This window comes from Actinomadura madurae (assembly GCF_047130825.1).
Classification (GTDB): domain Bacteria; phylum Actinomycetota; class Actinomycetes; order Streptosporangiales; family Streptosporangiaceae; genus Spirillospora; species Spirillospora madurae.
This window is the reverse complement of sequence record NZ_CP083237.1, coordinates 8481858-8538405: the sequence shown is the minus strand read 5'-3', so window position 1 is coordinate 8538405 and position 56548 is coordinate 8481858. Positions and strand designations below refer to the sequence as shown.

Sequence of the window (56548 nt, the reverse complement as noted above, 5' to 3'; positions counted from 1 at the left end):
CGTCCCCGAACGTCCGCCAGAAGATCAACCCGACCGGGATGACCAGCAGGAACGCGAGGTAGGCGAGCACGATCACGCGCAGCCCGTACTTAGCCATGGCGCGCCCCCCAGCGGCGGACGAGGTCGATCGCGAGCAGGAACACCAGCGACAGCACCAGCAGGGCGGTCGAGGTGGCCGCGGCGGCGGCGGTGTTGTCGCTCTCGATCTGGCCGAAGATGTGGACGGCGGACACCTGCGTCTTGAAGGGCACGTTCCCGGAGATCAGCACGGTCGAGCCGAACTCCGAGATCGCACGGGTGAAGGCCAGCGCGGTCCCGGCGAGCATCGCCGGGACCAGGTTCGGCAGGATGATCCGCCGGAAGATCGTCCATGGGCCGGCGCCGAGCGAGGCGGCGGCCTGCTCCATCTCCCGGTCCAGTTCCAGCAACACCGGCTGGACGGTCCGGACCACGAACGGCAGGGTCACGAACAGCAGCGCGACGACCACGCCGGCCCGGGTGTAGGCCAGCGAGACGCCGAGCGGGCCGTCGTCGCCGTACAGGGTCAGCAGGACCAGGCCCGCCACGATGGTCGGCAGCGCGAAGGGCAGGTCGATCAGCAGGTCGATCAGGCCCTTGCCGGGGAAGTCGTCGCGGACGAGCACCCAGGCGATCAGCGTGCCCATGACCAGGTTGATCAGCGCCACCACCAATGAGGCGATGAGCGTCAGCTTCAGCGCGGCCCACGCGTCCGGGGTGGTGATCGCGTCCCAGAAGGCGGCGGGGCCCTGGGAGGTGCCCTCCCACAGGACGGCGGCGAGCGGGATCAGGACCACCGCGCTCAGGAAGATGGTCGCGGTGCCCACGCCGAGCGCCGTGCCGCTCCACGCGGGCGCCGCGATCCGGCGGCCGGGCGCGGGCGGCGCCGGCGGCGCGCCTCGCGTCTTCTCGATCGTCGACAAGGGATCTAGCCCTCCACCGAGACGCCGATGCCCTTCTCGACGTCGGCCATGATGCTGCCCTTCGGGTCGAAGAACTCCTTCTTGACCTTCGGCCAGCCGCCGAGGTCGTTGATCGTGAAGAGCCCGGACGGGTTCGGGAACTTCTCGGCGCCGCGCACGCCGTCCGCGACGGGCCGGTACCCGTTCTCGACGAAGATCTCCTGCGCCTTCTTGCCGCGCAGGAACTTCAGGAAGGCCTGGGCCTCGGCCGGGTGCGCGCTCTTCTTGGTCACCGCGACCGGGTTCTCGATCAGGATCGTGGATTCGGGCACCGTGTAGTCGAGCGGCTGGTTGTTCTGCCGGGCGAAGATGGCCTCGTTCTCGTAGGCCAGGAGAACGTCGCCCTTCCCGCCTGAGAAGGTCTGCAGCGACTTGCGGGCGCTGGAGTCCTGCACCGGGACGTTCTTGAAGAGCGCGTGCAGGTAGGCGGTGCCGGCCGCCTTGTCGGCGCCCTTGTTCGCCTTGGCGCCGTAGCCCGCCATGATGTTCCACTGCGCCCCGCCCGAGGTGAACGGGTTCGGGGTGATGACCTGGACGCCGGGCCGGACGAGGTCGTCCCACGTCCTGACGTTCTTGGGGTTGCCCTTGCGGGTCGCGAGCACGACCACCGACTTGGTGATCATCCCCTTCTCCGGACCGCTGTTCCAGTTCGCGTCGACCAGGCCGTTCTCCACCAGCCGGGTCATGTCCGGCTCCAGGGAGAAGCCGACGATGTCGGCCTTCAGGCCGGAGGCCACCGCCCGGCTCTGCTCGCCGGAGGCGCCGAAGGACCTGGTGAACGTGACCTTCTTGCCCTCCGGCGTCTTCCGGTACTCCTTGATGATCGCTTCGTAGGCGGCCTGGGGCGTGGAGTAGGCCACAAGCGAGAGCCGGACCTTGCCGCCGGAGGAGCCCGACCCCCCGCAGGCCGCCGCTCCCGCGGCGAGCGCGGCCAGGCCCAGCACGACTCCGGTCTTGCGTGCGCACATCTTCATCTCTCAGACTTTTCATACATGTTTGATCGACTTAGAATGATACAGATGAGGGGGACTCGTCAAGGCATGTCCGGTCCGGGACATGCCGTGACGAGCCGTGGGCCGCAGGTCAGGCGGCCGGGCGGGGCAGGCCGTAGTACTCGCGCAGCGTGCGGCCCGTGTACTCGGTGCGGAACAGAGCTACCGCGTCGAGGGCGACGGCGCGGCGCACTACACCCCGGCCGTGAAGGCGGTCTGACCCGTCCGAGGACCCGGGCCCGGTGCGGGGTGGCGCCGGGCCCGCCCTCTTCTCAGGCCTTCCGGATCTCGGGCAGCACGCACATGGCGTCCAGTCCGAGGACGTGGTTGAGCCGGCCGAACGCCAGCCACGAGCCGATGCACATGCTCAGCTCCACGATCTCGGCCTGGGTGTAGTGCGCGGTCATCCGGTCCCAGAACTCCTGGTCCAGGCCGTGGTGGTCGAGGGCGTACCGCTCGGCGTACTCGGCGGCGAGGCGGGTGCGGTCGTCGAAGGCGCCGGTGGTGCGCCACTCGGTCACCGCGTCGAGGAACCCCTCCTCGACCTTCTCGCCGTCGCGTTCGGTGCGCCAGTCGAGGCAGAACAGGCAGCCGTTGATCTGGGCGACGCGCAGCCGGGCGGCCTCGAACTCGCGCAGGCCGAGCGTGGTGTGCGCGTAGACGGCGAGGGACAGCTTCGAGGCGGCGGGGCCGATGCCCGGCACCATCTCCCCCCACGCGTACTGGATCGGGTCCTTGCCCTCCGGGACGTCGATGTTCACGGGCGGGTCCTTCCGAGCTTGCCCGCGGCGGGACGCACCGGGACGTCGAGCGCGTCGTAGAGCCCGGGTTCGGCGTCCACGAGCCAGTCGATCGCGTTCACCAGGCGCCCGGCGGCGGTCGCGTTCCCGCCCGCGGCCCGGTTCCCGGCCGCGTCGGTGGCCTCCACGGTGACCTCGATGCGGGGCTCCCCCTCGATGACGACGCGGTGCGCCCCGTCGCCGTCCGGGGGCGCGGGCCAGTCGGGCGCGCAGGACGGGTGGATGCGGGTGACGTGCTCCACGACGATGCGCGGCTCGCCGCCGACGATGCCCTGCACCTCGAACCGCACCGCGCCCTGGGTGCCCTTCTCGAAGTCGCCCATGGACGCGGTCGTCACGGTCTCGTCGAGCGGGCGGCGGTCGAGGGTCTCGCGGATCTCGTCCAGCTCGACGTCCAGGGCGCGGGCCATCAGCCGGACCTGCCCGCCCCACACCATGGTCGGGACGGTCGCCGCGAGCATCGGCGGCTCGTAGTCCATCGGCTGCCCCATGCCGACCAGGTACCGGACGGAGTCGGGCTGGTCGTAGGTGGAGTAGTCGAAGATCTCCTGGCAGCGGACGACGTCGATCGTGCCGGCGACACCGCTGACGAGCAGCGGCAGGACGTCGTTGCCCCAGCCCGGGTCGACGCCGGAGACGAACAGCGAGCCGCCGCCCTCGGCGACGGCGTCCAGCACCGCGTCCCGCATCTCCGGCGGCGCGTTGCGCTGGTCGTAGAGCGCGTAGAGGGCGGGCGTGACGACGACGGCGCCGGCGCGGATCGCACGGAGGATGTCGGCGAGCGCGTCGTCGGGCCGGATGTCGCCGGACGCCGCGTACACCACCGCCTGCGGGCCGGTCGCGAGGGCGGCGCCGACGTCGTCGGTGGCGGTGACGCCGAGGGCGCGACCGAGGCCGGCGAGGTCCCCCGCGTCCCGTCCGACCTTGCCGGGATCGTGGACGATCACGCCGGTGAGCTGCAGCGCCGGATGGGCCCGCACCGCGCGGACGGCCAGCCGCCCCACGTTGCCGGTGCCCCAGACGATCACGGAGACCATGGCCGGAATCTAACAGATCCCAAGCAAGCACTTGGTAGCCACTTGTGGACAGTGGCGACCACGTGACGCACTTCACATTCTGATATAGAACACGTTTCAGTCTAGTATGTGAGGGAGGTCACATGAGTGACTCCAGCACGCCCCATGGCGTGTCCCGTCGCGGTTTCATCGTTGGAACCGGTTCTATCGTCGGGCTCGGCCTGCTCGGCCGGACCGGTGCCGCGGCGGCCCCCGTGCCGGCGCCCATCGGCAATGGCGCCCACGTCCCGGTCCTGGTCGTCGGCACCGGCTACGGCGGGTCCGTGGCCGCGCTGCGGCTGGCCCAGGCGGGCGTCGACGTGCACATGGTCGAGATGGGCCAGGCCTGGGACACCCCGGGCTCGGACGGCAAGATCTTCGCCAACACCAGGACGCCGGACTACCGGTCCTACTGGCTCCGGACGCGGACCAAGCAGCCCATCAGCAACTTCCTCGGCTTCCCGCTCGACAAGGACGTCCCGCGCCACACCGGGATCCTCGACGCCGAGGACTTCGCCGGCATCACCGTCTACCAGGGACGCGGCGTCGGCGGCGGATCGCTCGTCAACGGCGGCATGGCGGTCACGCCGAAGCGGTCGCGGTTCGCGTCCGTCCTGCCCTCGGTGAACGCCGACGAGATGTACGGCGTGTACTACCCGCGCGCCAACGCCACGCTCGGCGTCAACACCATCGACCAGTCCTGGTTCGACACCACCGCCTGCTACCAGTACGCGCGGGTCGGGCGCAAGCACGCCCAGCGGTCGGGGTTCGAGTTCGTCTACGTCCCGAACGTGTACGACTTCGACTACATGGAGCGGGAGGCGGCGGGCACCGTCACGAAGTCCGCGCTGGAGGCGGAGATCCTCTACGGCAACAACCACGGCAAGAGGTCGCTGCAGAAGACCTACCTCGCCCAGGCCAAGGCCACGGGACGGGTCGCGATCTCGTCGCAGCACCGGGTGACGTCGGTGGCGCCCGCGTCCGGCGGACGGTACGCGGTCGTGATCGAGCAGCTCGACACGGCCGGCACGGTGACGGCCACCAAGAACGTCACCGCCGACCGGGTGTTCTTCGCGGCCGGCAGCGTCGGCACCAGCAAGCTGCTGGTCAAGATGAGGGCGACCGGCAGGCTGCCCAACCTGAGCGGCGAGGTCGGCAAGGGGTGGGGCGACAACGGCAACGTCATGTGCGGGCGCGCGAACCACCTGTGGGACCCGACCGGGGCCCTCCAGTCGTCCATCCCCACCGCGGGCATCGACAACTGGGACGCCGGCGGCGCGTTCGCCGAGGTCGCGCCGATCCCGACCGGGATCGAGACGTGGGCCTCGTTCTACCTGTCGATCACCAACACCCCGCACCGCGCCGAGTTCTCCTGGAACGCCTCGGCGGGACGGGTCGACCTGAGCTGGCAGACCTCCTGGAAGCAGGCCAGCATCACCATGGCCAAGTCGATCTTCGACAAGATCAACAGCAAGGAGGGGACGATCTACCGGACCGACCTCTTCGGCGCCTACAAGATCTGGGGCGACCACCTCACCTACCACCCGCTCGGCGGCGCCGTCCTGAACCGGGCCACCGACAACTACGGCCGGCTGCACGGCCACCCCGGCCTCTACGCCATCGACGGCTCGCTCATCCCCGGCAACACCAGCGTCAACCCGTTCGTCACCATCACGGCCCTCGCCGAACGCAACATCGAGAAGATCATCGCCACCGATCTGTGACCACCCGCTGACGGGATCCGGCCACGGGCGCGTGTGGCCGGACTTTCAGGGGCCGTCTTTCGGTGGCCGTCTTCAGTGGCTCAGGACGTTGACCACCGTGCCGTTCGGGTCCCGCACGAAGAAGCGCCGCACGCCCCACGGCTCGTCGGTCAGGGGATGCACGATCTCCGCCCCCGCGGCGCGCATCGCGGCGTGCACCGCGTCCACGTCCTCCACCTCGACGCTGAGGTCGGGGTTGACGGGAGCGGTGGCGTCCTTGCCGTAGAGGATGACCTGCGCGGTGGGGTTGGACGGGGAGACCAGGTTGCGGACCCAGCCCATGTCCATGTCCACCCGGAAGCCCAGCCGCTCGTAGAACTCGCTACTGGCCCGCATGTCGTCGGTGTGGATGTCGGGTACCGCCCGTCGGATGCTCATCGTCCGACCATAGGCCTCGGGTGGGACCGTCTATGGGCAGGCTGGGAAGAGCCGCCGCGTCCCCGCCCCGGCCGCGTAGGCGGCGCGATCGCTGAACCGGCAGCCGTAGTCCAGACGCGCCACCGTCGACGGCTTCGTGGTCACGTCACCGGCCGGACGCCTGCCCTTGTCGATCCACCGGACGAGGTCGTCCCAGGCCGCTCCCGCTTCCACGTTCGAGAACTCGCAGTGCTGCACCGTGCGGACGGCGCGCTGGACGAGCAGCCGCGACCGGTGGTTCCGGGCGACTTCCTTCGCGTAGATCTGCTCCATCGAGAACGGCACGAACAGGTCCCCCAGCCCGTGCAGGCTCAGGACCGGGACGTTCGGACGCCCGTTGACGCGCGGCACCTGCGACAGCCGGTTCGACAGCCGCGCCGGCAGGTTGGCGACCCGCACGCGCTGCACCGACCTGTTCACGTTCACCGGCGTGTTCGGCTCGTACCGGGTGAACAGGTTGGTCGCCAACTGGCCCGGATATTCGGCCAGAGTCGCGTCCGGGGGCTCGGGCGTGGCGAGCGTGAACGGGAAGTCCTTCCAGAACGCGAACGACTGGACGTCGCCGGGACGCGCGCCGCCCGTCCGGTTGATGGCGATGGAGCGGAACTGCCTGCCGCGCTCGTTGGTGGTGTCCGGGCCGCCGGGGCGCAGGTCCGTCAGGCCGAGCGCCGCCTCGATCTTCGGGACGGTCACCGTCGCGTACTGGTCGGTGACCGGGTACTCGCGGACGCCGGAGAGGTCCTGTGCGACGAGGTTGTAGTCGAGGAAGTAGTCGAACAGCTCGTGGTCGCCGAGCACCCCGCACATGGGGAGGGCGCCGTCGTAGTAGCCGGGGAACTGTTCGAGCGAGCGTCCGATGATGTGCCCGCCCATGGACGCGCCGACGATGATGCGCTGCTCGGGCCGTCCGACCTTGGCGGCGAAGAGGTCGGCGACGTCGCGGGTGCTCAGGACGCCCGCCCGCACGTCGTAGCCGTTGCGGTAGTAGGACGACGCGGCCCATGCGTATCCCTGGTCGAGCAGGCGCTGCCGCAGGCCGAAGGGCGGCGGGCTCACCGTGAGCACGAAGCCCTGGCCGGCGTAGCCGTGCGCCCAGAGGGCGAGCCTGCCGTTCCAGCGCGGCGGCACCTCGATGTCGTAGGCCGCATGGCGGTGGACGCCCTGAAACACGCGGGACGGCTTCCCGTGCACCTGGACGGGCGGAAGCGGCGGGTTGTCGATCGTGTACCCGGGGAGGGGCCGGTCGCCGGGCACGCGGTCGGCCCGGGCCGAGCTCGTCGGGACGGCGGAGGCGAGGACGAGGGCGGCGAGGGCGGTGAGGGCTCGGATGCGCATGATGCTCCTCTGGCGGTTCCCCCGCATTACATACCGGCCAGTCGGTTTGTGGAATGGCGAAGACCGCATCCGGCCTTTCAGGCGCGTTCGGCCCGCGCCGCCGTACGCCCGGCGAGGAGCGCGCCGGACGCCACCAGCACCACGCCCGCCCCGGCCGTGATCGCCGGGAGCGCGGCCGGGATGCCGAGGTACGTCGTGATGCCGAGGATGCGGGACAGGCCCCACGGCAGCAGCGCCAGCTGGTCGTTCCACATCGTCATGGCGTCCTCCAGGCCGATCGCCGCGACCAGGGAGCCGAGCGCGGCCGGCGGCGCTCCGGCACCGATCAGGGTCACGCCGGTCGCGCGGCGCACGGACAGGCCGTAGGCGTCGCGGAGGACGCGGTAGGCGATGGCGAACGTCCAGCAGAACGCGGCGAACGCGACCGTGATGTAGAGCGAGCGCAGGCCGGGTTCCGTCCAGAAGTCGTACCAGTACCAGCCGGGGCCTCGTCCCGCCAGCGCGACCAGCAGGATCACGGTCCGGCCGAGGGCGACCCCACCGATCGCGGCGCTCAGCGCGAACCGGTCGTGGCCGCGCGTGAGCCACCGCAGCGCGAGGGCGAAGGCCAGCCAGGCGCCGAGAACGAGCACGAGGTGAGCCGGGGCCGCGAACCAGGTGTAGACGGCCCGGCTCAGCACGAGGACCGCCGCGGGGACGAGCCACACGAGGACCCGGTCGAGGCGTCCGGCGGGCTCGACCGATGCGACGCGCCAGGGCCGGGTGAGGCCGAGCCAGAGGCCCCGGAACGCGGCCGATCCGGGCGCTCCCCGCAAGAGCCGCTGCCCGAGGGAACCGCCGAGCAGGAAGACGACGGCGAGGCCCGCCAGGAGGGTTCGCGCGAGCCAGGCCATGGCCTCGTCCCGGTCCGCGCGCTTCATCCCGATCTCGGCGGCGGTGAAGTTGTACGCGGGGAGGGCGATGTTCCCGCCGTAGCGGCGCACGTGCGCGGCGGCGGCCGTCTTGAAGCGCTTCTCCGCCGCGCGCCAGGCCGTCCGGGCGGAGGCCGAGCCGGTGTCGAGCCACTGCGCGTGCCGCAACACCATCGTCCGGTACGCGGCGAGGGTGCCGAACAGGTCGACCTGGTAGGCCATCGTGTCGGCGAACCGCTGCCGCAGCGCGGGGTCGCGCCAGGACTCCGCCTCGGTGCCGTCGATGAGCGCCCGCATCCGGCGGGCCAGCCCCACCGCGTCCTCGCCCTCGCCGATCGCCTCCTCCAGCCTGGGCCTCGCCACCCGGTAGATCGTGTCCAGCGCCGCACTGTCCCCGGTGACGATGTCCCACTCGAAGATCCACATCATCGGCGGCGGCTCCAGGCCGAGCGCCTTGACCGTGGTGTCCGCGTAGGGGCCGATGTAGAGGCCCTTGCCGACGGCGGTCCGGGACAGCGCCATGACCTGCGCGATCGCGGACACGGTTTCGGGGTCGTCGGAGAACGTCCGGCGGATCCAGTCGTTCGTGGCCTTCGCGACGTCCAGGTCCGGGTCCCATGCCAGGCGGGCGGTCAGGTAGACGTTCACGTCCCACATCTGCCAGAACCCGGTGCGCAGGTAGAGGGTCATGGGGCCCGCCCGCAGGGGGCCGCCGTCCTGCGTCCAGTTCCACAGGCCGACGATGTTGGGGTTCTTGGCGAGGAACGTCCTCAATGCCTGCTGGTGGAGGCCGCCGAGATCGTTCGGCAGCGCCCCGAAGCCCTCGAACTCCCGCCGAGACTGGAACTCGACGATCCTCTTCTGCTTCCCCGTCAGCAGCGTCGTGTTGAGCGGCAGGTGGCTGTAGAAGTCGCCGAGCGTGTACTTGGTCGAGACGATCAGATGCTCGTCGTCGATGCCGTCCAGCACCTCGTGGTAGGACGCGGGATCGGTGTGCATGTCGCCGACCGCCCCGACCCCGACGCTCCAGGTGCGGAAGACGATGTCGCGGCCGTCCGCGCCCGCCTGGCGCAGGAACGCGGTGAGCATCGCGCGCACCTGCTCGACCGTGGTCACCTTGATCTCGGAGCGGTAGTCCCAGCCGGCGAACTTGTAGTCCTCGCCGCCCTCCCCGATGCGGACCACCAGGCCGTCGACGTAGGGCATGGTCGTGAACAATTCATGCAGCCCGGCCCGGTAAACCGACCACAGCCGGGCACTCGATGTGTCGAGGTCGCCGAGGTATTTCTCCAGAGGCGGGGAGAGCGCCAGCATGTCAGTCTGGAAGTAGACCTTCATGCCCATGTCGTGGGCGTACTTCCAGCTCGGCCCGAACGCGGCGCGCATCGCCTGCGCCCGTGCGATGTGCGGGTCACCCTCGCGGTACACGGCGTGGCCGTCACCGACGCCGCTGAACGTGATGTACTCCAGGAACCCGGGCACGACGACGCCGTTGTAGCCGTCCGCCAGCGCATGGTCGACGAACCGCCGGAACTGGTGCCCGATCGCCGCCGCCGCCGACGCGTCCACCCACGGCGCGCGCTTCAGCACCGCCGGCCCGACCACATCGGTGTTGAGCCCGTAGTCGTCTCCCTTGGCGAACGCCGGCTCGTCGGCCGTCAGCCCCACCGACCCGTGGTCGGTCAAGCGCAGTGGCAGTGCGGGGGCGACGACGCGTCCGTCCTGGTCATCGGGGAGGACCTCGGCTTCCGAACGGATCCGGTCCGCGATCGCGTAGAGCCCGTTGGCCGCACCGGCGGACGTCGACGCTTGCAGGAGCAGCCCGCCGTCCCGCTTCCGGAGCCGGAACGCCTCATCCTCTTCGCCGGCCGGTGCCGCCAGTGAGGCGGCCTTCTCCACCCGGAGCGCCGTGCCCTTCCTGACCGTGCCGACCTGGGGCCTGGGCCGTCCGCGCCCGGCCAGCGCGGCGGCGACCGCCTCGGCTGCGAGCCGCTCCCGCCGCCGGTCAAGGTCAGGGCCGTCCGCGGGCAGCACGATCGAGGTGAGATCCGGAGGCCCGGCGGCAGGTGCGGCCGTCCCCGCCACCATACGCTCCGCCGGCACGCCGGCAGGCGCGGTTCGCAACCCCAGCGCGGCGTCCACCTGCCCGGCCACGAGCCCACCGAGCACGAGCAGGACAACACCCGCCACAAGGACCCACCACCGCCGCACACGCCCCTTGTCCGGCATGCGCCACATCGTAGATCTTGGACGGATGCGGTTGCGGCGCAGGACCATCGCCCTCACCGCCGAGTACCGGCTGTGGTACGCGGGGCGGCGTCCGGAAGGCTTGGAGCTCGATCCGGCCGATGTCGGCGCCCGGCTGGGCGCGCTGCTGGACGGCCGGCTCGGGCCCACGGCGACGGCGAAGGCCCTCCGGGACGCGGCCGACGTCGTCGATGCCGTGGCCGCCGACTGCTTGGAGACCATCGCGCGGATCGACGCCGAGTACGGCGAGGTGTTCCGCCGAGCGGCCTACATATCCGGTAAGTACCTCGCACCGTACGAGCGTCTCCTCGCGACCCGGCACCTTCTCGAACGGTCCCGCAGGGTCGCGCCCAAGTTGCGGGCCCTGGCCGACCGGCACGAAAAGCGTGCCGGCCGGCGATGGCCACCGCCCGGTGGACTGATGGGGCCGCCTGACGTGGCCGCATTGCGGGAAGCCGGGGACACGAGACGGCTGCTGCGCGCGCTCGACCATCGCGATGACGACATCCGCGCCCGCGCCGCCGCGGTACTCGCCGACCTGCGCGCGACGGAGGCGATCGACCCGTTGCTCGGAATCCTGGACGGCACGCGACCGCATGGTGCGGCACCGGGCAAGAAGCTCCGGAACGCCGCCGTGGAGGCACTGGCCGCCTTCCACGAACCACGGGTGGCCGACGCGCTGGTCCGGTACGCGCGCGAGCACCTGCGCGACCACGAGGACGGCGCGGCACTCGCCGGGCTGGTGCAGATGAAGGACGACCGGGCCGTGGAACTCCTCGCCCAGCACCTGCGCCACGGCTACCTCCCGACGTACGCCGCCCACCTGCTCGCCGACCTCGGCGACCCGCGCGGGATCGCGGTGCTCCGCGACTACATCAGCGACATGGAAGGCAACCGTCCCGAGGCCGAGTTGTCCCGGAAGCTGCACGACCACAAGCTCGAAAGGGCCCGCATCGCCCTCGCCCGCCTGGACCCCGACCCGGCTGCCTCCGGCGACGGGTAGCCCCGCCGGAATGGGGGCAGGGCGGTGGGCGTTCGGGATGAGATGACCACGGCGAAGGAACGCTTGATCGCGGACCGCGACGACACGGTGAAGCTCATCGCGTCGCTGAGCGGCGACTGGGACGGCCTCGTCGAAGCGTCGACGCAGACCGGGGTGGACGACGAACACGACCCGGAAGGCGCCACCATCGCCTTCGAACGCGCCCGGATCGATGCGTCCCTGAGCCGCGCCCGCACCCACCTGACCGACATCGACGACGCACTGCGCCGACTCGACCAGGGCACCTACGGCATCTGCAAACAATGCGGCGCCCCGATCGCCGCAGAACGCCTGACCGCCCGCCCCGCCACCCGAACCTGCCTCGCCTGCGCTACGTGACTCGTCCAGCCTCTAGTCGAACTGGCTGACCACGGCCACGATCCGCATGGCGCGTGCGGGAACGGGAAGAGGACACCGTGGCGGCGACCTATATGCACAGTCCGGGGAGGCCGGAAGACCTACCTGCTCCGGAGATCCTCTGGTCGCGCGCCGCGCTTTTCGCGCTGCTGGAACTGGCCCCTCCAGGGACCCGAAGGACGCGAGTGTAGAACTGGATCGGCGTGGCCTCTGTTATGTCGGCCCTGCACCATATCGGTCCTGGCGCATCGCCTTGGCGCCCGGCGACGAGGCACTCTTGTGCGGCTTGGCTGATGAGGATGAGAACACCCGAAAGCCTGACCGGTCCGGGTTCGAGATCTCGGATTTACTGGCGGGTCTTCCTGAACGGTGGAACTCGCCCGAATTGCGTACTGAAGTAGACGGCCGTCACTACAGCTTTGGCTATTGGCACACCAGCGGCGAATGGCACCGATCTCCATATCCCGAACATATCTGGGATGACGGCCTAGCTGCATGTTTCGGCGACTGGCTCCATCTTTTCGGGGCCCCGAGATCTTCTTCCACGAAGATGACGACCCGTTGCTCATTCAATTCTTCACCCACGCCGTCGAGAGCCGGATCCACCCTGACGAGGTCGCTGGCGCGTTCCGTATGCTGTGGCCCGAGTCCAAGGATTCCGACATTACGGCTGCGGCGCGCTTCGCGGCTGGAGCAGGGCTGCTGCAAGGGACTGTCCCACCTCTTTACGGGCAGGATCCCTACTCCGCCGCATAGCGCGCCAGCCTGCCAGAGCGGACGGGACGTTCTTCCAGCGACTTGGTGCTGCGGGCACGATGGTGACCGGCGCCGCAGCACTCCGTCGCCGCCCATCGACCAGCCGAGGAGGCCGACTCGCGCGGTCCGCAGCCCCCGCCGGGCCAGAAACGGGATCAAGGTGTCGATGACTGCGCCGCCCTGGAACCGGCGGTCCACGGAGGCCACGGCGAACGGCGGCGTGCCCTTGCCCACCGCGTCGGCCGGATAGCTCTGGATCGCGTATACGTCGAAGGGAGTGCGCGCGTCCCCGCCGGCGGTCAAGATCCCCCGCCGCCATAGGCCGTCCATGCCGTGGCCCCCCTCGAAGGCGGCGATCTTCCGCACCGTGCTCGTACCGGCGATTCGGCACGCGAATCCGGGTCCGGCGCTCCGGACGATCATCGACCATTCCGGCGGCTTGGCGCCGTCCTTCAGGGCGGACTGGTCACTGGCGGCGGTGGTGCGCCGGAGGGGGGCGGCGGTTAGGCGTCGGTCTTCGGGAGGCTTGCCTTGGCCTTCTCGTAGTCGCCGGTCGGGGCGTCCTCGTCCAGGGCATAGACCAGGTGGAGGACGCCGGTCGTGAAGGTCTTGGAGGAGATGAGCTTCAGCGGCAGGGGCGTGTCGGCGTCCTCGAACAGGCGCATGCCCTTGCGCATGGCGATCGGGTGGACCAGAAGGTGCAGCTCGTCGAGAAGGCCTGCCTCCAGAAGCTGCCGGACGACCGACACCGACCCGCTCATCCCGATGTCGGACGTGGACGGCTCGTTCTTCAGCGCGGTCACGGCCTCGACGAGGTCGCCGCGGAGCAGTTCGGAGTTGCGCCAGCTGAACTGGAGTTCCTGGCCGGACACCACGATCTTGCGGGCGTCTCCGAGCTTCTGGGCGAACTCGGCGTCCTCGCCGCCCGCCTTCTCCCGATCCGGCCAGGCCCCCGCGAAGCTGTCGTAGGTCTTGCGGCCGAGCAGGAGCGTGTCGGCCGACCCCAGCTGGCCGTCCACGGCCTGGCCCATCTCCTCGTTGAAGTACGGGAAATGCCAGTCCTGCGGGTCCTCGACGACCCCGTCGAGCGAGACGAACAGCCCTGCGGTGATCTTTCGCATTGTCGGTCCTCCTTGGACATCGCGTGGTGCTCATCGGGTTCGACCGGCGCCGCCCCCGGAACTCATCGCTCCTCGCGTTACCGGCGCTTGGCGGTGAAGGTCAGGTGGGTGACGTTGCTGGGCGTGGAGACCGCTTCGATGTCGTAGGCCTCTTCCAGCGACTCCAGGCCGTCCCAGAGCCGGACGCCCCGGCCGAGCAGGATCGGGACCTGGACCACGTGCATGTGGTCGACCAGGCCTTCGGTGAGGAAGTCGCGGACCACCGTGGGGCCTCCGCCCAGGCGCACGTCCTTGCCGCCGGCGGCCTCGCGGGCCGCCTTGAGCGCGTCGGTGGGCGAGGCGTTCAGGAAGTGGAAGGTGGTGCCGCCTTCCATCTCGATGGAGGGACGGGGCCGGTGGGTGAGGACGAAGACCGGCGTGTGGAACGGCGGGTTGGGGCCCCAGGCGCCCTTGTAGTCGGGGTCGTCCTGCCAGTTGGGCGGGCCGAACTTGCCGGCGCCCATGATCTCGGCGCCGATGTCGTGGCCGTGCATCACGGCGAAGGCGTTGTCGGCACCGACGCTGCCGCCCTGGCCGCCGCCCATCTCGTACCAGAACCGGGTGGCGAACATCCACTCGTGCAGGCGCTCGCCGGCGTGCCCGAACGGAGCGTCCGGGGCCTGCCCCTCGCCGGTCGCGAAGCCATCGATCGAGATCGTGAAGTTGTGGACGCGGACTTCGGACATCGCAGTGCTCCTTCGATCCATCGGCGCCGCCTTCCGGCACCGTCACGAGAAGGTCGGAGCCGCCCCGGCCGTCTCGACATCACCTCGTCCAGATCGCGGGAAAAATTTGTGGCCAGACGAGCACATACCCCCTGGACTAGGGACAACCTCCTGGTCAGGTGGGTTGCGCGACGTCCAGAGCGCTCGGACGTCCGGTTCGGAGGCTGGACGAACCCAGGGTTCACCCGGCCGTCTCCGCTCAGCTCGGATCCGGCGGGACGATGGTGACGACGACGTTGCCGACCTGCTGCCCCGTCTCGACGTACCGGTAGGCGTCGACGACCTGCTCCAGCGGATACCGCCGGTCAATGACCGGCTTGAATTCTCCTGTTTCCATCAGCTTCGCGAGATACCGGATCGTCTCCTGGTTCGTCTTTCCCAGGGGGAACTTCACCCGCCTGCCGCGAAACAGGGGCGTGATGAACGGCAATAGCACGTTCTGGCATCCGGCGCCGAGTTCCGACGACAGATACACTCCGCGCGGTTTCAACAACTTTCTGCAACGCCTGAAGGAGCTTTTGCCGACCGCGTCGAAGACCACGTCGTAGGTCTGCTCATCCTGGGTGAAGTCCTGGACGGTGTAGTCGACGACCCGGTCCGCGCCCAGGCCTTTCACCAGCTCCACATGCGCCGTGGCACAGACCGCGGTGACGGTGGCGCCGTGGTGTTTCAGGAGCTGCACCGTGGCCGAACCGATGGCGCCGGTCGCGCCGTAGACGAGGACGTCATTTCCCGCCTCGACGCCCGCCACCTGGACGAACCACAGGGCGTAATGCGAGCCCTCGGTACCGGCAGCGGCCTTCTCGAACGTCAGGCCTTCCGGCATGATCGCGATGAGAGCGTCCTGCGGAACCTTCAGGTACTCGGCATGCGCTCCGAACGGGCCCTCGTTGTACCCGAACACACGGTCGCCCACCGCGAAGGACGTGACGTCCGCGCCGACCGCTTCCACCACTCCCGCGTATTCGGTGCCGAGAATGCGACGCCGCGGGCGGGCCAGGCCGGTGATCGCGCGCATAAAGAAGGGCTTGGCCGCGCGATAAGAGCAGTCCGTCCGGTTGACCGTCGTCGCGTGCACCTTCACGAGGACGTCTCCGTCACCGATCGCGGGCGTGTCCACCTCGGCGATCCGGACCAGTTCCGGCGGCCCGTACCGGCTGCGCACCGCTGCTTTCATAATGGCGCATCCTAGCCGGGTATTCCCGCCTTCCCTCGGCCGGATGAGGACGCCGGCGCCCCGTCGCGGACGGTTTATGCCAGATCGGGAAGGAGACGGCGGATGCTGGACTCGGTCAGTCCGTCGGTGGTCTCCTCAAGGCGCTTTCCGACCTTTTCGGCTTCCTCCGCCAGCAGCCGGGCCAGTTCCGCGCGGCGGTCCTCGTCCACGCGCGACTCGATGGCGGCGATGCTCAACGCGGCGACGGCCCGGCCGTCCTTGCCGATCACCGGGACGCCGACGGCGCGCATGCCGGGGACCAGCATCTGGTCGTTGAACGTGTAGCCGCGGCTCCTGCTCTCCTCGACCAGCCGGAGCAGGGTGTCGACGTCGAAATTGGGGTAGCTGCCCAGCTTCGAGGCGTTCGCGTCCAGGGCGCGCTTGACCTCGTCGTCCGGGAGCCATGACAGCAGCGCGAGGCTGCCCGAGCCGACGCCGAGCGGGCGCCGGTCGCCGATGCGCAGGGTGAGCGTCTTGATCGGGAACGCGCCGCTGGCACGGTCCACGCAGATCGCCTCGGCCGCGTTGCGCACCGACAGGAAGACCGTGTCCTCCGTCTCCGCCGCCAGCCGCAGCAGCGAGTCGTTGACCAGGTCGATGAGCCCGTAGCGGTTGACCGCGGCGAAGCCCAGCGCGAAGAGCTCGAATCCCAGGTGGAAGCGTCCGGCGACCTCGTCCTGCTCGACGATCCCGTCCTGGGCCAGCGTGTTGAGGATCCGGTGCGCCGTCGATTTCTGCAGGCCGGTGTCGGCGGCGACGTCGATGAGCCTCCGGCCGTCACGGCCGCCGCGTGACAGCGAGACGAGGATCGCCACCGCGCGCTCCACACTCTGGACCGATTCCACCGAGCCCCCTCACACCTGGATCCGTGCTCGCTCGCCCAATCTAGCCCGCCGCCGGCGGTGCGGGCGGCGCGCCCGGCCCCCACGGGCCTCGCACGGCCTGACGAGGCAGAACCTTCCGGATCGATCGGCGCTGCCGGTGACAGCCGTCGAAACGCCTGCCGAGGGTGGCGGGGCATCCGGCCGATCAGCTGCCGAGTCCGTCGCACGACTCTTGACACTATTTCGGAACTCAGTATCGTCATACGGAACCGACCAGCTCAACGAGGTGCCCACCGCCATGAGGGCGGCGTCAGGGCGATTGGACGGAAGCAGTGACGGTAGAAGACACGGCAATGACGCCGAAGGAAGACCAGGCGCTCGAACGGCGCATCTTCAGGCGGCTGGGAGTGCGCCTGTTCCCCCTGCTCGTCCTGATCCTGTTCGTGAACTTCATGGACCGGGCCAACCTCGGGGTCGTGGCGACCCCGATGTCGGACGACCTCGGCCTCAGCGGCAGCGCGTTCGGGCTCGCCGCGGGCCTGTTCTACCTCGGCTACCTGCTCTTCGAGGTGCCCAGCAACGTCGCGCTGCACAGGTTCGGCGCCCGCGTCTGGATCGCCCGGATCATGATCACCTGGGGGATCGTGACCGTGGCCCTGATGTTCGTCACGGGCCCGGTCTCGCTCAACATCCTCCGGTTCCTGCTCGGCGCCGCCGAGGCGGGCCTGTTCCCCGGGGTCATCCTGTACCTGACGTTCTGGTGCCCCGGACGCCTCTTCGCCCGCGCGTACTCGACCTTCCAGCTCGCCGTCCCGGTGGGGCTGGCGCTCACCAGCCTGATCACGTCCGCCGTCCTGCTCATGCACGGCGCCCTGGGGATGGCCGGATGGCGGTGGGTCTTTCTCATCGAGGGCCTGCCGGCCATCGTGCTCGGGGTCATCGTGTTCTTCGTCCTGCCGAACGGCCCGAAGAACGCGAAGTGGCTGAAGCCGGACGAGCGGAGCTACCTGCTGGAGCACGCCCAGGCGTCCGAGCCGGGCGGCGCCCACCGGCGCGGCGCGCTGGCCGAGGTCATGCGCACCCCGCGAGTGTGGATCTACGCGGTGCTCTACTTCTGCATGATCGTCGGGTTCTGGACGATCACGTACTGGCTTCCGACGGTCGTCAAGGAGCACTTCGACGTCGGCACGGTCGGCGCGGGACTCATCTCGGCGATCCCCTGGGCCTTCACCGCCGTCGTCATGTTCCTGGTCGGCATCTCCTCGACGCGGACCGGCGACGTCCGCTGGCACATGATCGTCTGCCTGGTGGTCGGGGGCCTGACGCTGCTCGCCAGCACGCTCGTGGGGTCGCCGATCGTGGCGCTGATCTGCCTGTGCTTCGCCGCGGGCGGCATCCAGGCGGCGAGCCCGCTGTTCTGGGCGCGGACCTCGACGGTCTTCGCGGGCGCCCTCTGCACGGTGGCCATCGCGTTCATCAACTCGCTCGGCAACATCAGCGGCCTGGTCGGCCCCTACGTGCTGGGCCTGCTGACCGACCTCACCGGCGACACCCGGCTCGGGCTCGTGGTGATGAGCGGCTTCATCATGATCGCCGCGCTGCTCACCTTCCTGGTGACCCGGACGCCGGTCCCCGCGGGGAGGGGCCGGTGAGCGGTGGGCCGTGCTACGCCGACGACCTGGTCGTCGTCGACAGCGCCACGCAACTGGACCGGGGCCACGCGTCGGCGGTCGCGGTCGTCGGTTCGCACGGGGGCCGCTACCCGGCCCGGCTGGCGGCCCGGGCCGGAGTGCGGGCGATCGTGTTCAACGACGCGGGCGTCGGGCGGGACCGGGCGGGCGTCAGCGGCCTGGACGATCTCGGCGACCTCGGGGTGCCGGCCGCGGCCGTCAGCCACGTGACCGCCCGCATCGGGGACGGCGGCGACACGCTGCGGCACGGGACGGTCTCGTCCGTCAACGCGCCCGCCCGCGCGCTGGGCTGCGAGGTCGGCATGCCCTGCCAGGAGGCCGTCCGAACGCTCGCCGGGTCGGTGGCCGCACCGGTGCCTCCCGCTCCGGCGGAGGAGGCCCGGCACCTGCTGCGCGACGGCCGCCCGCGTGTCTGGGCGCTGGACTCCGCCTCGCTGGCCGGCCCCGATGACGAGGGGGACGTGCTGGTCACGGGCTCCCACGGCGGGCTGCTCGGCGGCACGCCGGCCACCGCCCTGCGCGCGGCGGCGGCCGCGGCCGTCTTCAACGACGCCGGGGTCGGCAGGGACGCGGCCGGGCTGGGCCGGCTGCCGGCCCTGGACGCGCGGGGCATCGCGGCGGCCACGGTGTCCGCCACGTCCGCCCGGGTGGGTGACGGGCGCTCCACCTACCACGACGGCGTGCTGTCGGCGCGGAACGAGGCCGCCGCGCGCCTCGGCGCCCGTCCGGGCATGCCGACGTCCGAATTCGTCGGCCTCGTGCTGGCTTCATTGGAAAACGACCACCTTGGACTAGGAGAACCGCGATGACCATGACGACCGAGGGACGGGACGACGCAGGGCCGCGGTCGTCGCCCGGCGGGCCCATGTCCGGGGGGCGAGCCCTGGCGGAGATGCTCCGGATCAGCGGTGCCGGCCCCATGTTCGGCATGGCCGGCTTCCAGCTGCTCCCGTACTACGAGGCCGTCCGGGTGCTGGGCATGGAGCACCACCTGGTGAACGACGAGCGGATCGGGGCGTTCGCGGCCGACGCCTACGCCCGCCTGACGGGACGTCCCGGGATCTGCGACGGCACCCTCGGGCCCGGGGCCACCAACCTGGTCACGGGACTGGTGGAGTCGCTGAACGCGGGCGTCCCGGTGATCGCGCTGACGGGGAACACCCATCGCGGCCACTCCTGGAAGAACATGACGCAGGAGGCCCGGCAGGTGGAGATCCTGCGTCCGGCCGTCAAGGAACTGATCCGCGTCGAGGCCGTCGAGCGCATCCCCGAACTCGTCCGGCGGGCCTTCTCGGTCGCGACGTCGGGGCGTCCGGGGCCCGTGGTGCTCGACGTTCCGGAAGACGTCGCGCATGCCGAGCACGTGTTCGCCGCGGAGGACTTCTTCGCCGATCCCGCCACCGCCCGCGTGCCGGCGCGGCGGCCCCGTCCCGACGCGTTCGAGGTCGACCGCGCGGCGGCACTGCTGGCACAGGCCCGGCGCCCGCTGATCCTCGCCGGGGGCGGCGTGCATCTCTCGGGCGCCCACGATGCCCTCCTGCGCCTTGCCGAAGGAGCGGGGATCCCGGTGGCGCACACGTTGAGCGGAAAGGGCGCCATCCCGTGCGTCCACGACCTGTCCGTCGGCCTGTTCGGACGGTACAGCCGGTACGCGAACGAGCTCATCGAGTCGTCCGACTGCCTGCTGGTGGTGGGGTGCAAGCTCGGAGAGATCGCCACGAAACGCTACGCCCTCCCCCGTCCGGGCACCCCGCTCATCCACCTCGACATCGTCGCCGAGGAGATCGGCCGCTGGGCCCCGACGCAGGTCGGGCTCTTCGGGGACGCGCACTCCGGCCTGTCCGACCTCGCCACGGCGCTGGAGTCGGCGAAGCCGGCCGACCGGTCGGCGTACCTGCGCGAGCTGCGCGAACGCCGCTCCGCCTGGGACGCCGAAGCCCGCCCCCGGTACGAGAGCGACGAGGTCCCGGTCAACATGGGCCGCGTGGTCGGCGAGATCAACCGGGCACTCCCCGAGGACGGGGTGCTCATCGCCGACGGCGGTTTCGCCAGCCATTGGGCGGGCCTCCTGCACGACACCAGGCGCGCGGGACGCGGATTCGTCGCCGACCGCGGTTTCGCCTCGATCGGCTACGGCCTGCCGGGGGCGCTCGGCGCCGCCCTGGCCGTCCGGGCCGAGTGCGGCAGCGCCGCCCCGGTGGTGAGCATCACCGGCGACAGCGGCCTCAACATGACCATCGGGGACCTGGAGACGGCCCGCCGCGCCGGCGTCGCCTTCACCCTCGTCGTCGTCAACAACGCCGCGTCCGGATATATCAAGGCGCTCCAGCACGCCGTCTACGGCGAGGGCAACTACCAGTCCGCCAGCCTGATCGAGACGAACTACGCCGAGCTCGCGCGGAACTTCGGCTGCCACGGGCACCGGGTCGAGCACCCGGACGACCTGGGCCCGGCGCTGAAGCAGGCGATGTCCGCCCACGACGCGCCGACCGTCGTCGACGTCGTCGTGACCCGCGACCCCGCCCGGATGCTGCCCGGTGTGGACAACCGCACGCTCCAGGTCCGGCCCGGAGACCGGCCGGTCTGACACCCACGAAGGAGCCACCATGACCACTCGTTTCGACCGCCTTCTCGACGGGCCGATCCGCCGGCTGCTCGACGGCGCCGACGCGTTGATCGTCAGCGAGCCGCAGAACGTGTTCCTGGTCGCGGACGTCGTCCCGCCCACCCTGCGCCTGCTGCCCGAGCGCCTCCTGATGCCGGTGTTCCACACGTCCGCGGAGCCGTTCTGGGTCATCGCGGACATCACCCGGGACGTGATCCGGCGCCAGAGCCGCCACATCGGCGACCTCGTCGTCTACACCGAGTACCGCCAGTCGCCGATCGAGGCGCTGGTCGAGGCGCTGCGGGAACGCGGGCTTCCGAACCGGCGCATCCTCGTCGAGAAGAACCACCTGAGCGCCGGCTACTACGAGGAGCTCGCCCGGTCCCTTCCCGGCGTGACGATCGACGACGCGACACCCGCCCTGCACGAGATGCGGGCCATCAAATCACCGGAAGAGCAGCGGCAACTGCAAGACCGAGCCAACGCCACCCTGCGCGCACTGGCGGAATGCTATGCCGAAACAAGCATCGGCGACACCGAGGTGGAAATACGCCAACGCGCGATCCAGAAGCTGTTCGCGCACGGATTCGACACGCTCGAATTCGTCACCCTCGCCCGGGGCCGCGGCGACATCCTCAACGGCGTCGCGGGCGACACGCCCCTCCAGCGCGGGGACATGCTCCGTGTCGACATGGGCGGCACGATGGGCGGCTGGCGCTCCGACATCCACCGGACCGCGGTGGCGGGCACGCCGTCCACCCGCCTCCGGGACGCGTGGCGCAGGAACCGCGACGTCCACTACGCGGCCATGGACACCATGCGGGCCGGACGCCCGGTACACGACACGTACTCGGTCTGCGTCCGCGAGTACGAGCGCCGCGGCATGCACTGCGACATGCCGTTCATCGGCCATTCCCTCGGAGTGGGGCAACACGAGTTCCCGGTCCTCACCCCCTTCGCGGAGGGCGAGTACGAGAGCGGCATGGTGATCATGCTGGAGCCCATGGGAAAGGACCCCGACCTCGGCGGCTTCTCGATCGAGGACATGGTCCTCATCACCGACGACGCCCCGGTGGTCCTCTCCGACGCCATAGGAACCGAAGAAATGATCGTAATCGGCGAATAGCCCGACCCAATTACCGAGAACGAGGTACCCATATGAACACCGATGAACGAATCGCCTACGCGGGCGGCGAATTCGTCCCCGAATCGCAGGCGTCGGTGTCGATCCTGGATCACGCGGTGCTCTACGGCGATGGCGTCTTCGAGACCGTGGTCGCCTGGGAGGGCCGGATCTTCAAGCTGGACGCCCACGTGCGGCGCTTCCTGAAGTCCTGCGCGGCGGTCGCCCTCGACTGCCCCGTCACCGAGAAGCACCTGAAGGACCTGGTCATAGAGACGGTCCGCCGAAACGAACTGCAGAACGCCTACATCAAGTGGATCCTCACCAGGGGTTCGAACGGCACGCCCCTGATGGACCCCACCGGCTGCGTGCCGAACCTCATCATCATGGCGCGCCCGTACATAGACCGGTCCTCGCAAGCGGGCCTCCGCGTGAAAACCGTCGCGGTGCGCCGCCCGCCAGGGCAAGTGCTCGACGCACACGTGAAGAGCCTGAACTACCTCAACCTGGTCATGGCGAAGGTCGAGGCCAAGGCCGCCGGCGCCGACCAGGCGCTGATGCTCGACGTGCACGGCCGCCTGTGCGAGGCACCGGGCTTCAACATCTTCGTCGTCACCGACGAGGTGCTGAAAACCCCGCAACACGACATCCTCCGCGGCATCACCAGAGAAACGACCCTGGAACTGGCCACCGAGAGAGGACTTCAAGTACGCGAGACCGACCTGGAACTCTACGACGCCTACACCGCCGACGAGCTATTCCTCACCAGCACCGCCGGCGGCCTAGTACCAGTAGTCGAGGTAGACGGCCGCAAGATCGGCAACGGCAAACCCGGCCCAATCCTGACCGCCCTCCAAACCGCCTACCAAGAGGCCCTGGCATCCCCCCGCTGGACCACCCCGGTCACCTGACGGTTCCGGCTCGCGGCCCGCATGCGGAACGCGGCGTCGCGTTCGGTGCGCAAGGACCAACCCGAACGCGACGCCGCACCACCAGAGCCAGAAGCTCGACCCCGACGCCGGCTCACCACGATTGATACCGTCCCTGACACCAGGGCACCCGTAACCATGAGGGAGTTCACTGTGGCCTTCGCAGCACGCCTGCCCTCCGATCTGGACGCATGGCTCGACGAATTCGCCACAGCCGAGCACTGGTCCAAAACCTGCTGGACCGACTCAGCGACGCCTGAACATAGGGTCGGCGACATCCTCTGCATCGGTGTCGCGACCGTCCGCCGAACCCTTACGTCGTCTACCGGTCGTAGCGTCCGGCCCGGATGTCACGCGCCAGCGCACCGAACGCCGCACGCCCGAACGCCAACCTCGGCCCGTCCGGATCCTTCGAGTCCCGGACGGCCACGCCTGGGGCCACTCCCACGACTTCCACGCAGTTGCCCCCAGAGGAGTCGCTGTACGTGCTCTTACGCCAGTTGCTGGATGACAGGTCGGGGGTGCTCACGTGTCCTCCATGATGCTCTGTATCAGGGCGGCGGTTCCCGACGCACGACAGTGCCTCAGATCTTGCCAGATTGAAGAGTACGGCAAGCTTCTGAACCTCTGTGGCGTCCGAGAGCATCTGACCATTTCCGCCCGCGCCTTCCACATAAGCGACGTCCGTCGATCCTCCGAATGTCAAGATTTGAAACCCGGTTGCCTCGAAGACACATGCACAGGCGGGCAGTACCTGGATGGAGACGTTCGAGAGACCGGCCAAGTCCAGCAGCCGCTTGCACTGCCCACCGCGAACTTCTGATGGGACGTCCCGGAGAACAGACTCCCGGATGAGTAGAAATACCATCGGCGCCTTGGGACTTGTTAAGACCGCCTGGCGCTCCATACGGATGGCAACCAGGTCATCGATCTTGTCTTGCTTTGGCCCCTTGCTGAACACCAGCCGGGCGTACTCCTCGGTCTGGAACAGACCGGTGATCAACACAGGCTCGTAGATGCTGATCTGTGCCGCCTCTTTCTCAGCACTGATCAACGGTCTGAATCCCGTAGGGATCAGGCCACGTTTCCGCGCCTCCTGGTGCTTCATCCACATGCGACGAAAAGTCCCGCCGAGCTCGAAGTAGGTGTCCAGGTCGTCGGCGAGGCCTTCGGACGGGGGTTTCTCGAAGGTCTCGACCTTGGCGAGCCATTGCGGGGTGCAGCCCAGTGCCGCCGCGAGCTTGTTGCGGGAGAGGCCGGACGCTTCGCGCCGCGCACGCAGCTCGTTGACGAACACTTCCTGGTACGCGGAGGGGCTGGTGTCACGCGAGGGTGCCATCGGGCGTCTCCCGGGTGTCGGCCCGCTGGTTCGGGGGTGTCGCCTCACTTGCTCGGGTGCTCGCCGGGGGGTGAGCGGTTCGTAGCTCAGAGTAACTCTTGCCTGCAAGGGTCGCCTGTCATAAGCCGAACCGACCCGCAGGGAACCCCGCCCCATGAACGATCAAGAACGAGCGCTTCTCCAGGAGCAGTACCAGGCCTGGCACATCCGCAGGCCTCCGACGATGAAGTGCCTAGTGGCCACGCGCCTCGGCCGTCCTCTCACCCAGAGGGAGATCTACTACGGCCTGTGCGCGACCCTCGTCGAAGACTCCTACGAGTTGCTGAGCGAGGCCCTCGCCCACCAACGCGAGATCGGAAGAGACGCTGTGATCGTCGCGTTAGCGATCTCCGGCGCGTCACTCGTCGCGATACTCGCCCTGTGGATGCTGATCATCTTGATCGGCATGGCCGTCGCAGACATCGGCTACGTCGGTAAGCACCGAGCAGCCGGCCACAGACCACCGCAGCGACGTCGTTCCACCGCTGGACGCTCACGGCCACCAGGCGCGGGCAGCACACCGCGTCCGAGACCGCGCCCAGCGGTGAAGCACCGCTAATCCCCGTGGCGCTGCCGTCCCCGATGCCTGCGCTCCTCCACCCATGCGAATCGCTTAGCGCTTGTCGGGGGTGGTTAGGCCTTGGACCAGGGTATTGACGATTTCCAGCATTTCTTGGCGGGCTTCGGGGCGGTTGGGGGCCGCGTCCACATATAGGGCGGCTTCGTCGGCTACTGCCAGCAGGACGTGTGCCAGGGGTTTCACCGGCAATGGCAGCAGCGCGCCCTCTTCCACGCCCTGGGCCAGGACAGCCTCGATCAGGCCGAGGATGTGCGGTTGGCAGATCGCGCGCCAGCGGACCCAGCCGAGTACCGAGGGGCCGTCGATCAGGACGATCCGGCGCACCTCCGCCTTCTCGCAGGCGTCGAGCCACATTTCCATGGCGCGTGTCATCACGGCGACCAGGTCGGTGTCGCCGGACGGCACCGCCTCCACGAGGGATCGGGTGACGTCGGCCTCCACGTCGGCCAGGACATCGGCGAACAGCTCGGTCTTGTCGCCGAACTGGTGGTAGAGGGCGCCGCGGCTGACGCCCGCCTCGCGGGTCAGGGTCTCGGTGCCCACACCCGCGTAGCCGTGCTCGGCGAAGAGCTTGCGCCCCGCCGCGATCAGGGCGGCGCGAGTCGCCGCCGTCCGGTCCGCTTGTGTTCGCCGCGAGTTTTTCATACACTCTGCCCGTAAGTTACATGCACACTGTATGTTACTTCACTCGGCGAAGAGGAGTCCGCGCATGCAGACGATCGATCTTCCGAGCGGGACCGTCCACTACCGCGTCACCGGTCCCGAGAAGTCCGCGGCACCGCCGGTCGTGTTCGTCCACGCGTTCCTCGTCAACGGCGCCGTGTGGTCGAAGGTCGCCGACCTCCTCGCCGAGCGGGGCATACGGTCGTACGCCCCGGACTGGCCGCTGGGTGCGCACCGAACTCCACTGCGTCCTGACGCCGATCAATCGCCACGGGGCGTCGCCCGGCAGATCGCGAGCCTCCTGGAGGCGCTCGACCTGCACGACGTCACGCTGGTCGGCAACGACACCGGCGGTGCGCTCGTCCAGTTCCTCCTCGACACCGACCCCGGCCGGGTCGGACGCGTGGTGCTGACCAATTGCGACGCCTTCGACAGTTTCCCGCCCTTCCCGTTCAACATCATTCTCCGGCTCCTCAAGGGCCCCCGGTTGATGAGGTTCAACCTGCTTCCGATGCGCAGCCGCCTGCTCCGGCACTCACCGCTCGGTTTCGGGCTTCTCGCGAACGAGCTGGACGCCGAGCTGACCCGATCGTGGATCGAGCCCGCGATCACCCAGCAGGGCATCCGCGACGACGCCGTGCGGTTCCTGCGCGCCGCCGATCCGCGCGACCTGCTCGACGTCTCCAGCCGACTGAAGGACTTCCAGGGGCCCGTCCGCATCGTGTGGGGCACTGCCGACCGCGCGTTCAAGCCCAGCCTCGGCCGGCGGCTCCACAAAGCATTCCGCGACGCGGAATTCATCGAGGTGCCGGGCGCCCGCACCTTCGTCCAGCTCGACGCACCGCAAAAGCTCACCGACCAGATCGCCGAGTTCTCCACCGTCCCCCAGTAGCGGACGTTGGGGGTTGAGGAGGCCGCCGTCCAACTAGTTGTCGACGAACGCTCACTCGCCGCCCTCGCCTTTCTGGCCGGGTGGTTCGAGTGTCCCGCTCGTGAGACCGTCGTGCGCCAGTCGCACGGCACGACGTCCCATCTTGGCCGCCTCTTCGAGGCGCTGCACGAAGGTTTCCAGTTCTCTGAACGCGGCCCCGTAGGTCCGCTGCCGGTCCGGGTCCATCTGCGGGACGCGGGCTCCGCGCGGGTCGGTGCGGTGAGTGCCGGAGCCGGACGTGTTCCTGCGGGTGTTGACAGCACTTTTGAGGAATCCGAGCAGGAAGTCCGTGTCGAGCTGGTCAGTGGTGGAGACCGGGCGTCCGTCCTCGACTTGGACGAGGCCGCCGCGGATCAGCTCGGAGACGTTGACGCCGGCGGCGAGCTCCTCCTGTCCCTCGGGCAGGTGAGGCAACGCGCCGCGCAGGGCGTCGAGCATCTCCTCGAACCGGGCACGGGCCTTCGCGTACGCGGCGGCGCCGGGCTGTCCGGCGGCGACGTGGCGGCCCGGAGTGAGATCCACCTCCTCGTCCAGCAGGGAGATGACCGGTACCTCGGCGACCTGGTCGGCGGACGGATCGATCGGGCCGCGGAGGTCGGTGTCCGTGAGGTCGATCATGCGGACGGGGGCGTCCGGACCGGGCGCGCGTTCGGAGCGTCGGAGCACCCAGATGTGCACCGGCGCGGAATGCCCCGCGGCGAGCCCGCCGGGCAGCGCCACCAGAGTGTCCAGGGTGCCGCCGCGCACCAGTTCGGCGCGGATGCGGCGGCCCGATCGCCGGTAGGCGGCGGACGCCGGCAGGACGATCACGGCTCGCCCGCCGAGCGCGGTATGGAAGTGGCAGTGCTGGAGCCAGGCGAGATCCCCCTCCGCCTTGGGCGGTAGCGACATCTCCCAGCGTGGGTCGAGGAGCAGTTCGTCGCGCCCCCAGTCGGGTTGGCCGGTCGGCGGATCGCACACCACGAGGTCGGCCTTGAGGCCGGGGAAGCGGTCGTCGCGGAGCGTATCGCCTTGAGCGACCTCGACAGTGCCGGACCGTTCCTCGAGTGCGGCCCGTGCCATGACGAACTCGGGCAACCCCCTTGCCAGGTCCTGCCCGACCCGTCCTGACACCTTTGCGCCGCCGACCGACAGCAGCAGGTCGCCTATCCCGCAGGCCGGGTCGTAGACCACGCCCTTCGTCTCGCCCGCGAAGTGTCGGACGGCTCGGACGAGCGCGGGCGTCGACACGTGCTCTCCACCGCTATGGCTCGCGGATGCCACTAACCGCGCGGCGAGATCCCGGATGAGCTGTCCGGGGGTTCGGTCACCCGCCATCTGGGAGACGAGTTCGGCCATGGGCCCGCTCAGCGGACGTTCCACCCGCTCACCGCGCAGTTCGGCCGCGACGGCGACGAGCGCCCCGATCATGTCTTCGCCGCGTTCGGCGCGGAGTGCGTGCCACAGCCTGACCTCGTCAGCCACCCCTTGGCCCTTGCCCTGCCGTTCCAGCCAGCGGCGGACGTCCGGCAACGAGAACAGGGGCGCCGACGCCGTACCGCCCGCGGGTTCCGGGAAGTCGGCGTGGCGGCGCCTCCAGTTCGACACGGCCGCGCGGGTCACCCCGGCCATCCGGGCGATCTCCGCCGGTGGAACCAGCGGCTCTTCATCAGCCATAACGGCAACGTACACGGCTGTGAGCATTTGATCAATCATTAATCGCGTTGACAACGCTAACAAGAGGCCCGACTCTGTTTACACAGAAGGTCGAGCGCGGCATCCACCGCGGGAACCCGCCGCGCGCCCTTCTCCAGCCCACGGTCGCCTGGCCGGGGCCGTCTTCCCCGGAGGTTCACCTTGTCCGCGTCGACCCATGAATTGACGATCTACCGCATCTCCAACGCGGCCCCTGACGAGGCCGCGTTCCTCGAAACGCTGCAGGGGACGTACCTGGACGAGGCCGCGTCCAGTGACATGGCGTTCCCCGAGTACCCGGACGCCACGGCCGTCGCGTTCCATTGGCAGCGCGACCCCGTGTCACCGCACTGGATGAACGCGGCGAGACACCTCATCGGACCGCTCCCCGACGACTACCGGAACAACGACTGCGGCGCCCTGCTGCTGCTCGACGTGGACCGAGTCAGGTACGCGATCGGCTTCGGCGGCGGCTGGCGGACCATCCCCGAGCAGTTCAAGGACCACCGCTTCGGGCTCGGGTTCACCATCCGGGCCGTGGACGCCGAGCAGGTCCGTTCCGTCGTCCGGCGCTCGATGACCGGGCTCGGGCGCCAGGACGCCACCCACGTCCCGTCCGGCATCCCCATCGGGCACATCGGCCTCAGCGAGTACACCGAGATCGTCGGCAGGCTCGCGGGCATGGTCGATCCCGCGGACCTCGGTCTCTCCGGCACCCGGCGGATCCGCGTCGAGGGGTCCGCCGGGCTCCGGCTGCGGGTTCCGCTCGACCGCGGACGCCTCGTCGCGCTCCTGCGCAGGATCTCCGAGATCCGCGCTCGGCGGGTGCCGGACGACTTCGCCTTCGTCGAGGCCATCACGCCCGTCCGGGACGACTGGCGCCTCACCGACCTCGACAGGCGCCTTGACGCGCGGCTGCGCGCGGAGCCGGGCCACGACGGCGGGATGCGGCTGGCCGCCGCCGTCCCGATGGACCTCGCGGACCAGGTCCACGAGGCTCAGGGTTACGCCATCAAGATCGGGTCCGCCCTGATCCGCCACCGGGGAGACCTCGATGTGGACTCCGTCCTCCGCCGTTGCCGGTTCCAGCCCCGCGTCCCGGCGCTCGCTGCGATCGAGGCACTCCGGCGCGGCGAGGTGCGGATGTGCGAGGACGACGACGGGGAGCGCGTCCTCGGCAGGGCGGCGGCCGACAAGTGGCTGGCGGCCTCCGTCCGGGTGGACGAGCATGAGTACTTCCTCGTGGAGGGCACCTGGTACGAGGGCGGAACCGAGTACTTCACCTCCGTCCAGCGCCGGATCGCAGATCTGTTCAGGTCCGTGCCGAGCCTTGACCTTCCGGTCTGGAGCCGCGACCTCAAGCCGCCGCCCGGATCGAAGAAGCGCGGCGAGGCCGTCTACAACGAGTGGGTCCAGGACTCGCTCGGTGTCGACCGCTTCCTCAGCCTCGACCGGACGGGTGCCCGCACCGAGTTCCACGGCTCGCACGGGTTCGAGCCGTGCGACCTGCTCGGGCCGGGAAACGAACTCATCCACGTCAAGGGCGGCAAGCGCACCCAGCCCTTCAGCCATATGTTCAGCCAGGCCCTTGTCTCCGCCGAGTCGCTGTACCTCCGTCCCGAGGCCCGCGCGTCCTTCGCCGAGCTCGTCGAGCAGACGAGCCTGGGCAGGCGCGCGTTGCCGGACGGCTGGCGCCCGGAAAAGGTCGTCCTCGCGATGAAGGTCGACCGCCGCACGCCGCTGACGCCGGCGACGCTCTTCCCTAACGCGCAGATCGCGCTCGCGCATCTGGCGCGGACGCTCTCCCGTTACGGCATCGAGGTGGAGGTCATTTCGATCCCCCACGAGGAGGCCTCCTCAGCGGCGGCCTGACCGCGACCTGCCGCACTCGCGCGACTGCCGACCCCGCCCGCCGACTCATCTCTTGGGGAGGGCTGGGGCGGTAGTTAGGGCCCTCGGGTCGTGGAAGGTGAAGTCGGCTGCTGAGGTGCGGTAGAGGTCGGCGTAGCGGGCCACCTTTTCTGGGTCCAGGTCTACGCCCAGTCCTGGGGCCGTTGGGACGGGGAGTCGGCCGTTCGTGTAGTTATCCAGGGGGCCGGCGAAGGGGGTGCGGAGGATGTCGTCGGTTAGTAGGGCGCCGTAGGCCTGGTTGGGGTGGCGGAAGTTGGGGGTTGCCGCGATCACGTGGACGGCGGCGGCCAGGGCTATGCCCAGTTCGCCGAGGCTGTGCTTGACGACGGGGAGGCCTGCGGCGGCGCAGATTCCGGCTGAGCGTTTGAGGTTGAGGAGGCCGCCGTCCATCTGGTTGTCGACGGAGAGGGCGTCTGCGGCCCGATGCTGGATGACGGCCAACTGGTCGGTGCGCGTCCATGAGGCTTCGTTGGCCAGTAGCGGGGTGTTCAGGCGGCTGCGGACGTAGGCCATTTCGGGGAGGTTGCGGCCCGACACCGGTTGTTCGACCATTTCCAGGCCGTATCCCTCTAGGGCTCGTATGGCTTGAATGGCTGCGCCTGGGGACCATGCTTCGTTTGCGTCGACTCGGATGCCCATTTCGGGGCCTGCGCCGTCGCGGAGAGCGGCGACGCGTTCGATGTCGGCTTCCAAAGCGTCGGCGCCGACCTTGAGGTAGCAGAGGCGGGCGCCTGACTTGGCGGCGCGGCGGGCCTCGGTGCGTACTTCGGTGGGGTCGGAGGCGGCGACGTAGTGGAAGAACTCGACCTCGTCGCGGAAACGTCCGCCGAAGAAGTCGACGATCGGACGGCCGCACGACTTGCCCAGGAGGTCCCAGCAGGCCGTTTCGACGGCGGCGATGGCCGGGCTGCTGGAGCCGATGTGGTGCCAGGTGCCGACGACGTCGATGCGCTGGATCAACTGCTCGATGCGCAGCGGGTCGGAGCCGATGACCAGGGGTTCCAGGCTGCGCAGGACACCCAGCACGACGTCCGCGGACGGGTACGCGGCGGCCTCGCCGAGGCCGGTGAGGCCCTCGTCTGTGTCCACCTCGACGATGACGGAGACGAGGCCGGAGCGGCGGCCGAAGGCCCACACCTCGTCGGTCCGGTAAGGGACGGCGACCGGAGTGGCGCGGAGGGCGGTGATGCGCATGGCGTCTCCTAGGGACGGACGATCAGCGAGCGAGGTGCGTCGGTGAGCAGGACGGCGCCATTGGCTTCGACGAGGGCCGTGTCCGAGACGACGTGGCCGGGGCGGTCGATCCACGACATGAGGTGGAAGACCATGCCCTCGCGGATCCGGGTGCGGCCGCCCGCCCGGATGCCGGGGACGGACGCGCCGCCGACCCAGCTCGGCGGGAAGCCGATGCCGGTGAGGTAGCCGCAGTGGTGGCGGCGCGGGCGCCGTCCGGTGGCCGCGGCCACTGTGCCGGCCCAGGCCGCGTAGACGTCGCCGGTGAGGTTGCCCGGCACCAACGCCGCGCGGGCCGCTTCCAGGGCCGCCGACGCCGCCGACGCGGCCTCGGCCGCGTCCGGGGGCGCCTCGCCGCAGTACACGGTTCGGCTCATCGGGGCGTGGTAGCGGTGGACGCAGCCCGACAGCTCCACGAACAGGCCTTCGCCGTGGCGGAGGTGGTGCTCCCGCCAGGTGACGTGCTCCTGCGCCAGGCGGTCAAGGGAGCGGACGAGGGGCGCGAAGCCCGGCTGGTGCCCGCCCGCGGAGGTCATCGCCCACTGGGCGCGGGCGGCGACGGTGCGTTCGCTGACGCCCGTCCCGGCGGCGTCGAGCGCGGCGTGCATCGCCGTCCCGGAGATGTCGGCGGCCCAGCGGACGAGGTCGATCTCGGACGCCGACTTGACCGTCCGCAACCGGGCGGGAAGGGCCGTGCAGTCCGTGTAGGTGCGGTCGGGCAGCGCCTGGCGGAGGCGGGCCAGGACGGCGGGCGGCAGCGTCATCGAGCCTTCCTCGACGCCGATCGCCGAGCCGGGCGGCGTCACCGACGCCAGGACCCGGGCCGCCGCCTTCGCCGGGTCCTGCGTCTCCCCGTAGAGTGCCTGCCGCGCGGAAGGCACCTGCGCCGTCAGCGTGTGCCGCTCCATGCGCCGCGCGACGAGCACGGGCGGGCCGTCGAGCGGCAGGACGGCCATGGTGAACGCGAAGTAGCCCAGGTGGTCCAGGCCGAGCAGGTAGTACAGGTTCTCCGGGCTGGTCAGCGCCACCGCGGCCAGGCCCCGGCGCCGCATGACCTGGCGGAGCCTGCCGGTGCGCGTCCGGTGCTCGTCCTGCGGGACGGCGATGGTGAGTTCGGCGGTCATGGCGCCAGTGTGGGGCGGCGGGAAGTCCCGCGACCAGCGAGCTTTTCCGATGTGCGCCGTTAGCGTGGCTACATGGTCTACGAGGTGCGGCGGCTGAGGCTGCTCCGCGAGCTCGCGGCGCACGGCACCATCGCGGCGGCCGCGCAGGCGTGCCATCTCACGCCGTCCGCGGTCTCGCAGCAGCTCGGCCTGCTGGAACGCGAGGTCGGTACCCCGCTCCTGCTGCGGGACGGGCGCCGCGTCGTCCTGACCGAGGCGGCGCGCGTGCTGGTCGCGCACACCGAGCGGGTCCTGGCCGAGCTGGAGGAGGCGCGGGCGCAGGTGGCGGGGCTGACCGGGGAGGTCCGCGGCACCGTCAGGCTCGGCGCGTTCCCGAGCGCGGCGGTCGCGCTGGCCGCTCCCGCGATCGCCGCCTGCCGAGCGGAGCACCCCGACCTTCGGATCGTCCTGGACGAGACCGAACCCGACGAGTCGGTCGACGCCCTGCGCCACCACGCCTGTGACGTGGCGCTGGTCTACGAGTACAACCTGCTCCCCCGGATCCGCGACGAGGGCGTGGAGGTGCGGCCCCTCCTCCGCGAGCCCCTCCTGGCGGCGCTGCCACCGGCCGAGGGCCCGACGGCGCTGGCGGAGCTCGGCGACCGCGCCTGGATCGCGCCGCGCAGCGACACGGCACTGCGCACCGTGCTGGAGCGCGCCTGCCAGGCGGCCGGATTCGAGCCGCGGATCGACTACACCAGCGACGACTACACGGTGATCATGTCGCTGGTCGAGGCGGGGGTGGGCGTGTCGCTGCTCCCCCGCCTGGTCACCGAGCCGCTCGCGTCCCGCGTGCACCTGACCCGGGTGAGCGGCCTGGAGCTGACCCGGACGATCTCGATGGCCGTCCGCACCGGCAGCGGCCGCGACCCGCGCGTCGGCGCCGTGACGACCGCCCTCCAGCGCGCCGCGGAAGCCGTCTAGACGAGGTTGTCCTCGACCTTCAGGCCGAACTCGCCGCGGCCGTACATCGACAGGGCGTGCTCGACGTCGTTCGCCACGTGGACGCTGCCCGCGTGGGCGTCGCGCCAGGCGCGTTCGATGACGTTGCCGCGGTGCAGGGAGTTGCCGCCGGCGGTCTTGAACAGAATGTCGATGGCCTCGATGGCGCGCTCGGTGCCGCGGACCTGGTCGCGGCGGGCGCGCAGCCGCAGCTCCATCGGGATCTTCTCGTTGCGGAGCGCGTACTCGTGGATCTCCCGGACGTTCCGGTCGGTCTGCAGGACGGCGGCGTCGATCTCGGACGCGGCGCGGGCGACGGCGACCTGCGCGAACGGGTCCTCGACGAAGCGTCCGCCGCCGAGGCTGAGCCGGATCCGGTCGCGCATCCGCGCCACGTACAGGTCGTGGCAGCCGGCCGCCATCCCGATCACGCTGGCGGTGACGGTGGCGGTGAAGATCGTGCCGAACGGCATCCGGTACAGCGGGCCGGTGTTGACCTTGCGGCCGGGGTTGCGGAGCTGCGCCTGCTCGAAGTTGCGCATCGCGCGGTGCGCCGGGACGAACGCCCGCTCCACGACGATGTCGTCGCTGGCGGTGCCGCGCAGGCCCATCGAGTCCCAGACCTCGCGGATCTCGTAGTCGGTCTTCGGGACGAGCACCGTCATGAAGTCGACCGGACGGCCCTCCGCGCCGACGACGAGCGCGCCGAGCAGCGCCCAGGACGCGAACTCGCAGCCGGACGAGAACGACCAGCGCCCGCTCACCTCGTAGCCGCCGTCGACCGGGGTGAGCCGGCCGATCGGGGCGTAGGACGAGGCGACGAGGGTGTCCGGGCCGGCGCCCCACACCTCGTGCTGCGCCTCGTCGGCGAAGAGGCCGACGTGCCAGGAGTGGACGCCGAGGATCGCCGCGACCCAGCCGGTGGAGCCGCACGCGCCGGAGATCGCGCGGATGACCTCGTAGAACGCGACGGGATCGTCCTCGGCGCCGCCGTAGCGGACGGGCTGGAGCATCCGGAACACGCCGGCGGCGGTCAGCTCGCGGATCGTCTCGGCGGGGATGCCGCCCTTCTCGTCCACGGACCGGGCCCGTTCGGCGATACCGGGCAGCAGCTCGCGCACGGCGTCCAGGACCTCGTTGCTCATCCCGTTCCTTCCCTCTTCCGGCCATTGCAGGAGACCATGCTCGCGCGTCGCCGCGAGGACGCGCGTCCCGGCCACCGGGACTCGCCGATCGGGCCGGTGGACCGCGACCTAATGTTCGAATCACCCATGTATCGCCGAAGGGATGATCCACGTGACCGCTACCGAGTCGGACGCCGTCCGCGCCATCGAGGCGGAGGCGATCACCCGCCGTTTCGCCCGGGGATGGCACTGCCTCGGCCTGGCCGAGAAGTACCGGGACGGCAAGCCCCACACGGTCGACGCGTTCGGGCAGAAGCTCGTGGTCTTCACCGGCGAGGACGGCACGACGAACGTCCTGGACGCCTACTGCCGGCACATGGGCGGCGACCTGTCCGACGGCACCGTCAAGGGCAACGAGATCGCGTGCCCGTTCCATGACTGGCGCTGGGGCGGCGACGGGCGGTGCAAGCGGATCCCGTACGCGCGCCGCGTCCCGCTGCGCGCCCGGACCGCCGCGTGGCCGACGATGGAGCAGGACCAGCTGCTGTTCGTCTGGAACGACCCGGAGGGGAACAAGCCCCCGGCGGACGTGACGATCCCGGTGATCGAGGGCGCGACCCGCGACGACTGGACGGACTGGCGCTGGACGGAGCAGGTCGTCCACACCAACTGCCGCGAGATCATCGACAACGTCGTCGACATGGCGCACTTCTTCTACATCCACCAGTCGTTCCCGACGTATTTCAAGAACATCTTCGAGGGGCAGACCGCCACCCAGATCATGAAGGGCCGGAGCCGGGACGACGCCCGCCGGGAGAGCAGCGGCGGCGGCGGGCCGCGGATGCTCGGCAACTCCTCCGTCGCGTCCTACCACGGCCCCTCGTTCATGATCGACGAGCTGACGTACCACTACGAGGGCTACGACCTGAACTCCGTGCTGATCAACTGCCACTACCCGATCGACGAGAACTCGTTCTCGCTGCACTCGGGCATCATCGTCCAGCACAGCGACAGGCTGTCGCCCGAGGCCGCCGAGGCGAGCGCGCAGAAGCTGTCGCAGTTCATCCTGACCGGCTTCGAGCAGGACGTCGCGATCTGGAAGCGCAAGGCCCGCATCGACAACCCGCTCCTGTGCGAGGAGGACGGCCCGGTCTACCAGCTCCGCCGCTGGTACCGGCAGTTCTACGTGGACGTCGCGGACGTCACGCCGGAGATGACCGACCGGTTCGAGTTCGAGATCGACACGACGCGCCCGGTCGAGTCGTGGGAGCGCGAGGTCCAGGAGAACCTCGCGCGCCGGGAGGCCCAGGGAGCCTCGGCGTGACGGTCCGCCAGGACGAGCGCCTGCTGGACGGCCCGCTGCTGCCGGTCCGGTGCCGCCGCTGCGCGGCCGAGGTGCTGGTGCGCAAGTCGACCTGGGAGCAGACGAGCATCCAGTGGAACGCCGAGGCCAGGGCCGCGTGCACGGGCCTGGACGACCCGCACGCGACGTGCCCGGCGCTCCGCTCGGCGATCCAGGAGGCGGCCCTGACCGGCGCCATCAGGGTCATGGAGTGACGACCGGGCCCCACTAGACGGTTCGCCATGCCCACGTCCCGGTCGCGGGTCTCTCCCTGCACGTCGCGGACTCGGGAGACCCGTCCGGCCGCCCGTACCTGTTCCTGCACGGCTGGCCGGAATCGTGGCGGACGCGGCACGGCGTGATGGCCGCCGCCCCGCCCGAGCTTCTCTGAGCGGAGGTGAAAGATTCGGGGGCACCCCGACATGAGCAGGTGACCACCGACCACAGGAGGCCACATGCCTAGGACCCCCCGATGACGGATGAGGACGAATTCGCGGCCGTCTACGCCGCGACCTACAAGGCACTGCTCGCGTATGCGCTGCGCCGCTGCGACACCCCCGAGGACGCCGCCGACGTCGTCGCCGAGACGTTCGCGACCGCCTGGCGGCGCGTCGCCGACATGCCGGCGGGCGACGAGGCCCGGCTGTGGCTGTACGGGGTGGCCCGCCGCGTCCTCGCCAACCACCGGCGCGGCGTTCTGCGCCACTCACGGAAGACGGCGGCGCTGCGCGCCGAACTGCGCGCGGCCGCGCCGGCACAAGACGCCTCTCCGGTGAGCGACGTCTTCCGCGCCCTGCCAGACCGCGACCGCGAGCTTCTCGCCCTGGTCGCCTGGGAGGGCCTGTCCGTCGCCCAGATCGCCACGGTGCTCGGCTGCTCCCGCAACGCGGTGAGCATCCGGCTGTACCGCGCCCGGCGGCGCTTCGCGCGCGCCCTGCGGGCCGCGGGCATCGACCGTTTCGAGGCCGCCGCTCAGTCCCGGCCCGTCCTGCAGAGGAGTGAGCTGACATGACGTCCCCGATCGACGAACTCGTGGCGAGCCTGAACCCCGTGCACGAGGACGAGATCACCAGCGAGCCGTCCGGCGCGGCCGGGCGGGCGCTGCTCGCCGACGTCACCACCGGGGAGACCCCGGCGCCGCGGCGCCGCCGCCTCCCCCGCCGGGCCCGCGTCGCGATCGGCGGCGCGGTGCTGGCGGGTGCCGCCGCGGCGACCGTCGTCGTCCTGTCCGGTCAGGACTCCGGGCCCCTGCGCAGCTACGCCAACGCCGCCGTGCGGATCGACGTGGAGGGCGACGGGTACGAGGTGGAGATCAAGGACGCCTACGCCGGCCAGGAGGAGTTCCGTGAGGCGTTCGCCAAGGTGGGGCTCAACGCCCGGCTGAGCATCGTGCCGGTGTCCCCGGCTCGCGAACGCGAGATCATCAGAGTCGGCTCGCTGCCCGATTCCGGCGGCGGCCCCGTCCCGCCGGGAGGCGTGCGCGGCACCTTCACCACCGTCCTGGACTGCCCGCCCGGCCGTGACACATGCCCGCTCAGGGTGCGGCTCGGCGGTGCGCTCTTCCGGCATGAGGGCGGCGAGGTCGTCATCGGCCGCAAGGCCCGTCCGGGCGAGGTCTACGCGGACGCCACGCCGGCGCGCGGCGACCACCCGGAGAGCCTCCGCCTCACCGGCCGCACCGTCGGCGAGGCGCTGGCGGACCTGCGCCGCCGCGGCCTCACGGCGTCCTTCTCGCTCGGTGAGTTCAAGGCGGACGGCTCGGGCTACATGCGGAACGCGCCCGCCGGGTGGCAGCCGGACGCCGGACGCCGGGTCACCGGCGCCTGGGTGCGCAGCTCGAACTCGGTCGGCCTCCTGATCACCCCGGCGAAATCCGACCCGAAGCCTGATCCAGCCGGGTGAGGGCCGCCGCCTCGTCCCGCACCCGGGCCAGGTGACGCGCTGCCCGTTGGTCGGCCGCCGTGAAGCCCGCCCGGATCGCTGGAGAGCCACGGTCAGCGAAGGCGATCTCGACCACCTGCGGTCGATCGACGCAATGCCGGTCGACCGCAGGTGGCGTGGGAACGGTCGATCGTCAGGCCGTTCGGTAAGTGATCCAGGCTCGGCCCGCTTGCGCCGCTTCGTTGCGGATGCACACCGAGCGGGTGAGTTCGGCCGGTGGCCTGGACGTCTGGGGTTCTCCGCTGTGGCGGCGGCAGGGGGTTGACCTCAATGTTAGTTGAGGTTCTAGTGTCCCTCTCGACCGACGATGAAGGGGGACGGCATGAGGGTTGCGGGGTTCACCGAGCCAGGAGGGCCGGACGTGCTGAGCATCCTCGACCTGCCGGTGCCCGAGGCCGGGCCTGGGGAGGTGCGGGTGCGGGTGCGGGCGGCCGGGGTGCAGCCGTTCGATCTGGCCGTGCGGGAGGGGTGGAGGCCGCCGGGGACGCCGGAGGGCTTCCCGCGCGTGCCCGGCAACGAGTTCGCCGGGGTGGTCGACCAGGTCGGCGCTGAGGTGACCGGGGTGCGGGCCGGCGACGAGGTGGTCGGCAACTGCCGGCTCAACGCCTACGCCGAGTACGTCGTCGTCCCCGCCGGGGCGCTGGCCGCCAAACCCGCGAGCATGCCGTGGGACGTGGCGGGCGGTTTCCCCGCCGCCGTGATGACCCCGCACATCGCGCTGGAGGAGATGGGCGTCGGCCCCGGCGACACGCTGCTCGTGCACGCGGCGGCGGGCGCGGTCGGGACGGTCGCCGTCCAGCTCGCCCGCATCGCCGGGGCCTCGGTCATCGGCACGGCGAGCGAAGCCAACCACGAGTACGTGCGGTCGATCGGCGCGACCCCCGTCGCCTACGGCGACGGTCTGGAGGAGCGCGTGCGCGCCCTCGCGCCGGGCGGCGTCGACGCCGCCCTCGACGGCGCCGGCGGCCACGCCCTGGACGTGTCCCTGAGCCTGGTCAAGGACCGGAGCCGGATCATCACGCTCGTCGAGCACGGCCGCGCCGCCGAGCTGGGCGTCCGGATCACGCCCGACCGGCGCTCGGCCGCCCGCGTCGCCGAGGCCGCCCGGTTCTACGACGAGGGGCGGCTGCGCATCCACGTGCGCGGAGCCTTCCCGCTCGACCGCGCCGCCGACGCCCACCGCGAGGTCGCGACCGGCCACGGCCGCGGCAAGGTCGTCCTTCTGATGGACGGCGCGCTCTAGTACTCCGCCGCGGCGATTCCGGCGAACGAGCGGATGAGCGGGTCGGTGTCGGCGCTGTTCCAGGCGACGACGAGGCGGCTGGGCGGCATGTCGTCCAGGGGGACGACCGTGAGCCCCTCGGGCGACGGATGGGTGAGCGGCATCAGCCCGATCGTCCCGTTCCACAGGACGGCCTGAAGGCACTCGTGGGCGGTGCGGACCACCGGCCCCTCCTGGAGATCGCCGGCGGGCGTCCAGTAGGCACGCCAGACGGGATCGGTCCCCTCTGGCAGCCGGAACCATCGGCGGCCCTCCAGATCGTCCAGGCGGAGGGCCTCCCGGTGGGCGAGCGGGTCATCGGTGCGCAGGACCACCCCGACGGGGTCGGTGCGCAGCACGCGGGTACTGACGCCGCTCTCGTCGAACGGCGCCCGGGTGAACGCGATGTCGGCCAGGCCGCCCCGCAGTCCGGCGGTCGGATCGGCGAAGTCGGCCTCGCGGATGCGGACGCGCACCTCCGGGTGACGCCGGCGGAACGCGGCGACGAGCCCGGTACCGCCTTGCTGGACGCTGTCGGCGAGCGTGCCGATGGTCAGGGCGGCGCCGCCGGCCGCGGCGGCGACCCGCGCACGCGCCCGTTCCGCCCGCTCCAGCAGCGTGCGCGCCTCGCCGTAGAGGACGGTCCCCGCCGCGGTGAGCGCGACACCGGCCGGCGAGCGCTCCAGAAGGACGGCACCGAGATCGGTCTCCAGCTGCTTGATGGCCCGGCTCAGCGGCGGCTGGGTCATGTGCAGGCGGGCGGCGGCGCGTCCGTAATGCCGCTCCTCTGCCACGGCCACGAAGTAGCGCAGCGCACGTAGGTCCATCAGCGGCGATGATACCCGCGTGGTATCGGGGGTGCCGGATCGGTGTTGGACGCCCCGGCACCGTCCGCGATGAGGTGGACGGGCCGTCGCCTTCTGAGGAGTCCGTCATGGCCGAATACGTGCTGCCCGACCCCGCCGTGCAGGTCACCGGAGCGGAGGAGATCGACCGCGACCTCCTCGTCATCCCGAACCGGCGCGTCCCGCTGGTGCCCAACATCGGCGTCATCGGGGGGACGCATTCCGTCCTGGTCGTCGAGACCGGATTGGGCACGGACAACGCCGAGGCCGTCCTCAAGTTCGCCGCCGACCACGCCGGCGGCCGCAAGCTGTATCTGACCACGACGCACTTCCACCCCGAGCACGCGTTCGGCGCCCACGTGTTCGGCGAGGAGGCCACGTACCTGGCCAACGAGGCGCAGGCCGACGATCTCGCCACGAGGGGCGCCGGCTACCTCGGCATGTTCACGGGGCTCGCCGAAACCGTCGCCCGGCGCCTGGAGGGCGTCGATGTGGTCGCCCCGGACGTCGTCTACCGGGATTCCTACGACCTCGACCTCGGCGGACGTCGCGTGGAGCTGCGCGCCGCCGGCCGGGCGCACAGCAGGGGAGACCAGGTCGTCACCGTGCCGGACGCCGGGGTGATGTTCACCGGCGACCTGGTGGAGTCCGGCCAGTTCGCGATCTTCCCGTGGTTCCCGCCGCACGACACCGACGTGTCCGGCGTCCGCTGGATCGCGGTGATGGAGCGGCTGGCCGCCGCAAGGCCCCGGACGGTGGTCCCCGGCCACGGCCACATCGGCGGCCCGCGGCTGCTGGCCGACGTCCGCGACTACCTGCGCCTCCTCCGTGACGAGACCTGGGTCCGCCGCGACTCCGCGATGAGCGAGGAGACCATCATCGAGGAGGTCAGGGCCCTCATGCTCGATCGGCACCCCGAGTGGGAGGGCCGGGATTGGATAGAGAAGGGCGTTGCCTGCCTATGCGCCGAGCACCCGCACTCCTAGCGCGGCACGTGTTCGTAGGTGCCGTTGTGGTGTTCGTACAGGGGGTCTGGGGTGTTGAGGGCTTCGGCGCGCAGGGAGCGTTTGAGGACCTTGTTGGTCGGGGTGCGGGGTAGTTCCTCGACGATGCGGACGTAGCGGGGCGTCCACTTCGTGCCCAGGTCCGGTTGCGCCGCCAGGAACGCCGTGAAGGCCGGGGGGTCGAACGTGTGGTCCGGTGCCAGGGACACGGCCGCCATCACCTGGTCGCCGACGTGCTCGTCCGGGACGGCGTAGACGGCGACGTCCGAGAACGCCTCGAAGCGGGACAGGAGGCGTTCGACCGGGGCCGCCGCGATGTTCTCGCCGTCCACGCGCAGCCAGTCGTCGTCGCGGCCGGCGAAGTACCAGTAGCCGGCCGCGTCGCGGTAGGCGAGGTCGCCCGACCAGGTCCAGCCGTCGCGGACGCGCCGGGCCGTCGCCTCGGGGTTGTTGTAGTAGCCCTCGAACTTGGCGGCGCCCATCGTGTCGACGATCTCGCCGATGGCCTCGTCGGCGTTGAGGAGCACGCCGTCGGCGTCGAACTCGGCGCGCGGGCACTCCCGGAGGGTCGCGGGGTCGACCACGATGGTGCCGGCCTCGGCGACGCCCAGGGACCCGGGCGGCGTGCCGGGGACGCGGTTGAGCCGGATCTCGCCCTCGCTCGACCCGTAGGAGTCGATGACCGTGCAGCCGAAGCGGCGGGCGAACTCGGCGATGTCGCGCTCGTTCGCCTCGTTGCCGAAGGCGATGCGGAGAGTGTTGTCGGCGTCGGACGGTTTCTCTGGGGTGGCCAGGATGTAGCTGAGCGGCCTGCCGACGTAGTTGAAGAACGTGACGCCGAAGCGGCGGACGTCCGGCAGGAAGCCCGAGGCCGAGAACTTGCGGCGCAGGACGACGCGCCCGCCCGTGGCGACTGCGGGGGCGATCCCGGCCATCAGGGCGTTCGAGTGGAACATCGGCATCACGACATAGAACACGTCGTCGCGGGTGAGGCCGCGCCGGTCGCGCTGCTGGACGGCGATCCGGCCCAGCCTGCCCTGCGTGCAGATCACCGCCTTGGGCGCGGAGGTGGTGCCCGAGGTGAACACCAGGGAGAAGATCGTCTCCGGGGCGACCGGGGAGGTCGCGGCCGGCGGCGCCGACACGCGCTCGGTGTACGCGGGGTCGTCGACGTTCAGGGACGGGACGTCGGTGAGGTCTTCCAGGAGGGGCGCGCGGGAGGTCTCGGTGACCAGCAGGGCGCAGCCGGTGTGGGTGATGTCGCGGGCCAGCTCCGCACCCCGCCGTGTCGGGTTCAGCTCGACGACCGGGACTCCGGCGAGCGCCGCGCCCAGCAGCCAGAACAGGTGCTCCGGGCCGTTCTCCAGGAACAGGCCCACGTGCCCGTCCAGATCGCGGACGAGGGAGGCGCGACGCCGGGACTCCTCCACGACCTCGCGCCACGTCCAGGACCGGTCCTCGAAGCACAGGCCCGTGCGGTCGTCGTCACCGCGCGCCGCGACCAGCTCGGCGAACGCGGCCTCGCGCGCCGGCCGGTCGTCGCCCAGCACGGCCGTCCTCTCAGCCACCGCGCCACCTCCGGACGGGACGTGTCTCGATCGAGTCGATCCGCTGCTCGCGGCGGGCGAAACGCCAGGTTCCGGCGTCGAGCCGGTAGGCGTCGGTGTAGCGGCAGTGCCAGACCAGGTCCGACGCGCCGGTCAGGTGGTGGGCGACGCAGGCGATCTCCCCGGTGGCGGTGCCCGGCTCGGGCCCTGTGTCGAACACCTGCCCCACGAGCGCGTGGAAGGTGACCGGTATGCCGTTCAGCACCGCCAGCGTGTCCTCTATCTCCGCGCGTCCGGTGAAGGCGCGCACCGGGTCGAGGTCGGCGGGGGCGTCGGGCAGGACGAGCACCGCGTCCTCGGCGAACAGGCCCGCCATCGCGCCGATCTCGCGGCGGTCGGCGTGCAGCGCGTACCGGGCGACCAGGTCGCCCAGGGCCAGCCGGTCGGCGACGTCCAGCGTCATGGCAGTCCCAGGCGCTCGGCGCAGGCCGACAGCTCGTTCCTGGCCTCGTTCAGGTCCTTCGTCGGCCGGCCGCTCAGGACGAGCCGGTCCGCGCCCAGAGCGGCGAGCTTCGCCGCCTTCTCCGGCGTGACCGCCCGCAGCGAGTGCCCGAGGGTGAGTTCGAGCGCGTCCGGGTCACGGCCGTTGCTCTCGGCCTCCTCGCGCATCAGCGCGACCAGGGCCTTGAGCTCCTCCCCCGCCACCCCGAGCGGCTGGAAGCCGTCGCCGTACCGGCCGGCGCGGCGGGCGGCGGCCTTCGTGTGCCCGCCCACGTGGATCGGGATCCCGCCCCGCTGGACGGGCTTCGGGTAGCTCATCGCCCCCGTGAACCGGAAGAACTCCCCCTCGTGGGTCGCTCCGTCAGGCGCGGTGTCGGCCCACAGCGCGCGCAGCACCTGGATCTGCTCGTCGCCGCGCCGGCCGCGCGAGGCGAACTCCGCGCCGCACGCCTCGATCTCCTCCCGCATCCAGCCCATGCCGACGACGAGCCGCAGCCGCCCGCCCGACAGCGCGTCGACCGTCGCGAGCCGCTTCGCCAGCACCACCGGGTGGTGGTCCGGCAGGACGAGGACGCCCGTGGCGAGCCCGATCCGCGCGGTCCGGCCGGCGAGGAACGCCAGCAGGTCCAGCGGGTCGGGGATGTCCAGGTCGTCCGGCAGCGCCATCCTCCCGGACGGGTCGTAGGGGTAGACGCTGGTGTAGCCGCTCGCCACCACCGCGTGCTCCACCGCGCCGACCGACTCGAACCCGCAGGCCTCGGCGTGCCGGGCGTACTCGCCGATCCACGCGGGATCGGCGGTGACGCCGGCCGCGACGGGGAGCAGGACCGCGTACCTCACCCGCTCCCCTTGAGCCGCGCGGCGGCGGCGCGTCCGGCGCGGCGGCCGAAGAACGTGCCGTCGCCGAGGGACGTCCCGCTGACGTAGCCCTCGCCGTGGATGCCGGAAGCCGTGCGCCCCGCCGCGTACAGGCCGGGGATCGGCTCACCGGAGAGGTCGCGGACCTCGCCGTCCACGGTGGTGTCCAGGCCGCCGAGGGTGAACCCGCCGGCTCCCGTTCCGGCGCCCTGCCTGCCCGCGCCGAAGAACCCGTCGCGCGGGTCGATCGCGGCGAACGGCCCCTTCAGCGGACGCAGCCACTTGGCGTCCTTGTGGAAGTAGGGGTCCTCGCCCTTCTCGGCGTACCGGTTGTAGGTCTCGACCGTCTGCTCCAGCGAACCGGACGGCAGGCCGAGGGACTCCTCCAGCTCCGCGATCGTCTCCGCCGCGTGCTTGGGGTGGACGCCCCACATGTCCGCTTCGGCGATCTCGTCGTACCCGGCCTCGTCGATGATCGCCCAGTAGGGGCCGGGCTGGTGCTGGACGGCCCGGTGGCTGAACAGGCCCGGGTAGACGTCCTCGTTGATGAACCGGCGGCCGAGGCCGTCCACGAGCATGCCCCGGCAGATGACGGCGGGGTTGGCGGTGAGCGCGATCTCCACCGTCGCCATCCGGCGGGTCGCGGCGCCGAGCGCGGCCGCCATCCGGATGCCGGACCCGTCGCTGGTGCCGTCGCTGACCTTGTCGTGCCCGAGCAGCACCGGCGCGTGGTCGGCGAGCATCTCCTCGTCGTCGACGAACCCGCCGGAGGTGAGGACGACGCCCCTGCGCGCCCGGTAGGCGACCCGCTCGGAGAACGCGCGCGCGACGACCCCGGCCACGCGGCCGTCACCGTCCACGACGAGGTTGGTGGCGTAGGTGTCCCGGTGGGTGGCGGCGCCCGCCTCGGCAACGGCCGCGATCAGCTTCTCCATCAGGATCCCGCCTGCGAACATCGGCGTCTCCGGGCGGTGCCCGCGCGGCGCGGGCCGGGCGATCGTGTTGTACGGCCAGGCGTTCTCGCCGAGCCACATCAGGCCGTCGTCGGTGTGCGGCATCCAGCCCGGCGCGTCGAACAGGCTCTCCTTGAACGGGACACCGCGCGCGCGGAACCACTCGAAGTGCTCGACGCTCCCGTCGCAGTACAGGCGCAGCTTCTCCTCGTCGGCGTGCGGGCCGAGCGCCGCCTTGAGGAAGGCGAACATGTCGTCCGGCGTGTCGTCGAAGCCGCACGCCTTCTGCACCCGCGTGCCGCCGCCGAGGTACAGCTCCCCGCCCGACTGCGCGGACGTCCCGCCAGGGCCGCTCGACCGCTCCAGGACGAGGACGTCCGCGCCCGCCGCCGCGGCCTCGTACGCCGCCGCCGCGCCGGCGGCCCCGAAGCCGACCACCAGCACGTCGCACTCGTGGTCGACGTCCACCTCGGCGGTGGGGACCGGTTCCACCGAAGGCCTCGCCACCGGCGTCAGCCCTTCTTCCGCGGCGTGAACGCGGCCAGCGGCTCGGAGCCGGACCAGTCGTGGCCCCAGTAGCTGTCCTTGGTGATCTCTTCGGCGGTGTAGTAGGCCTCGTCCACGAGCAGCCCCTCGCAGCCGTACTCGATGTCCCAGCCGCCGGGCGCCCGGACGTAGAACGACACCATCTTGTCGTTGGTGTGCCGGCCGAGCGTGGAGGAGATCGAGAACCCCTTCGCCGTGACGGCGTCCAACGCGATGCCGACCGCGTCCAGCGAGTCGACCTCCACCATCAGGTGGACGAGGCCGGGCGCGCCGTCGTGCGGGGCCGGGCAGATGGCCGCGCTGTGGTGGCGCTGGTTGACGCCCATGAACCGGATCCGGACCGGGCTGCCGCCGACCTTCATCGCGCCGCGCGGCAGGAACCCGAGGACCTCGTTGTAGAACGCGGTGGTCTCGGCGAAGTTCGGGGTCGGCAGGACGACGTGGCCCATGCCCATGGCGCCGGTGACGAACTTCTGCGCGAAGCCGGTGCGCAGGGGGCTGTGGTCGAGCACCGGGCCGAAGAACACCTCGACGGGCGTCCCGCCCGGGTCGGTGAACGCGATCACCTCCTCGGCGTCGCGCTCGGCGGCCTCCTTCGGCTTCAGCGCCGTGACGGCCGTCCCGGCCTTCTCGACGGCCTCGCGGACGGAGGCGAGCGCGTACTGGTCGCGCACCTCCCAGCCGACGGCCAGCACCCGGTCGTCGTCCCCGGGCAGCAGTTGCAGGCGCGACCGCCGCTCGTCCATGCGCAGGTACAGCCCGTCCGGGTCGGGGCCGCTCCCCTCGGCGAACCCGAGCCCGTCGAGGGCGAACTCGCGCCAGCGGTCGATGTGCCGGGTCTGGACCCTGAGATAGCCCAGCCCTCGGATCTGCGTCATGACGCTCCTTTGGTCGTCGAGCGGAGCTCGTCCGTTGAATGGTGGTGGGTGGGGGCTGGAGGACGGTTAGATCATCGAGCGCATCGGGCCCTGCGGGGGCTCGACGTCCAGGTCCGTCAGGGCGGAGACGTGGTAGACCGAGCCCGGGACGTGGATGGCGTGCGCCAGCCCGACGTGCGCGTCCCGCCAGAACCGCTGGATCGGGTTGTCCGTCCGCATCGCGTTCCCGCCGGACCGGACGACGATCTCGTTCATCGCCTGCACCGCCCGCCACGCCGCGCGGACCTGCGTGCGGCGGCCGGCGGCGCGCTCGGCGAACGTCGGCACGTGCCCGGAGGCGACCATGTCGTACATCCGCGAGCAGTTGTCGAGCAGCGCGGTGCGGGACGCCTTGATCTCCTCGGCGGCCTCGCTGATCGCGTACAGCACGTACGGGTCGTCCTTGATCTTGGTGCCGGTGATCTGGACGCGGTTGCGCTGGTACTCCAGGTGGTGGTGCAGCGCTCCCTCGGCGATGCCGATCACCGCGGCGGAGATGCCGAGCGGGAACACGCAGGAGAACGGCATCAGGTAGGACGGGTTGGTCAGCCCGGCCTCGCGCGGCGCGGAGCCGTCCACGACCTTGGTGTACTCCAGCGTCCGGTACGCGGGGACGAACGCGTCCCGGACGATGATGTCCTTGCTGCCGGTGCCCTTCAGCCCGGCGACGTCCCAGGAGTCCTCGACGATCTCGTAGTCCGAGCGCGGCAGGATGAGGTGCAGCGAGCGGGGCGGCATCGCCATCTTGCCCTCGTCGTCGCCGAGCATCCCGCCGAGGAAGATCCAGTCGCAGTGGTCGGTGCCGGAGGAGAACTGCCAGCGGCCGTTGAACACGTACCCGCCGTCGACCGGCCGGGCGATGCCCATCGGCGCGTACGGGGACGCGATCCACGTGTCGGGGTCCTCGCCCCAGATCTCCTCGCGGACCTTCGGGTCGGCGTAGGCCAGCTCCCACGGGTGGACGCCGACGATGCCGGCGATCCAGCCGGTGGAGCCGTCCAGGGCGGCGATGCCCATGACCGTCTCGGCGAACTCCCGGGGGTGCACCTCCAGGCCGCCGTGCGCCTCCGGCTGGAGCAGCCGGATCACGCCCGCGTCCTTCAGGATCTGCGCGGCCTTGTCGTCGAGCCTGCCGAGGGCCTCGTTGGCGGGGCCGAGCTCGCGGATCTGCTCCGCCCTCTCCATGATCGTGTCGAGCACGCGGTTCGCCATCGCCTGTCTCCCGTATGTGTCGTCAGCCGTCGTAGGTGATCTTCAGCCGGTCGGTGACCGGCCTCGCCTGACAGGCGAGGATGAGGCCGTCGGCGAGATCCCGCTCGTCGAGGACCGAGTTGGCGTCGAGGGTGACCTCGCCCTCCAGCTTCACGCAGGCGCACGCCGAGCAGTTGCCCTCGCGGCAGGAGAAGGGGGCGTCGACGCCCGCGCGCAGCAGCGCGTCGAGGAGCCGTTCGGACCTCGGCCAGGGGACGGTCCGCGTCTCGCCGTCCATCTCGACCTCGATCTCGCCCGCGTCGCCGTCGTCGGGCGCCTCCTCGGGGGCCTCCGGGTTCTCGAACGGGTCGCCCTCCAGCGAGAAGAAGCGCTCGGCGTGCACCCGCGCGCCGAGCCCGGCGAGCGTCTCGGTGACCAGGTCCATGAAGACCTCGGGCCCGCACACGAAGACGGGGCGGCCCGCGTACGGGCCGGCCAGGGACCGGACGGCCGCGGCCGTCGGGAGCCCCTGCACCGACTCCAGCAGGTGGACGACCGTGAGCCGCTCGGGGTACCGCTCGGTCAGCTCCCGCAGCTCGGCGGCGAAGATGACCGACCGCTCGTCCCGGTTGGCGTACAGGAGCGCGACCCGCGCGGTGCCGCCGGCCAGGCACGACTTGAGGATCGACATGACCGGCGTGATGCCGCTGCCGCCCGCGACGAGCAGCAGGTCGTCGTCCAGCGAGGGCGGGGTGAACGTGCCCGCCGGGCGCAGCACCTCCAGCACGTCGCCCGCCGTGACGTTGTCGCAGATCCAGTTGGACCCGAGACCGTCCGCGACCCGCTTCACCGTCACCTTCAGCCGGTCGTCGGTGAGCGGCGAGCTGCACAGCGAGTAGCAGCGCGCGACCCAGCCGTCCTCGGACGGGACCCGGACGGTGAGGAACTGCCCGGGGCGGTAGGTGAACCGGTCCCGGTCGCCCTCGGCGGGTTCGAGGACGAGCGAGTGCGCGTCGGCCGTCTCGTGGACGACCTCCACCACCCGCGCCTTGAGTGCCGTCATGACCGTCAGGTGGCCTTCCCGGTGGGCGCGCCCGCGGCGTGCCGGGCCGCGATGTAGCCGAACACGATGGACGGGCCGATCGTCGCGCCCGGTCCCGCGTACTCGTTGCCCATCACCGACGACGAGGAGTTCCCCGTCACGTACAGGCCCTCGATGGCCGTCCCGTCCTCGCGCAGGACGCGGGCGTGCTCGTCGCTGACGAGGCCGCCCTTGGTGCCGAGGTCGCCGACCTCCAGCCGGAACGCGTAGTACGGCGCGGTTTCCAGGACGTCCAGGTTCGGGTTCTTCAGGTTCGGGTCGCCGTAGTAGCGGTCGTAGGCGGAGTCACCGCGGCCGAAGTCGGGGTCCTTGCCCGCGCGGGCGTACCCGTTGAACGTCTCGACGGTCTCGGCCAGCGCGTCCGCCGGGACGCCGATCTTCCCGGCGAGCTCGGCGAGCGTGTCCGCCTTGAAGGCGATGCCCTTGTCGTAGAACGCCTTCGGGATCGGGGCGCCGGGGAGGATCTGCGCGAACGGGTAGCGGGCGCGGGCCTTGGCGTCCATCACGAACCACGCCGGGACGTGCCCGCCCTCCAGCTGGTCGTGGACGAAGTTGACGTACGGCGCCGCCTCGTTGGTGAACCGCGTCCCGTCGTGCGACACGATGACCTGCCGCGGGATCGCGCGCTCGGACACCAGCGGGATCGTCGCGCCGGCCGGGTGCCGGACGGCGGGCATCCACCACGCGTCGTCCATCAGGTCCAGCGCCGCTCCGAGGCGCTCGCCCGCGCGGATGCCGTCGCCGGTGTTCTCGCGGGCGCCCATCGCGAAGTCCTCCTGGCCGCCCTTGGGGAGGTACTTGTCGCGCATCTCCTGGTTGTGGTCGAAACCGCCGGTGGCGAGCAGGACGCCCTTGCGGGCCCGGATGCGCAGGGTCGTGCCGTCGCGCTTCGCGGCGACGATGCCGGTGACGCGGCCGTCCTCGGTGACCAGCTCGGTCATCGCGGTCCGCAGCCAGAGCGGGATGCCGGCGTCCTTCAGCGCCATCCGGAGCCGGGCGACGAGGGCGCGCCCGCCGGTCGCCATGTGCCGGCGCCGGACCATGTTGGACGAGACGCGCCACGCCGCCACCAGCGACGCGCGCCGTCCCGCCCACGTGCGCTTGGCCATCGCGAGGTCGTGGTAGTCCTTCGCCGTGACCCACAGGCCGAGGGGGCCCTTCATGTTGTTCGGCCGCTGGTACTTCTCGTCCTCGCCGAGCTTGCGGGTGTCGAACGGCCTGGCCTCGACGGACCGGCCGAGCGGCCGCCCGCCCTCCAGCTCGGGGTGGTAGTCGGCGTAGCCCTTCGTCCAGAAGAACCTCACCCATTTGCTCTTGCCGATGAGCTCCATGGCGGCGGGGCCGTTGTCGACGTAGGCGTCGAGCCGCGCCGCGGCCACGCGGCCCTCGGTGAGCAGGTCCAGGTAGCGGCGGACCGACTCGCGGCTGTCGTCGTGGCCGCGCGCCTTCAGCGTCGGGTTGTTCGGGATCCAGATGCCGCCGCCGGACAGCGCGGTGGAGCCGCCGAACTTCTTGCCCTTCTCGACGACCAGCGCGCTCAGCCCCTCGTCGTGCGCGGTCAGCGCGGCCGTCATGCCGCCGCCGCCGCTTCCGACGATCACCAGGTCGTACTCGTGGTCCCACTCGCTCAGTGCCTCTTGCGGGGGGACGACCCCCCGCTCCCCCCGGTTCGCTTCGCTCATCAGTGCCTCTTGCGGGGGGACGACCCCCCGCTCCCCCCGGTTCGCTTCGCTCATCAGAGGTCGTCCTTCCGGGTCAGGAACGCCAGCACGGCGCTCTCCCAGGCGGACTTCGCCTCGATCATCACCCAGTGCCCGCAGTTCGGGAAGATGGTCACCTGGACGTCCGGGATCGTCCGCATCGGCACGAGGACCATGTCGACGGGGCTGACCCGGTCGTCCCGTCCCCAGGTGATGAGGGTCTTCGCCTTGAGCCTGTGCAGCATCGCCCAGTACGGCGGCTCGCCGGACGCGGCCATCGCCTTCGCGCGGGCCGCCATCGCCTTCGACCCGTACATGCGGCGGGCGGAGGCGAGCGTGTCGGGGTCGGTGGCCTGCCGCCAGCGCTCCTCGACCATCTCCTCGGTGACCGTCCGCGGGTCGAAGACCATCGAGTTCAGCCACCGGACCAGGCCCTCGCGGGTCGGGTTGTCGGTGAACTCGGCCAGCAGCCGGATGCCCTCGCCGGGCGCCGGGCTGAACAGGTTGGTCCCGATCCCGCCGATGGTGACCAGCCGCCCGACGCGGTCCGGGTGCCGCAGCGCCACCTGCGTCGCGATGATGCCGCCCATCGAGTTGCCGATCACGTCCACCTGGCCGAGGCCGAGGCCGTCCAGGAACCGGACGACCGCGCCGCCCGCGGCCATCATCGGGTGCTCGCCGGTCGGGTCGCTCACCCCGAAGCCCGGGAACTCCAGGACCAGGCACCGGAAGTGCTCGGCGAAGCGGGCGAGGTTGCCGCGGTAGTTCCGCCAGCCCGTCACGCCGGGACCGGACCCGTGCAGCAGGAGCAGCGGCGGGCCCTCACCCGCCTCGTGGTAGCGCAGGACGCCCTGGTCGGTGGCGAGCTCGCGCAACGTCGACTCGTAGGTCAGCTCCGCAGGCATGATCTCCCAGTCCTTCGACGGTGGCTTGTCCGGAACGTAATCGGCGGGGCGGCACGGTCACGCGATGGATCCCGATCAGCGGGACGTGCGGCGCGGCGCGGCCCCGGCGGCCCGCCGCGGCGCCCGCTTCCACTCATCGGGACGCGGGCGCGTGGCCGGCGCGGGACGTGCCTACGTTCGGGGCTCACCGGCCGCTCCTTGGCCGGCCCCGCGCTCGCCCCACCTATTGGACATGTCGCATATTTGATATGACGCCCTAACCGTTCGCAGCCCCGAGGTGACCAGATGCCAGCCGAGCCAGCGCTCACGTCCGCCCCCGAGGCCGCCACGGCCGCGCCGGAGCCGGTGGACTTCCGGAAGGCCATGGCGGAGTTCGCCACCGGCGTCACCGTGGTCACCGCGGTCGACGACGGCGAACCGGTCGGCTTCGCCTGCCAGTCGTTCGCGTCGGTGTCGCTCGAACCGCCGCTGATCCTGTTCTGCGCCGACAAGCGCGGCCGGTCGTGGCCGCGGATCCGGTCGGCGGGGCGGTTCTGCGTGAACGTGCTCGCCGAGGAGCAGCGCGACCTGTGCGAGCGCTTCGGATCGAGCCGCGGCGCCAAGTTCGAGGGCCTGGACTGGCAGGTGTCGCGGTGGGGCGCCCCGACGCTGCCGGACGTGCTGCTCGCGGTGCACGCCGTGGTGCACGACGTGCACGAGGCGGGCGACCACGAGGTGGTGATCGGCCGCGTGCTCGCGGTGGAGCGGCACGAGGTGGTGGACGGCGTCTGGCGGCGGCCGATGGTGTTCTTCCGCAGCAGGTTCGGGGTCGGCGAGCCGGACGCGCCCATCGCCCCCGACCCCTGGGGCATCGGCGACCGCTGGGGCTGGGGCTGAGGTCACCTCCGGTCGCCCGTCACATCCAGTCGCCCCTCACATCCAGTCGCCACGGCCGTCCACCGCGAGCAGCCGGTTCATCGTCTCCGGCGACCAGGACGCCTCCTCGCCCGCCGGGGAGCCGCCGCGCCGGCGGCCGCGGGCGCCCGCGCGGGCGCCCGGCGCCGAGCCGGGGAACAGGATCTGGGACGCCTCCCGCGCGGCGGTCACCACCAGCGGCGCCACGTTCTCCAGCGGCGCGCGGATGTCGCCGGCCAGCGAGATCCCCGCGACCGGCCCCTCCGCGCCGCGGACGGCCGCGGCCACGCAGGAGATCCCCGGGTAGGACTCGCCGCGCTCGAACGCCAGGCCGCGGCGCTGCCGGACCCGGTGCAGTTCCTGGTGGAGCGTGCCCAGCTCCCCGATGGTGCGGCTGGTGAACCGGCTGATCCCGGCGGACAGCAGCGCGTCCACCCGCTCGGGCTCCAGCCAGGCCAGCATCGCCTTGCCGAGCGCCGTGCAGTGCGCCGGGGCGCGCCCGCCCACCCGCGACGGGACGGAGGCGGCCAGGCGCCCGCCGAGCTTGTCCAGATAGAACACCTCGGCGCCGTCCAGGACGGCCAGGTGCGCGACGAGTCCGGTGGTGACCTGCAGCTCGTGCAGCAGCGGCGCTGCGGCCTCGCGGATCTTGCCGTGCCCGCCGTCCTGGCCGCCGAGGCCGAGGGCGCGCTGGCCGAGCCCGTAGCCGAACGAGTGGTGCGCGAGCCAGCGCTGCTTCACCAGCTGGTCCAGGATCCGGTGCGCGGTCGAGCGCGGCAGCCGGGTGCGGCGGGCCACGTCCTCCAGGGTGAGCCGCGCGGTCGGGCCGTTGAACGCGTCGAGGATCAGGGTCATCCGCTCGATCATCGACGGCGGCGACTCGCGGCGCGCCGGCCCGGCCGTCATGGTCTCCGGCGTCGCTGCCTCCGGCGTCAGGGCCTCGGTCATCGCACCTCCTGGAACATGACTGAAATGAATTCTTGTTACCAGGAATGTAGCAATCGCTTGGTCCAGACGGAAGGGGTGCCGTAAGTCCAGGTCAGCCGGAGATCCGGCGGTCCGTGCCGCGTCCCAGGTCGGGCCGTGTGCGGTGATAGAACGTGTTCCTACTCACGGGGCGGGCACGCCCCGCCGCGTCATGGACGGCCGCCGCCGAACCATTCGCCGGCGGAGCGGGACGGGGGCTCGGGGACGGCGTCGCGCGTCCCGCCCGCGTCCGGCGCGCCCTGCGGCCGCCCGCGCGAGGCGAGGCGCTCGCGGAGCTCGGCCTCGGCGCGCGCGTCCTCCTCGGTCGGCGACATGGCGATGATGAGCAGCAGGACCGTCGCCACCACGCCGACGCCGACCACGAGCGGCAGCACGAAGTCGATCGCCCCCGCCCCGGAGGGCGACTCGGTGCCGTGGTGCGCCTCGACCCGCATGGCCGCCATGCCGGTGTAGTGCATGCCGCACACCGCGATCCCCATGATCGCCGCCGCGCCGGCGGTCGCCGCCATGCCGGTGACCCGGACGCTGAACCACAGCGCGACGGTCGCCGCCACCAGCGCGATCACCACCGACAGCCCGACCAGGGCGGGCCGGTAGCCCACGTGCGCGGACATGTTCATGGCCTTCATGCCGGTGTAGTGCATGCTCGCCACGCCGGCCCCGGTGATCAGGCCGGCGGCGATCACCACCGGCGTCCCCGACCCGCCGAAGCCGACCAGGAACAGCCCGACGGCGACGACCGCGATCGCGGTGAGGCAGCTCAGCAGGGTGAGCGGCACGTCGTAGCGGATCTCGGTGTGCGCGACGCTGAAGCCGAGCATCGCGATGAAGTGCATCACCCAGATGCCGGTGCCCCCGATCGCCAGCGCGGCGAGCGCCAGCCAGTAGGCGCGCGAGCCGCCGGCGGACGCCCGCGCGCGGGTCGTGCACAGCAGCCCCAGCAGCGAGCCGACGAACGACATGACATAGGCGGCCGCCGGTGTCAGCGGCCCGTAGGCGAAGTGATGGACCTCCGTCATGAGACTCCCCCGGGAACGTTCCATCCAGTGATCGCCGCATCATAACGACGGTGATCATGACGAAACCCGTGCGCGACCAGGGGAATACTGGCCGGTATTGGACGAGCCGTCACCAGGCGGATCCGTGCGGCGCCGCTGCGTCAGAAACGGGGGATCCGGGGCGGCCCCGCCCCGCGGAACCGCTCCGTCAGGGGGTGATGGCCATGGCCGCGAGGACGCGGGCGGCCAGCTCGTCGTCGCCCTTCGTCTCGACGGTGACGGCGTCGGGGGCGCAGCGCCCCGCGGTCAGGCGGACGTAGGTCTCCCAGTCCATCGCCAGCTCGGCGGTGGACGACCCGGAATCGGACCGGTGGCCACGGCCGTCCTCGTCCACCGTGACCGCGGCGCGGAAGTCGGGCGGGCCGGTGATCGCGAAGCTCACGGACCGGCCGGGCCCGGCCTTCGCGCGGCGGGCGACGATGAGCGGGAGGCCGCGGCTCATCAGCTCCCAGAAGCAGTGCGCCGCCGGGGCGTCCAGGTTGCCGGGACGGCCGACCGCGCGGCGGATGTCCTGCTCGTGGGTCCAGCAGTCCATGGCGCGGAACTTCATGAGCCGCGAGTACGGGCCCTCCCTGCCGTCCGGGCACATGACGATCTTGTCGGGGTCCAGGCCGGGCAGCTGGGCGAGGCGGCGCTCCAGCACGTCCGCCAGCTCCGCGGCCACGTCCGGCCCGGGGACGGGGCGCCGCGCGTGCACCGCGATCTCCAGATACCGGCCGAAGTCGTTGCGGACGTGCTCGAACTCGGGAAGCTCGACCTCGGGGGCGGGGTCCCCGAGGAGGTCGTGCTCCACCCCGGCGAGGTGGGCGAACTGGTCCTTGACCGTCCAGCCGGGGCATTCGGTCGGCCGGTCCCAGTCGGCCTCGCCGAGCGTCCCCGCGAGCGCGAGGGCCGAGCGGAGCGTCTGCTCGTAGGCGGCGGTGTTGGCCTGCATCTCGGTCATGTCAGCCTCCATCTGCCCGACGAGCTTAGAGCCGCCCCGGCCGGAGCGCCCGGCCGGGACGGCCCAGGGCGCCCGGCCGGGACGGCCCAGGGCGCTCAGGCGTCGAGGGCGCCGCCGATCACGGTCGCGTAGGCGGCCTCGCCCCGGGCGTTGGGGTGGAGCGGGGCGGCGGCGTTGAGCGGCACGTAGCCCTCGATCCAGCGCCTGGACGCCGACTGGCAGGCGTCGTGCCCGGCGCTGGGGGCGACGAGGTCGATGTAGGTGGCGCCGCGGGCGGCGGTCTCCCGGCGGATGACATCGTTCATGGCGTTGACGGCGCCCTGCAGGAAGTTGGCGTCCACCGGCAGGACGGGCTGGACGGGCCAGCAGCCGTCCTTCTTGATGTAGAGGCCGTAGCCGGTGACGACGACGCGGGCCTGCGGGGAGCGGGCGCGGATGCCGTCCAGGACGGCGGCGAGCCGGGGGCCGAGGTCGCGGGTGCGCTGGGCGACCCGCTCCTCGAACTCGCCCTTGCACGGGGTGGCGGTCGGGTCGAGATTGACGCAGTCCTCGGCGACCCCGACGAGGCCGACGTCGTTGCCGCCGATGGTGAGGGTGACCAGCGTGGTGGACGGGCGGAGCGCGTCGAGCTGGGGCGGGACGGTGCCGGTGTCGACGCCGCCGACGCTGGTGCTCTGCGGGGCGGTCATGTGCGAGGTCTTCGCGCCGCTGCACGTGACGTCCCGGAGGGAGGCGCCGAGCTCGGCGGCCAGCTCGTGCGGGTAGTTGCGGGTGGAGCGCCCGCATCCGATCGGACCGGTGATGTCGGGGATGAGGGGCCCGGAGGCCATCGAGTCGCCGAGGGCGACGTACTCCACGGTGGCCGCCTGGACGGGCGCCGCGACCGCGCCGAGGGCGGCCCCGGCCAGGACGATCGCGCCGACCATGCCGTTGAACAGACGCTTCATGGTGACTCCCGGCGTCATGGACGATGTCGCCGTGATCGTCCAGAATCTGGACACACCGTTCAATTGGCGTGAAAACAGACTCTTCCGGGAGCCGTTGTGACGCGGGACAACCTGCCGCCGCTGTGCATGGCCGGACGGCCGATGGCGGCCCGTCTGCGGGCCCGCGCGCCGCGGCTGACCCGCCGCGTGGTCGCGCGGCTGCTCGCCGAGCTGCCCGTCTACGCGGAACTGCCGCAGGAGGAGGTCGCCGGGGACGTCGCCGGGATCGTCCAGCACAGCCTGCGGCAGTTCGCGGACGTGCTGGAGCGGCGCCGGCCCGCCGCGCCCGGCGAGTTCGCCCGCCAGCGCGACTCGGCGGCGCTGCGGGCCGAGGAGGGCGTGCCGCTGGACGCGATCCTCGCCGCGTACCAGATCGGCGCGGCGATGGCGTGGGACGAGCTGACCGCCGGCGCCGAGCCGGCCGACCTGCCCGCCCTCCAGGAGGCGCTCGGCTACTTCCTCGACTTCCAGCGGCTGCTGATCTCGGCCGTCAGCGCCGCCTACCTGGAGGTCCGGCAGATCCTCGACAGCCAGGAGCAC

51 protein-coding genes (2 of these 51 only partly in view) are annotated in these 56548 nt (G+C 71.1%); 19 read left to right on the top strand and 32 right to left on the bottom strand.

The features are described 5' to 3' along the window. The 5 genes from K8Z49_RS39755 to K8Z49_RS39735 all read right to left on the bottom strand — a co-directional run. A protein-coding gene (locus tag K8Z49_RS39755; protein ID WP_412516632.1) for a sulfate ABC transporter permease crosses the window boundary here: on the bottom strand, positions 1 to 97 show its beginning. It extends 692 nt beyond the left edge of the window; the window shows 97 of its 789 coding nt (coding positions 1-97); it begins with the start codon at positions 95 to 97; its stop codon lies off the left edge, out of view. Continuing rightward, complete coding sequence (cysT, locus tag K8Z49_RS39750; RefSeq protein WP_412516631.1) at positions 90 to 941, bottom strand: sulfate ABC transporter permease subunit CysT; 852 nt, start codon at positions 939 to 941, stop codon at positions 90 to 92. Before cysT ends, K8Z49_RS39755 begins: the two co-directional genes overlap by 8 nt. Before the next feature lie 5 nt (positions 942 to 946). Further along, positions 947 to 1954 carry a sulfate ABC transporter substrate-binding protein gene (locus tag K8Z49_RS39745; RefSeq protein ID WP_412516630.1) on the bottom strand — a complete coding sequence of 336 codons (1008 nt, stop codon included), beginning with the start codon at positions 1952 to 1954 and terminating at the stop codon, positions 947 to 949. Positions 1955 to 2244: 290 nt separating this feature from the next. Next, a complete protein-coding gene (locus tag K8Z49_RS39740) occupies positions 2245 to 2733 on the bottom strand; it encodes a carboxymuconolactone decarboxylase family protein (RefSeq protein WP_021593424.1) in 489 nt (162 codons plus the stop codon). Beyond that, entirely contained in the window at positions 2730 to 3809 is a 1080-nt protein-coding gene (locus tag K8Z49_RS39735) for a dihydrodipicolinate reductase (RefSeq protein ID WP_021593423.1), read from the bottom strand. Before K8Z49_RS39735 ends, K8Z49_RS39740 begins: the two co-directional genes overlap by 4 nt. A gap of 122 nt (positions 3810 to 3931) precedes the next feature. Here K8Z49_RS39735 and K8Z49_RS39730 point away from each other — a divergent pair, with 122 nt between their 5' ends. Beyond that, positions 3932 to 5551 carry a GMC oxidoreductase gene (locus K8Z49_RS39730; protein ID WP_412516629.1) on the top strand — a complete coding sequence of 540 codons (1620 nt, stop codon included), beginning with the start codon at positions 3932 to 3934 and terminating at the stop codon, positions 5549 to 5551. A 72-nt stretch (positions 5552 to 5623) separates the two neighbouring features. Here the strand turns inward: K8Z49_RS39730 and K8Z49_RS39725 are convergent, their stop codons facing one another. The 3 genes from K8Z49_RS39725 to K8Z49_RS39715 all read right to left on the bottom strand — a co-directional run bounded on the left by K8Z49_RS39725 (position 5624) and on the right by K8Z49_RS39715 (position 10482). Then, positions 5624 to 5968: a VOC family protein gene (locus K8Z49_RS39725; protein WP_021593421.1), complete on the bottom strand. Its 345-nt coding sequence runs from the start codon at positions 5966 to 5968 to the stop codon at positions 5624 to 5626. A 30-nt stretch (positions 5969 to 5998) separates the two neighbouring features. Beyond that, positions 5999 to 7342: a hypothetical protein gene (locus tag K8Z49_RS39720; protein ID WP_412516628.1), complete on the bottom strand. Its 1344-nt coding sequence runs from the start codon at positions 7340 to 7342 to the stop codon at positions 5999 to 6001. A gap of 77 nt (positions 7343 to 7419) precedes the next feature. After that, positions 7420 to 10482 carry a hypothetical protein gene (locus K8Z49_RS39715; RefSeq protein ID WP_412516627.1) on the bottom strand — a complete coding sequence of 1021 codons (3063 nt, stop codon included), beginning with the start codon at positions 10480 to 10482 and terminating at the stop codon, positions 7420 to 7422. A 25-nt stretch (positions 10483 to 10507) separates the two neighbouring features. Here K8Z49_RS39715 and K8Z49_RS39710 point away from each other — a divergent pair, with 25 nt between their 5' ends. Both K8Z49_RS39710 and K8Z49_RS39705 read left to right on the top strand, forming a co-directional pair. Next, on the top strand, positions 10508 to 11503 hold the full coding sequence (locus tag K8Z49_RS39710; RefSeq protein ID WP_412516626.1) for a HEAT repeat domain-containing protein: 996 nt from the start codon (positions 10508 to 10510) through the stop codon (positions 11501 to 11503). Positions 11504 to 11545: 42 nt separating this feature from the next. Beyond that, on the top strand, positions 11546 to 11881 hold the full coding sequence (locus K8Z49_RS39705) for a TraR/DksA family transcriptional regulator (protein ID WP_412516625.1): 336 nt from the start codon (positions 11546 to 11548) through the stop codon (positions 11879 to 11881). A gap of 1277 nt (positions 11882 to 13158) precedes the next feature. Here K8Z49_RS39705 and K8Z49_RS39700 read toward each other — a convergent pair. The 4 genes from K8Z49_RS39700 to K8Z49_RS39685 form a co-directional block, all read right to left on the bottom strand. Beyond that, entirely contained in the window at positions 13159 to 13776 is a 618-nt protein-coding gene (locus K8Z49_RS39700; protein ID WP_412516624.1) for a dihydrofolate reductase family protein, read from the bottom strand. A 77-nt stretch (positions 13777 to 13853) separates the two neighbouring features. After that, positions 13854 to 14501, bottom strand: a complete 648-nt coding sequence (locus K8Z49_RS39695; protein WP_412516623.1) for a dihydrofolate reductase family protein — start codon at positions 14499 to 14501, stop codon at positions 13854 to 13856. Between the two features lie 238 nt (positions 14502 to 14739). Next, positions 14740 to 15717 carry an NAD(P)-dependent alcohol dehydrogenase gene (locus K8Z49_RS39690; RefSeq protein WP_412516622.1) on the bottom strand — a complete coding sequence of 326 codons (978 nt, stop codon included), beginning with the start codon at positions 15715 to 15717 and terminating at the stop codon, positions 14740 to 14742. Positions 15718 to 15791: 74 nt separating this feature from the next. After that, positions 15792 to 16601, bottom strand: a complete 810-nt coding sequence (locus K8Z49_RS39685) for an IclR family transcriptional regulator (RefSeq protein WP_075023445.1) — start codon at positions 16599 to 16601, stop codon at positions 15792 to 15794. Positions 16602 to 16933: 332 nt separating this feature from the next. On the opposite strand from K8Z49_RS39685, the gene K8Z49_RS39680 reads away from it, so the two are divergent. Genes K8Z49_RS39680 through ilvE form a run of 5 tightly spaced genes read left to right on the top strand, consistent with a single transcriptional unit; the run spans position 16934 to position 22910 of the window. Continuing rightward, complete coding sequence (locus tag K8Z49_RS39680) at positions 16934 to 18232, top strand: MFS transporter (protein ID WP_021593410.1); 1299 nt, start codon at positions 16934 to 16936, stop codon at positions 18230 to 18232. Then, entirely contained in the window at positions 18229 to 19080 is an 852-nt protein-coding gene (locus K8Z49_RS39675; protein ID WP_075023444.1) for a hypothetical protein, read from the top strand. The genes K8Z49_RS39680 and K8Z49_RS39675 overlap by 4 nt, the downstream gene beginning before the upstream one ends. Beyond that, entirely contained in the window at positions 19077 to 20858 is a 1782-nt protein-coding gene (locus K8Z49_RS39670) for a thiamine pyrophosphate-binding protein (protein ID WP_220126731.1), read from the top strand. Before K8Z49_RS39675 ends, K8Z49_RS39670 begins: the two co-directional genes overlap by 4 nt. Before the next feature lie 19 nt (positions 20859 to 20877). Next, entirely contained in the window at positions 20878 to 22002 is a 1125-nt protein-coding gene (locus K8Z49_RS39665; RefSeq protein WP_412516621.1) for a M24 family metallopeptidase, read from the top strand. 32 nt (positions 22003 to 22034) lie between these two features. After that, a complete protein-coding gene (gene ilvE, locus K8Z49_RS39660; protein ID WP_412516620.1) occupies positions 22035 to 22910 on the top strand; it encodes a branched-chain-amino-acid transaminase in 876 nt (291 codons plus the stop codon). 340 nt (positions 22911 to 23250) lie between these two features. Here the strand turns inward: ilvE and K8Z49_RS39655 are convergent, their stop codons facing one another. Both K8Z49_RS39655 and K8Z49_RS39650 read right to left on the bottom strand, forming a co-directional pair. Further along, positions 23251 to 24267, bottom strand: coding sequence for a Scr1 family TA system antitoxin-like transcriptional regulator (locus K8Z49_RS39655; protein WP_412516619.1), 1017 nt, complete (start codon positions 24265 to 24267; stop codon positions 23251 to 23253). A 652-nt stretch (positions 24268 to 24919) separates the two neighbouring features. Then, a complete protein-coding gene (locus K8Z49_RS39650) occupies positions 24920 to 25531 on the bottom strand; it encodes a TetR/AcrR family transcriptional regulator (RefSeq protein ID WP_021593403.1) in 612 nt (203 codons plus the stop codon). A gap of 64 nt (positions 25532 to 25595) precedes the next feature. On the opposite strand from K8Z49_RS39650, the gene K8Z49_RS39645 reads away from it, so the two are divergent. Beyond that, positions 25596 to 26441: an alpha/beta fold hydrolase gene (locus tag K8Z49_RS39645; protein WP_412516618.1), complete on the top strand. Its 846-nt coding sequence runs from the start codon at positions 25596 to 25598 to the stop codon at positions 26439 to 26441. Positions 26442 to 26492: 51 nt separating this feature from the next. On the opposite strand, the gene K8Z49_RS39640 is transcribed toward K8Z49_RS39645, so the two are convergent. Continuing rightward, positions 26493 to 28136 (bottom strand): class I SAM-dependent DNA methyltransferase, encoded by a 1644-nt coding sequence (locus K8Z49_RS39640; protein ID WP_412516617.1) that lies wholly within the window; start codon positions 28134 to 28136, stop codon positions 26493 to 26495. A gap of 180 nt (positions 28137 to 28316) precedes the next feature. On the opposite strand from K8Z49_RS39640, the gene K8Z49_RS39635 reads away from it, so the two are divergent. Then, positions 28317 to 30026: a DUF6119 family protein gene (locus K8Z49_RS39635; RefSeq protein WP_083598270.1), complete on the top strand. Its 1710-nt coding sequence runs from the start codon at positions 28317 to 28319 to the stop codon at positions 30024 to 30026. 45 nt (positions 30027 to 30071) lie between these two features. Here the strand turns inward: K8Z49_RS39635 and K8Z49_RS39630 are convergent, their stop codons facing one another. Further along, positions 30072 to 31259 (bottom strand): mandelate racemase/muconate lactonizing enzyme family protein, encoded by a 1188-nt coding sequence (locus tag K8Z49_RS39630; protein ID WP_412516616.1) that lies wholly within the window; start codon positions 31257 to 31259, stop codon positions 30072 to 30074. 8 nt (positions 31260 to 31267) lie between these two features. Then, the gene (locus K8Z49_RS39625) at positions 31268 to 32422 is read right to left on the bottom strand and encodes a M24 family metallopeptidase (protein WP_412516615.1); all 1155 of its coding nucleotides are present in this window, start codon (positions 32420 to 32422) and stop codon (positions 31268 to 31270) included. Positions 32423 to 32494: 72 nt separating this feature from the next. Between K8Z49_RS39625 and K8Z49_RS39620 the strand changes: the two genes are divergently transcribed. Continuing rightward, positions 32495 to 33385, top strand: coding sequence for a LysR family transcriptional regulator (locus K8Z49_RS39620; RefSeq protein WP_075023432.1), 891 nt, complete (start codon positions 32495 to 32497; stop codon positions 33383 to 33385). On the opposite strand, the gene hsaA is transcribed toward K8Z49_RS39620, so the two are convergent. Continuing rightward, on the bottom strand, positions 33382 to 34548 hold the full coding sequence (hsaA, locus tag K8Z49_RS39615) for a 3-hydroxy-9,10-secoandrosta-1,3,5(10)-triene-9,17-dione monooxygenase oxygenase subunit (RefSeq protein ID WP_021593396.1): 1167 nt from the start codon (positions 34546 to 34548) through the stop codon (positions 33382 to 33384). The genes K8Z49_RS39620 and hsaA overlap by 4 nt on opposite strands. A 142-nt stretch (positions 34549 to 34690) precedes the next feature. Between hsaA and K8Z49_RS39610 the strand changes: the two genes are divergently transcribed. From K8Z49_RS39610 to K8Z49_RS39590, 5 genes are all read left to right on the top strand, one after another. Beyond that, a complete protein-coding gene (locus K8Z49_RS39610; protein ID WP_412516614.1) occupies positions 34691 to 35851 on the top strand; it encodes a Rieske 2Fe-2S domain-containing protein in 1161 nt (386 codons plus the stop codon). Beyond that, complete coding sequence (locus K8Z49_RS39605) at positions 35848 to 36084, top strand: hypothetical protein (RefSeq protein ID WP_021593394.1); 237 nt, start codon at positions 35848 to 35850, stop codon at positions 36082 to 36084. Before K8Z49_RS39610 ends, K8Z49_RS39605 begins: the two co-directional genes overlap by 4 nt. A 257-nt stretch (positions 36085 to 36341) precedes the next feature. Further along, positions 36342 to 36881, top strand: a complete 540-nt coding sequence (locus K8Z49_RS39600) for an RNA polymerase sigma factor (protein ID WP_021593393.1) — start codon at positions 36342 to 36344, stop codon at positions 36879 to 36881. Then, positions 36878 to 37771, top strand: a complete 894-nt coding sequence (locus K8Z49_RS39595; protein ID WP_412516613.1) for a hypothetical protein — start codon at positions 36878 to 36880, stop codon at positions 37769 to 37771. Before K8Z49_RS39600 ends, K8Z49_RS39595 begins: the two co-directional genes overlap by 4 nt. A 361-nt stretch (positions 37772 to 38132) precedes the next feature. Beyond that, positions 38133 to 39053: an NADP-dependent oxidoreductase gene (locus K8Z49_RS39590; protein ID WP_412516611.1), complete on the top strand. Its 921-nt coding sequence runs from the start codon at positions 38133 to 38135 to the stop codon at positions 39051 to 39053. Here K8Z49_RS39590 and K8Z49_RS39585 read toward each other — a convergent pair. Then, positions 39050 to 39898: a LysR family transcriptional regulator gene (locus K8Z49_RS39585; RefSeq protein WP_412516609.1), complete on the bottom strand. Its 849-nt coding sequence runs from the start codon at positions 39896 to 39898 to the stop codon at positions 39050 to 39052. The genes K8Z49_RS39590 and K8Z49_RS39585 overlap by 4 nt on opposite strands. Positions 39899 to 40005: 107 nt before the next feature. On the opposite strand from K8Z49_RS39585, the gene K8Z49_RS39580 reads away from it, so the two are divergent. Beyond that, a complete protein-coding gene (locus K8Z49_RS39580) occupies positions 40006 to 40902 on the top strand; it encodes an MBL fold metallo-hydrolase (protein ID WP_412516607.1) in 897 nt (298 codons plus the stop codon). Here the strand turns inward: K8Z49_RS39580 and K8Z49_RS39575 are convergent. From K8Z49_RS39575 to K8Z49_RS39535, 9 genes are all read right to left on the bottom strand, one after another. Continuing rightward, the gene (locus K8Z49_RS39575) at positions 40899 to 42488 is read right to left on the bottom strand and encodes an AMP-binding protein (RefSeq protein ID WP_412516605.1); all 1590 of its coding nucleotides are present in this window, start codon (positions 42486 to 42488) and stop codon (positions 40899 to 40901) included. The genes K8Z49_RS39580 and K8Z49_RS39575 overlap by 4 nt on opposite strands. Beyond that, a complete protein-coding gene (locus tag K8Z49_RS39570; RefSeq protein WP_412516603.1) occupies positions 42481 to 42930 on the bottom strand; it encodes a nuclear transport factor 2 family protein in 450 nt (149 codons plus the stop codon). The genes K8Z49_RS39575 and K8Z49_RS39570 overlap by 8 nt, the downstream gene beginning before the upstream one ends. Next, positions 42927 to 43808, bottom strand: coding sequence for an LLM class F420-dependent oxidoreductase (locus K8Z49_RS39565; protein ID WP_412516601.1), 882 nt, complete (start codon positions 43806 to 43808; stop codon positions 42927 to 42929). The genes K8Z49_RS39570 and K8Z49_RS39565 overlap by 4 nt, the downstream gene beginning before the upstream one ends. Next, positions 43805 to 45271 (bottom strand): FAD-dependent oxidoreductase, encoded by a 1467-nt coding sequence (locus tag K8Z49_RS39560; RefSeq protein WP_412516599.1) that lies wholly within the window; start codon positions 45269 to 45271, stop codon positions 43805 to 43807. The genes K8Z49_RS39565 and K8Z49_RS39560 overlap by 4 nt, the downstream gene beginning before the upstream one ends. 20 nt (positions 45272 to 45291) lie before the next feature. Further along, on the bottom strand, positions 45292 to 46203 hold the full coding sequence (locus K8Z49_RS39555) for a VOC family protein (protein ID WP_111831974.1): 912 nt from the start codon (positions 46201 to 46203) through the stop codon (positions 45292 to 45294). A 66-nt stretch (positions 46204 to 46269) separates the two neighbouring features. Further along, positions 46270 to 47454, bottom strand: coding sequence for an acyl-CoA dehydrogenase family protein (locus tag K8Z49_RS39550; RefSeq protein WP_412516596.1), 1185 nt, complete (start codon positions 47452 to 47454; stop codon positions 46270 to 46272). Between the two features lie 22 nt (positions 47455 to 47476). Beyond that, positions 47477 to 48496: a ferredoxin--NADP reductase gene (locus K8Z49_RS39545; RefSeq protein ID WP_111831975.1), complete on the bottom strand. Its 1020-nt coding sequence runs from the start codon at positions 48494 to 48496 to the stop codon at positions 47477 to 47479. Between the two features lie 5 nt (positions 48497 to 48501). Beyond that, positions 48502 to 50217, bottom strand: coding sequence for an FAD-binding protein (locus K8Z49_RS39540; protein WP_412516592.1), 1716 nt, complete (start codon positions 50215 to 50217; stop codon positions 48502 to 48504). Between the two features lie 53 nt (positions 50218 to 50270). Beyond that, positions 50271 to 51140, bottom strand: a complete 870-nt coding sequence (locus K8Z49_RS39535; protein ID WP_021596908.1) for an alpha/beta fold hydrolase — start codon at positions 51138 to 51140, stop codon at positions 50271 to 50273. Positions 51141 to 51425: 285 nt separating this feature from the next. Here K8Z49_RS39535 and K8Z49_RS39530 point away from each other — a divergent pair, with 285 nt between their 5' ends. Further along, positions 51426 to 52016: a flavin reductase family protein gene (locus K8Z49_RS39530; protein WP_021596907.1), complete on the top strand. Its 591-nt coding sequence runs from the start codon at positions 51426 to 51428 to the stop codon at positions 52014 to 52016. Positions 52017 to 52052: 36 nt separating this feature from the next. Here K8Z49_RS39530 and K8Z49_RS39525 read toward each other — a convergent pair whose 3' ends face one another. The 4 genes from K8Z49_RS39525 to K8Z49_RS39510 all read right to left on the bottom strand — a co-directional run bounded on the left by K8Z49_RS39525 (position 52053) and on the right by K8Z49_RS39510 (position 55969). Further along, the gene (locus tag K8Z49_RS39525; RefSeq protein ID WP_033331862.1) at positions 52053 to 52982 is read right to left on the bottom strand and encodes an IclR family transcriptional regulator; all 930 of its coding nucleotides are present in this window, start codon (positions 52980 to 52982) and stop codon (positions 52053 to 52055) included. A 188-nt stretch (positions 52983 to 53170) separates the two neighbouring features. Next, on the bottom strand, positions 53171 to 54040 hold the full coding sequence (locus K8Z49_RS39520) for an MHYT domain-containing protein (RefSeq protein WP_075023422.1): 870 nt from the start codon (positions 54038 to 54040) through the stop codon (positions 53171 to 53173). 187 nt (positions 54041 to 54227) lie between these two features. Further along, on the bottom strand, positions 54228 to 55022 hold the full coding sequence (locus K8Z49_RS39515; RefSeq protein WP_021597872.1) for a maleylpyruvate isomerase family mycothiol-dependent enzyme: 795 nt from the start codon (positions 55020 to 55022) through the stop codon (positions 54228 to 54230). 95 nt (positions 55023 to 55117) lie between these two features. Next, positions 55118 to 55969 (bottom strand): SGNH/GDSL hydrolase family protein, encoded by an 852-nt coding sequence (locus K8Z49_RS39510; protein WP_024935380.1) that lies wholly within the window; start codon positions 55967 to 55969, stop codon positions 55118 to 55120. Between the two features lie 96 nt (positions 55970 to 56065). Between K8Z49_RS39510 and K8Z49_RS39505 the strand changes: the two genes are divergently transcribed. Further along, positions 56066 to 56548, top strand: partial view of a PucR family transcriptional regulator gene (locus K8Z49_RS39505; RefSeq protein WP_256255569.1) — the start only. The gene runs 714 nt beyond the window's last position; the window shows 483 of its 1197 coding nt (coding positions 1-483); the start codon lies at positions 56066 to 56068; its stop codon lies off the right edge, out of view.

Coding starts and splice junctions, on each gene's coding strand:
- K8Z49_RS39745 (WP_412516630.1), bottom strand. CDS start 1,954: ATGAAGATGTGCGCACGCAAGACCGGAGTCGTGCTGGGCCTGGCCGCG.
- K8Z49_RS39735 (WP_021593423.1), bottom strand. CDS start 3,809: ATGGTCTCCGTGATCGTCTGGGGCACCGGCAACGTGGGGCGGCTGGCC.
- K8Z49_RS39730 (WP_412516629.1), top strand. CDS start 3,932: ATGAGTGACTCCAGCACGCCCCATGGCGTGTCCCGTCGCGGTTTCATC.
- K8Z49_RS39725 (WP_021593421.1), bottom strand. CDS start 5,968: ATGAGCATCCGACGGGCGGTACCCGACATCCACACCGACGACATGCGG.
- K8Z49_RS39720 (WP_412516628.1), bottom strand. CDS start 7,342: ATGCGCATCCGAGCCCTCACCGCCCTCGCCGCCCTCGTCCTCGCCTCC.
- K8Z49_RS39715 (WP_412516627.1), bottom strand. CDS start 10,482: ATGCCGGACAAGGGGCGTGTGCGGCGGTGGTGGGTCCTTGTGGCGGGT.
- K8Z49_RS39710 (WP_412516626.1), top strand. CDS start 10,508: ATGCGGTTGCGGCGCAGGACCATCGCCCTCACCGCCGAGTACCGGCTG.
- K8Z49_RS39705 (WP_412516625.1), top strand. CDS start 11,546: ATGACCACGGCGAAGGAACGCTTGATCGCGGACCGCGACGACACGGTG.
- K8Z49_RS39700 (WP_412516624.1), bottom strand. CDS start 13,776: ATGCGAAAGATCACCGCAGGGCTGTTCGTCTCGCTCGACGGGGTCGTC.
- K8Z49_RS39695 (WP_412516623.1), bottom strand. CDS start 14,501: ATGTCCGAAGTCCGCGTCCACAACTTCACGATCTCGATCGATGGCTTC.
- K8Z49_RS39690 (WP_412516622.1), bottom strand. CDS start 15,717: ATGAAAGCAGCGGTGCGCAGCCGGTACGGGCCGCCGGAACTGGTCCGG.
- K8Z49_RS39680 (WP_021593410.1), top strand. CDS start 16,934: ATGACGCCGAAGGAAGACCAGGCGCTCGAACGGCGCATCTTCAGGCGG.
- K8Z49_RS39670 (WP_220126731.1), top strand. CDS start 19,077: ATGACCATGACGACCGAGGGACGGGACGACGCAGGGCCGCGGTCGTCG.
- K8Z49_RS39665 (WP_412516621.1), top strand. CDS start 20,878: ATGACCACTCGTTTCGACCGCCTTCTCGACGGGCCGATCCGCCGGCTG.
- ilvE (WP_412516620.1), top strand. CDS start 22,035: ATGAACACCGATGAACGAATCGCCTACGCGGGCGGCGAATTCGTCCCC.
- K8Z49_RS39655 (WP_412516619.1), bottom strand. CDS start 24,267: ATGGCACCCTCGCGTGACACCAGCCCCTCCGCGTACCAGGAAGTGTTC.
- K8Z49_RS39650 (WP_021593403.1), bottom strand. CDS start 25,531: ATGAAAAACTCGCGGCGAACACAAGCGGACCGGACGGCGGCGACTCGC.
- K8Z49_RS39645 (WP_412516618.1), top strand. CDS start 25,596: ATGCAGACGATCGATCTTCCGAGCGGGACCGTCCACTACCGCGTCACC.
- K8Z49_RS39640 (WP_412516617.1), bottom strand. CDS start 28,136: ATGGCTGATGAAGAGCCGCTGGTTCCACCGGCGGAGATCGCCCGGATG.
- K8Z49_RS39630 (WP_412516616.1), bottom strand. CDS start 31,259: ATGCGCATCACCGCCCTCCGCGCCACTCCGGTCGCCGTCCCTTACCGG.
- K8Z49_RS39625 (WP_412516615.1), bottom strand. CDS start 32,422: ATGACCGCCGAACTCACCATCGCCGTCCCGCAGGACGAGCACCGGACG.
- K8Z49_RS39620 (WP_075023432.1), top strand. CDS start 32,495: ATGGTCTACGAGGTGCGGCGGCTGAGGCTGCTCCGCGAGCTCGCGGCG.
- hsaA (WP_021593396.1), bottom strand. CDS start 34,548: ATGAGCAACGAGGTCCTGGACGCCGTGCGCGAGCTGCTGCCCGGTATC.
- K8Z49_RS39610 (WP_412516614.1), top strand. CDS start 34,691: ATGATCCACGTGACCGCTACCGAGTCGGACGCCGTCCGCGCCATCGAG.
- K8Z49_RS39600 (WP_021593393.1), top strand. CDS start 36,342: ATGACGGATGAGGACGAATTCGCGGCCGTCTACGCCGCGACCTACAAG.
- K8Z49_RS39595 (WP_412516613.1), top strand. CDS start 36,878: ATGACGTCCCCGATCGACGAACTCGTGGCGAGCCTGAACCCCGTGCAC.
- K8Z49_RS39590 (WP_412516611.1), top strand. CDS start 38,133: ATGAGGGTTGCGGGGTTCACCGAGCCAGGAGGGCCGGACGTGCTGAGC.
- K8Z49_RS39585 (WP_412516609.1), bottom strand. CDS start 39,898: ATGGACCTACGTGCGCTGCGCTACTTCGTGGCCGTGGCAGAGGAGCGG.
- K8Z49_RS39580 (WP_412516607.1), top strand. CDS start 40,006: ATGGCCGAATACGTGCTGCCCGACCCCGCCGTGCAGGTCACCGGAGCG.
- K8Z49_RS39570 (WP_412516603.1), bottom strand. CDS start 42,930: ATGACGCTGGACGTCGCCGACCGGCTGGCCCTGGGCGACCTGGTCGCC.
- K8Z49_RS39555 (WP_111831974.1), bottom strand. CDS start 46,203: ATGACGCAGATCCGAGGGCTGGGCTATCTCAGGGTCCAGACCCGGCAC.
- K8Z49_RS39550 (WP_412516596.1), bottom strand. CDS start 47,454: ATGGCGAACCGCGTGCTCGACACGATCATGGAGAGGGCGGAGCAGATC.
- K8Z49_RS39545 (WP_111831975.1), bottom strand. CDS start 48,496: ATGACGGCACTCAAGGCGCGGGTGGTGGAGGTCGTCCACGAGACGGCC.
- K8Z49_RS39540 (WP_412516592.1), bottom strand. CDS start 50,217: ATGAGCGAAGCGAACCGGGGGGAGCGGGGGGTCGTCCCCCCGCAAGAG.
- K8Z49_RS39535 (WP_021596908.1), bottom strand. CDS start 51,140: ATGCCTGCGGAGCTGACCTACGAGTCGACGTTGCGCGAGCTCGCCACC.
- K8Z49_RS39530 (WP_021596907.1), top strand. CDS start 51,426: ATGCCAGCCGAGCCAGCGCTCACGTCCGCCCCCGAGGCCGCCACGGCC.
- K8Z49_RS39525 (WP_033331862.1), bottom strand. CDS start 52,982: ATGACCGAGGCCCTGACGCCGGAGGCAGCGACGCCGGAGACCATGACG.
- K8Z49_RS39520 (WP_075023422.1), bottom strand. CDS start 54,040: ATGACGGAGGTCCATCACTTCGCCTACGGGCCGCTGACACCGGCGGCC.
- K8Z49_RS39515 (WP_021597872.1), bottom strand. CDS start 55,022: ATGACCGAGATGCAGGCCAACACCGCCGCCTACGAGCAGACGCTCCGC.
- K8Z49_RS39510 (WP_024935380.1), bottom strand. CDS start 55,969: ATGAAGCGTCTGTTCAACGGCATGGTCGGCGCGATCGTCCTGGCCGGG.